The organism is Halomonas sp. MMSF_3323, from assembly GCF_030733595.1.
Lineage (GTDB): Bacteria > Pseudomonadota > Gammaproteobacteria > Pseudomonadales > Halomonadaceae > Halomonas > Halomonas litopenaei.
In genome coordinates this window covers 57,121-114,791 of the sequence record NZ_JASHIT010000009.1, presented here as the reverse complement: position 1 = coordinate 114,791, position 57,671 = coordinate 57,121, and the positions used below count along the sequence as shown (strand labels likewise).

Sequence of the window (57,671 nt, the reverse complement as noted above, 5' to 3'; positions counted from 1 at the left end):
CAAACTTTTTCCTCAGAGAAGAAAAAAAATGATTCATCACAAAATCGACACCGTGGGGGTTAACACTTCGTTGATTGGGTTCGAAAAACACCCCCTTGAAAACCGGGCTGTTGATTATTTCATACGAAGGAAAATAATCCACATAATTACAACCTCTAGAAATCTGCCCAGCCACGGCACGCAACACTGACTTGGATTCCATTGTAGCGACGATCACGTTGTTCCTGGAGTTTGTCGCTACCAAAGGAACAGGGGAAACTGTCAATATAAAGCGTAACTCAGGATTCTCATGACGCATTATTTCTATGGCATCTCGCAGATCATTCATCACAGAGGGATACATCTGATTCTTGAACGCATGGATACCTTTCAGGTAGGTCCCTGCTGAAGTCCCGGGACACATCGGATACTCGTAGCCGTATTCCGAATTGAACCAGCTTTCAGTCAACCCTAAGGTGAAGACAAAGAAGTCTGATGAGAAGATGCATTCCCTAAACGCTTTTATTGTCTCCTCTCGAGAGAGCATTAACTCTTCTTTACTACAGAAACCCTCTGGTTCCACCACGGGGCGAAAGGGATCATAGAACCTTCCGTTCTTTTCCCAAATCTCCTCAGGCGGCTCTTTTATCCCTGTTGCCCACTCTACCCACTGCTTCAACAATGAGGTGGTGTATATATTCCCGGTTCTTGCCGAAAATATATTGTAATTGTATTTTTTTGCATTTTCCTGCGAGAGCCCCCTAGGTGGAGTTTCTGTCGAGACCCAGTTGAACCCTCTGCTATCAAGAGCGTTTCCAATATGTTGCGCAAAGCAGGAACCGAAGGTAACCACCCTACTATCCTTTGTGATCTTGAACTTTGGAGACCACAAATTGGATATGTCAAAAATCGACTTTTCTGATACAGCTTTTTTCCAGAAGGCACGGTCTGGAAGTGTCGAATATGGATTCATATTAATCACCTCAAACATAATATATAACATCGGTCGTGAACGAACAAAATTGATAACGTCTATCTTAAATCACACATTACCACGACGAATAGGAGTGTTTACGCCAACACTGGCATCTCGTCTTCCTTTCTAAAATATTTGCATAAAAAAAGATAGGCGAAATATTTGTCTATTGTGTTGAGAAACGAGCACTGACAACGGCCCCGGAGCCCTTCATAGAACCTTTCCCATGCACCATTTCCCTGCCCCACGGGTGGTTCAAAAGAGAACAAAGCAAGCATTTTTAGCTTCCATGAAAACTCGGCGAACCAATGCTTCCCATAAAGACGGGACCAACACACCTGTCACTTTCTGCCCTTCTTCACAAAGGAGTCATCAAGCGCACAACGACTGTCAGAATATCGATAAAACAAACGTACTTTTTTCACTCTAGATTCTCTCACATATTCTCTATCAGGCAACCGCAAAACACGCAAATACAATCCAGAGAACATCCAAGAAAAACCACGCAAATATCCCTTTAAATAACAACAAAATCGTCGAAACTTTGTCGAATTGATCAATCAGGACTCTACTTCGCCACTTTTCCTCAATCGGATAAAATGCATTCTCAACCATGCGGAAACTTCTCCAGATATCTGGGCAGTTGCACTCTCGCGATATCGTGGAAACCTCCTCCCCCCAGCGGCGTATCTACTGATCGGGATCGGTTCTTGCCAAGCCGAGGTGGACTCCCTTCGAGGTCATGCTAGACTCGATCCAGACTCGCTTGACGGGGTGCCGGTGAATCCGGCTGAGATGGCGCAGGGCCAGGGTGACGAATCACCGGCCGCCAGCGCCGATCCCGTGGAACCTGATCCGGGTGCGGTGTGGCTTCACACCTTGAACCGGCGTAGGGAATCAGGCGGTGGTGACAGCCCCTGCGCGCGCACCTCCCTCCTTTCTCGTCGCCGTGTCCTCAGCCGCCGCACTCCGGATCCGCACCAACCGGAGGCAACATGGGCTACCGCTTTACCGATCTTGTCGACGCCTGCCGCGATGACTGGCACGCCTACATCGAACACGACTTCGTGCTCGCCCTTGGCCGTGGTGAACTGGCTGACGCCAGCTTCCGTCACTACCTCAAGCAGGACTATCTGTTTCTGCTGCAGTTCTCCCGGGCCTACGCCCTGGCGGCCTACAAGAGCCACAGCCTCGACGAGCTGCGCGGCGCCTTCGACGGCATGAAGACCATCCTCGATGTGGAACTCGGCCTGCATCTCGCCTTCTGCCGTGACTGGGGCATCGGCGAGGCCGAACTCGCCGAGCTGCCCGAAGCTCGCGCTACCCTGGCCTATACCCGCTACGTGCTGGACGCCGGCAGCCGCGGCGACCTCCTGGACCTGCACGTGGCGCTGGCCCCCTGCATGGTCGGCTACGCCGATATCGCGAGAACGCTCAACGCCCGTTCGGACACCCTGCGCGGTGCAGACAATCCCTTCGACACCTGGATCGCCATGTACGAAAGCGACGACTTCCAGGCCGCCGCACGCCAGGAGCAGGCCTGGCTCGACGATCAGCTGGCCCAGGTATCCGGCGAGCGCTTTGCGCGACTGTCACGGATATTCGCCGACGCGACACGACTCGAGATCGACTTCTGGCAGATGGGGCTCGATCTAAGCGACTAACACAATCAGCACCACGCTTGACGGGGGGCCGCCAGAGGCGGCTGAGATCATGCAGCGCATGGGACCCGTTGAACCTGATCTGGGGGTAACCCCGATGCCATGGCATCGCGGTGAGGACCAGCGTAGGGATCAAGCGCTCACGGCCCAGGCCACGACGCCCCCTCCTTCCTCACGCGATGCACACAACAACGCCAGCACCCAGTGCCGTGAGAAGGACAAGCCAATGCCGCTCGATCAACCCGTTTCCGCAAACAAACCCCGCCATAGCGCGCACTTCCTGGCCGAGACCGCCCAGGTCGACCAGGCCGCAGTTACGCCCCTGCCGGGTTCGCGCAAGGTCTATGTAAAGGGCTCCCGCGACGACCTGCGGGTGCCGTTTCGCGAGATTTCGCTGTCAGCGACCCGCACCTCCGGGGCCGACGAGGCCAATCCGCCGCTCTTGGTCTACGACACCTCCGGCCCCTACACCGATCCCCAGGTCGAGGTCGACCTGCGTCGCGGGCTTGCCGAGTTGCGCCGGCCCTGGATCGAGGAGCGCGACGACACCGAATGGCTCGATGGCCCGACCTCGGACTACGGTCGCCGACGTGCCAACGACCCGACGCTCGCTCCGCTGCGCTTCGAACTGACTCGTACGCCGCGCCGCGCACGTCGTGGCGCCGATGGCCGCGCCGGCAATGTTACCCAGCTGCACTACGCCCGCCGCGGCATCATCACCCCGGAGATGGAGTTCATCGCCATCCGCGAGAACCAGCGTCGACAGGCCCTGGCCGATGGCTATCGAGGCAGCGATGAGGTCGAGCGCATCCTTGACCACCAGCATCCCGGGCAGGGCTTCGGCGCCCGTCTTCCCGAGGAGATCACCCCAGAGTTCGTGCGCCAGGAAGTCGCCGCCGGGCGCGCCATCATCCCCGCCAACATCAACCACCCGGAAGCCGAGCCGATGATCATCGGGCGCAACTTCCTGGTGAAGATCAATGGCAATCTGGGCAACTCGGCGGTGACCTCCTCCATCGAGCAAGAGGTCGAGAAGATGACCTGGGGCATCCGCTGGGGCGCCGATACCATCATGGATCTGTCCACTGGCCAGAACATCCACGAAACCCGCGAGTGGATCATCCGCAACTCGCCGGTACCGATCGGCACGGTGCCGCTCTATCAGGCGCTGGAGAAGGTCAAGGGCGTGGCCGAGGACCTCACCTGGGAGGTGTTCCGCGACACCCTGATCGAGCAGGCCGAACAGGGCGTGGACTACTTCACCATCCACGCAGGCGTGCTGCTGCGCTACGTGCCGCTGACCGCCAACCGGGTCACCGGCATCGTCTCCCGCGGTGGCTCGATCATGGCCAAGTGGTGCCTTTACCATCACCAGGAAAGCTTCCTCTACACCCACTTCGAGGAAATCTGCGAGATCTGCAAGCAGTACGACGTGGCCTTCTCGCTGGGCGATGGCCTGCGTCCGGGCTCGGTGGCCGACGCCAACGACGAGGCCCAGATGGCGGAGCTCAAGACCCTGGGTGAGCTGACCCATATCGCCTGGAAGCACGACGTCCAGGTGATGATCGAAGGCCCCGGCCACGTGCCCATGCACCTGGTCAAGGAGAACATGGACAAGCAGCTCGAGTACTGCGACGAGGCGCCCTTCTATACCCTTGGGCCACTGGTGACCGATATCGCCCCGGGCTACGACCACATCACCTCGGGCATCGGAGCGGCGATGATCGGCTGGTACGGCTGCGCCATGCTGTGCTACGTCACCCCCAAGGAACACCTGGGCCTGCCCGACAAGGACGACGTCAAGACCGGCATCATCACCTACAAGATTGCCGCCCACGCCGCCGACCTGGCCAAGGGGCATCCCGGCGCCCAGCGCCGCGACAACGCCCTGTCCAAGGCGCGTTTCGAGTTCCGCTGGGAGGACCAGTTCAACCTGGGCCTCGACCCTGACACCGCCCGCGCCTATCACGACGAGACGCTGCCCAAGGACTCCGCCAAGGTGGCCCACTTCTGCTCCATGTGCGGCCCCAAGTTCTGTTCCATGAAGATCAGCCAGGAGGTCCGCGACTACGCCCGCGACAACGGCCTGGAGGGTGACGGCGACGCCGTCATGGCCGGCATGGAGGAGCGCGCCCGGGTCTTCCGTGAACAAGGCGCTGAGCTGTACAAGGAGGTTTGAACAAGGAGGTCTGAGACAAGCCATTCCCCGGCGCATCCCCGGGCAGCGTTCGACTGCTCGGGGATGCAAGTCTTGTACGCCCGGTTCCAGTTCTGCCGCACAAAGTTAGACAAAAGTCTAATCCGAAGATTCATGCACTTGACGCTCATCACGGCTTCGTCGGATCCACCAGCAAAGCCGTTCGACTACCTCCCCAGGCCAATTATTCGCGCCCCGGGGCGGTGCTAGATTCGCCGCCATCCCACGCATTCTCGCCTCACCAAGGCGTCTTTTCTGGAGATGGCATGAAAGCCCCGATTCTGGTGATCAACTGCGGCTCCTCTTCGATCAAGTTCGCGCTGATCGATCAGGCCCCCGACGCTCCCCGACTGTCCGGTATCGCCGAGCGCCTGGGCAGCCACGAGGCTCGCCTCAAGCTGACGGACGAACACGGCAGCGCCCGCGAGGTCTCGCTTCCCCGTGCGACCCACGCCCTGGCGCTCAAGACGATTCTTGAGCACCTTGGCGTCCACCGGCCCATCGGTATCGGCCACCGGGTGGTACACGGCGGCGAGCGCTTCACCGCCGCTACCCTGCTCGACGACGCCGTGGTGCGCACCATTCGCCAGACCATCAGCCTGGCTCCCTTGCACAATCCGGCCAACCTCGACGGTATCGTCGCCACGCGCCGGCTGTTCGAGGATCTGCCTCAGGTGGCGGTGTTCGATACCGCCTTCCACCAGACCCTGCCGCCCCACGCCTACCGCTACGCCATCCCCGAAGAGCTCTACAGCCGACACGGCATCCGTCGCTACGGCTTCCACGGCTCGAGCCATGCCTACGTGACCGGCCGCCTGGCAGAAGTCAGCGCCCGTGGTGAAGGCGGCTGGCTGATTGCCCACCTGGGCAATGGCTGCTCCGCCACCGGGGTGTGGGCCGGCAGAAGCCTGGACACCAGCATGGGCATGACCCCGCTGGAAGGCCTGGTGATGGGCACCCGCAGCGGTGACGTCGACCCCGGCCTGCACCTGCACCTGGCGCGGCAGCTGGGCATGTCGCTGGAGGGCGTCGATCAGTTGCTCAACCAGAAGAGCGGACTGCTGGGGCTGTCCGAGCTGACCAACGACATGCGTGAGCTCGAACAGGCCGCCAGTGAAGGTCACGCCGGCGCGAGCCTGGCCATCGAAGTCTTCTGCTACCGCCTGGCCAAGTCCCTGGCGGGCCTGGCCTGTGCCCTGCCCCGGATCGACGGCATCGCCTTCACCGGCGGCATCGGCGAAAACTCTGCCCTGGTGCGCGCCCGGACGCTGGGCCACCTGGAGGCCCTCGGTGTGCGCCTGGACGCTGACGCCAACGAGAGCCTCGGGCGTGGCGAGGAAGGCCAGATCCACGACCGAGGCGCCAGCTCGGCGCCGGAGATCCGCGTCATCCCCACCGACGAGGAAGGCTATATCGCCAGCCAGACCCGGGAATTGATCGTGAGCCTGACGTCCACGCCAAAGCTCGAGGAGGTTCTGTGAGCACCCAGTCCCGCACGCTGCTGCTGATCCCCATCGACGACGGCGTCGCCCTCACCTCCGCCGGCCTCGGCCTGCTTCGTGCGCTGGATACGCTGGGGCTGGACGCGGGTTTTCTGCAGCCCTTCAGCCAGTCCGAAGGTGGCGAGCAGGCAAGTGACAACGACGAACGCGCCCGCTCGCTGGTGGCCAGTACCCTGGGCATAGGTTCGCCGCGTCCGATCTCGCGCCAGACACTGGAGCAGTATCTCGGCCGCGACGATCGCGATGGTCTGCTGGAACTCGCCGTGGAGCGCCACGCCCGCGTCGCCCGCCCTGCCACCGGCAAGGCACCGGCGCTGATCGTGGTGGAGGGCGTTCGCCCACTGCCGCGAAACGCCTACGCCTTCGACCTCAACGTGCGCCTGGCCAGTGCCCTCGACGCCCAGGTGGTACTGGTCGCCGATGGCCAGATCGCCGATCCCCAGGAGCTGGCCAAGCAGTTGCAGTTCCATCGCCAGAGCATCGACGCGGTGGGTTCGGTCCGTACTCTGGGTGCCATGCTGATGCGACTGCCGGGGGACGGCGACGGCTCTGCCATCGACCAGACCCTGGCCTCGGTCAGCGAGGTCGAGGCCCGCGCCCATCGCCAGCACTGGCAGCAGCAGCTCGCCAGCGGCGCCGATCTGACCCTGCCGGTGGTCGCGGCGGTGCCCTACCGGGCCTCCCTGACCGCACCGCGAGTGGTAGACGTGGCCCGCGCCCTCGATGCCAGGATCCTGCACCACGGCGAAGCCGATCGCCGCCGCGTCGCTCACTCGACGCTGGGGGCCCGCAGCGCCGAGCACCTGCTCTACGCCCTGCGTCCCGGCGAGCTGATCGTGTCCCCCGGGGACCGCGACGACACCCTGCTGGCGGCGGCGCTGGCCACCATGAACGGCGTGCCCCTGGCAGGTCTCTTGCTGACCCACGGCGAGTCACCCAGCCAGCAGCTGATCGACGTCTGTCGCCCGGCGCTGGCCTCGGGGCTACCGGTCCTCTCGGTGGACACCGACAGCTACGCCACCGTGGCCCGGCTCACCGAGATGTCCGGCAGCATTCCGGTCGATGATCACGAGCGCGCCGAGGCCATCTGCGCCTTCGTCGCCGATCACCTGGATCGTGACTGGCTGCTGGCACTAATTCACGACGACGCCCAGCGCCGCCTGTCACCGGCAGCCTTCCGCCATCAACTGGTCAGCATGGCCCAGCACAAGCGTCGGCGTATCGTGCTGCCCGAAGGCGACGAGCCGCGCACCCTGGAAGCGGCCATCCTGTGCCAGCGTCGCGGTATCGCCAACTGCGTGCTGCTGGGCAAGCGTCGCGCCATCCTGGAGGTGGCCAAGGCGCGAGGTCTGGAGCTGCCCGACGATCTGCAGATCCTCGACCCGGACGCCGAGCGTGGCCGCTTTATCGCGCCCATGGTCGAGCGCCGACGTGGCAAGCTGACCCCACTGACCGCCGAGGCCCAGCTTCATGACTGCGTGGTGCTGGGTACCATGATGCTCGCCGAAGGCGAGGTGGATGGCCTGGTCTCCGGCGCCGTGCACACCACCGCCAACACCGTGCGCCCGGCCTTTCAGCTGATCAAGACCGCCCCCGGCTACGGCCAGGTGTCGTCGGTGTTCTTCATGCTGCTGCCCGACCAGGTGGTGGTCTACGGTGACTGCGCGGTCAACCCCGACCCCGACGCCGAGGCGCTGGCCGAGATCGCCCTGCAGAGCGCCACCAGCGCCGAGGCCTTCGGCATCGAGCCGCGGGTCGCCATGATCAGCTACTCCACCGGCGAGTCCGGCAGCGGCGCCGACGTCGACAAGGTCCGCGAGGCCACCCGCATCGCCAGGGAACGGGCCCCGCACCTGGCCATCGATGGCCCGCTGCAGTATGACGCTGCGGCCATCGCCAGCGTGGCCCGGCAGAAGGCACCGGAGTCACCGGTGGCCGGCCGCGCCACGGTGTTCGTGTTCCCGGATCTGAATACCGGCAACACCACCTACAAGGCGGTCCAGCGCAGCGCTCGGGTAGTCAGCATCGGCCCCATGCTTCAGGGCCTCAACAAGCCGGTCAACGACCTGTCCCGGGGCGCCCTGGTCGAGGACATCGTCTATACGATTGCGCTGACCGCGATCCAGGCCGGTCAGTAACGACCAGAACAGCGCCACAGACCGTGAGAAACGCCGAGGCCCCGGAGAACCGGGGCCTCGGTGTTTGTGTGGGCTTTGCGTTGCTTTCTAACTCGCCCGGGACCGCTCGCTACCACTCGGCGATGCCGGTATACAGGCACACCAGCACCAGCCCAAGCAGGAAGACGGTCTCGGCGACCATCAGGATGACGGGCTTCCAGCCGACCACGGCGAGCTTCTGGAAGGAGGTCTTGATACCGAGTGCGGCGATGGCGGTGACCAGGCACCAGCGCGACAGGTCGGTCATGCCCTCGACCATCACCTGGGGGATCACGCCAAGACTGTTGATCAGCACCAGCGCCACGAAGGCCACCAGGAAGCTCGGGAACATCGGCACCTTGCCGCCTTCACCGCCACGGGCGCGGCGAAACAGCAGCATGAACACCATCACCGCCGGCACCAGCATGGCGACCCGCAACAGCTTGACGAAGGTAGAGATGTCGCCGGTCTCGTCGGAAATCATGTAGCCGGCACCGACCACCTGGGCAACGTCATGGATGGTGCCACCAAGAAAGATGCCGGCCTGGGTGTCGGTCAGTTCCAGCGCGCCGACCAGCAGCGGGTAGAGCACCATGGCGGCGGTGGACAGCGTCGTCACCCCGACCACGGTCAGGATGGTATTGCGCTCGGCGATCTCGTTGCGCGGCATCGCCGCAGACAGTGCCAGCGCCGCCGAGGCGCCGCAGATCGCCACCGACCCGCCGGTCAGCAGCCCCAGGTCATTTTTCAGCCCCAGCAGTCGCGCCAGCACGCTTCCCGCCAGAATGGTCAGCACCACCCCGGCGACCACCGTCACCACCGGGCCGATCCCGAGTTCCGCCACCTGCTCCAGGGTGATGCGTACACCCAGCAGGGCAACACCCAGCCTGAGGATGGTGCGGGCGGCAAACTCCACCCCCACCAGGCAAGGGCCCTGCTCGCTGAGAAAGTGCAGGGTCATGCCGAACAGCAGTGCGTAGAGCAGGGTCGGGCCACCGTAGTGATCGGCGATAATGGTGGTGGCCAGGGCAATGGTGATGCAGATCAGCACCCCCGGCATGCGCTCCCGGGCGGGCTCCAGATGGCGACGCCATCCGGTCACGGGCGTCTCGGGCTTGGCGTGTGTCGTTGGCTGGGACATGGGCGTCCTCTCGTTTATTCGTTGTTCGCGTATCAGGGGTCGCGCTCAGCGGGTCAGCCGATGACGCGCTATTGATTTGATCCTGGCCCAGCCCGCTACCGCGACGTTAGGGCCAGAGCGCGGCCTCGAGTAAGGCCAGGCCCCGATGGCATCGATCCGCTGTCGAGGTTCCAGCGCTGCACGTCAGGCGACGCGCGCCTGGGCACGGCGATCGGCCTTGATCATGTCCGCCGCGCGTTCGGCGATCATGATGGTCGGGGCGTTGGTGTTGCCCGAGACGATGATCGGCATGATCGAGGCGTCCACCACCCTCAGTCCTTCGAGGCCGTGCACCCGCAGTCGGTCATCGACCACCGCCAGGTCGTCGTGGCCCATCTTGCAGGTGCCCGCCGGGTGGTAGATGGTCTGACTGTAGCGCCGGGCGGCCTCGAGCAATTGCTCGTCGCTCTGATACTCCCGCCCCGGCACGTATTCATCGGTGATCACCTCGGCAAGCGGTGCCTGCTCGGCGATGCGTCGCGCCACCTTGATGGCGTCCACCGCCACGCGACAGTCTTCTTCGGTGCTCAGGTAGTTGGGCTGGATCGAGGGATAGACGGCGGGGTCGGCGCTGGTGATGCGAATACGCCCCCGGCTGGTCGGACGCAACTGGCACACCGAGGAGGTGAAGGCCGAGAACGGATGCACCCCTTCGGCCGGCTTGTCCGCCGACAGCGGCTGCATATGGAACTGGATATCCGGGCGATCCAGGCCCTCCCGCGACTGGGTGAAGATGCACACCTGACTGGCCGCCAGGGTCAGCGGTCCGGTGCGGGTCAGGGCGTACTGGGTGCCTACCGCCAGCTTTCTCAGCGGATGACGCACCTCGTCGTTGAGGGTGCGACAGGAGGTCTTGAACACCAGCCGGATCTGCAGATGGTCCTGCAGGTTCTCGCCGACGCCTGGTAGTGCATGACGGCAGTCGACGCCGACCTCGGCCAGGTGGTCGGGGTCCCCGATGCCGGAGCACTGCAGGATCTGCGGCGAGCCGATGGCGCCGCTGGACAGCAGCACCTCGAGCCTGGCGCTTGCCCGATGGGTGCTCTGCCCCTGGCGGTACTCGACCCCGACCACGCGCTTGCCCTCCAGCAGCAGCCGCTGACAGTGGGCTCGCTTGACCAGGGTGAGATTGGGGCGCTTGAGCGCCGGACGCAGAAACGCCTTGGCGGTCGAGCAGCGAAAGCCCTTGTAGGAGGTCTGCTGGAAGTAGCCCACGCCTTCTTGCCTGGCCCCGTTGACGTCGCGGTTCTCGGGAATCCCCGAGGCCTTGGCCGCCTCGATGAAGCGTTCGGCGATCTCGCGGCGCAGGCGCAGATCCGAGACCTTCAAGGGCCCGTCGGCGCCGTGGTAGTCATCGGCGCCCCGCTCCTGGCACTCCGACTTCTTGAAGTAGGGCAGCACCGAGTCGTAGTCCCAGCCGTCGTTGCCCAGCTGCGCCCAATCGTCGTAGTCCTCGCGCTGACCGCGAATGTACAGAAGCCCATTGAGCGAGCTTGACCCTCCCAGCACCTTGCCTCTGGGCCACTGCAGCCGGCGACCGTCGATGCCCTCGTCGGGATCGGTGAGGTAGCACCAGTCGGTGGCCGGATTGTGCATGGTCTTGAAGTAGCCCACGGGCACGTGGATCCACGGATTCCAGTCGGACCCGCCGGCCTCGAGCAGCAGTACCGACACCTCGGGGTCCTCGCTCAGGCGGTTGGCCAGCACGCAGCCGGCGGAGCCCGCCCCCACGATGATGTAGTCGAAAGCCTCTGGCGGTGGTGTTGTGGTTGTCATGTCGCTCACTCAATCGAGACGTTTTATCTCAATTTATGCTAGACAGTTTTCTCAAAAGATCAATATCGAGACAAAAAAACTCATTTTTATTGATCTATTCCCGAGAGACTTCTAAGGTGTGGTCAAGGCCCTTTATCGGGCCCGGTGCCAGGCGACGATCGCCAAGCGCGAACGACCCGGCACTCCCCTGCATCCCTACACCAAACACAAGACTGGGAGCCTTCCATGAGTTCACGCCTCTTCTCATCAGACGTGTCGCGCCGCGACTTCCTGAATATCTCGGGTCGCTTCGGCATGACCTCCACGCTGCTGGCCGCCAGTGGCCTCGGCGCTGGCCTCACCGCCTCGAGCCTGGCCCGGGCCGCCGACACCGAACAACAACGCCGCTATCAGACCGAGCCCAAGTTCCAGCTGCGCTTCGGCGCCTCCGGGTTCAACGAGCGCAATCTCGATATCCAGAAGTCCGGGCAGCTGTTCTTCGCCCGTGACGTCGAGGAGCGCACCAACGGCGCCATCCGCGTCGAGTTCATGGGCTCCAACGAGGTCTGCAACCAGCTCGACTGTGTCAGCAAGGCCCAGCAGGGCATCGTCGACATCTTCTCGGCCTCGACCCAGAACTCCGCCGGCGGCGCGCCCTACCTGAACGTGCTGGACTTTGCCTACATGTTCCCGAGCGTCGCCTCGATGTTTCACTTCTTCTACGACCATCGCAGCGAGGCCCTTTTGCGCGAGCCGATGCGCCAGCGCCACAACCTGCAGTTCCTGTTCACCCACTGCGATCTGCGCGGGCTGATGATGGGTCAGAGCTGGGCCGACAAGCCGCTGGTGGACAGCCTCGAGGTGCTTCAGGGCACCAAGAACCGGGTCACCGGCACCCAGCTTGGCCGCATCGCCATGGAACAGCTTGGCCTCAACCCGGTCCCGGTGGCCTGGGAAGAGACCCTGGACGGCCTGCGCCAGGGCCTGCTGGACGGCGCCGAGACCTGGATGAGCGCGGTGGCTTACGCCGGCATGGCGCCGGTGGTGTCCCAGGCGGTCGACCTGCGCTTCTTCGCCGGTACCGAGCACACCGCCATGAACCTGTCGAAGTTCGAGGCGCTGGATGCCGAGCTGCAGGATCAGGTGATGGAGTCGGCCTACGCCGCCCAGATCTTCACCCAGGGCATGAACGAGGCCGGCCGCTACCAGATCGTCGGCGCCACCGAACACCCCGCCGCCGGCACCGTGTTCGCCGAGAACAACGTGCGGGTGGCCCCGCTATCCGACGAGATCCGTGCCCAGGCCGAGCAGCTATGCGCCCCGGAGTTCAACCCAGAGCCCTGGGAGCAGTGGCGCGAGCGGCTCAATGCCTGGGCCGGCGACGTCGACATCTACAAGGAAATCCACACCATCGCCCGGGAGATCCCGCGTGAGATGGCGGCGGTCAACGTGGCGCCGAAGCGCTGGTGGAGGGCGTAATGACCGATCACAAGGCCACCGCGGCCCAGGCGACGTCGAACGACGTCGCCGATCGGCCGACCCCCGCCTGGCTGGCGCCGATCAAGTGGCTCGACGCCAATCTGGAAAAGGTGATCATCCTGATCTCCTACAGCGGCATGGCGGGCATCATCTTCGTCGAGGTCATCCGCCGCTTCTTCTTCAGCCTGCAGGCGCCCTGGAGCACCAGCATTCCGGTGCTGCTGTTTCTGTGGCTGACCTGGTTCGGCGCCTCGCTCAACGTCAAGCAGCGCACCCACCTGTCGCTCAACGAGATTCGCATGCGCCTGCCCTACGCCGGTCAGTTCGCCTGCCAGGTACTCGACGCCGTGCTGTGGATCGGCTTCGGCGCCCTGGTCATCCACTTCACCATCGCCCAGGTGGAACTGGCGCACATGAACTTCGCCATCGTGCCGGGCACCGATAACGTGATGCAGTGGTGGTTCTACCTCGCCACACCGCTGGCCTGGGCCCTGATCATCTTCCGGGTACTGCAGAACCTGGCCAGCGACATCGCGCGCTTCCGGCGCCGTGAGCCGTTCAACCTGCAACCGTCCATCATGGACTAGGAGAGACGTCATGACCGACGGCATGCTTATCGGCCTGGTCACCGCGGGCTGCACCACCATCTTTCTGCTGGGGGTACCGATCTTCCTGGTGATCGGCCTGTGGGTGGTCGGCACCAGCCTGATCATCGACTTCACCCTGGCCAATATCGGGGTCACCCTGTTCCAGGGCCTGAGCTTCTTCGGCCTGCTGGCCCTGCCGCTGTTCATCCTGACCGGCGACTTGATCAACGCCGCCGGCATCGCCAAGCGACTGTCCGACTTCGCCTATTCGGTACTGGGCTGGCTGCGTGGCGGCATGGGCATGGCCACCCTCGGCGCCTGCGGCCTGTTCGCGGCGATCTCCGGATCCAACGCCGGCACCACCGCCACCATCGGCTCGATCATGCAGCCGGAGATGGTCAAGAACGGCTACGACGAGCGCTTTTCCGCCGCCACCGCCGCCTCCGGCGGAACGGTCGGCATCATCATCCCGCCGTCGATCATCTTTATCGTCTACGGCTTCATGATGAACCTGTCGATCAGCGACCTGTTCATCGCCGGCATGATCCCCGGGGCGATGATGGTGTTCGGCATGATGGCGGCCTGCCACCTGGTGGCGCGACGTCACGGCTGGGGCACCCTGATTCCGTTCAAGGCGGGTGAAAGCGCACGTTTTGCCAGGCGCGCCTATCTCGGCTTCGCCACCATCGGGGTGGTGATCTACGGCATCTATTCGGGCAAGTTCTCGCCCACCGAGGCCGCCGCCATCACCGTGGGCTTCACCCTGATCGCGGGGCTACTGATCACCCGCGAGATTCGCTTCACCGCGCTGCCCTCGATCATGCTGCGCTCGGGCCAGATCGCCGGCATGCTGGCGCCGTTGATCGCGATCTCGGTGGTGATGCAGCAACTGCTGTCGGTGCTGGGCGCGGGCCAGGCGCTGCAGGACCTGCTCAGTGGCCTGGGAAACTACTATGTGATCCTGGGGGCCTGCATGCTGATGATCCTGCTGGCCGGGATGATCCTCGAGAGCCTGCCGGTGACCATCATCCTGGCACCGATCCTGGCGCCCATCGCCCAGAACGCCGGGGTCGACCCGATCCACTTCGCGGTGATCTTCCTGGTCGGTGCCGCCATCGGCTTCGTCACCCCGCCCTTCGGCCTCAACCTCTACGTGGCCTCGAGCATCACTGGGATCCCCTACCTGCGCCTGGTGAAGTTCGTCATCCCCTACTTCATCGCGCTGATCAGTTGCTGGATCGCGATCTCGATGTGGCCGGCGCTGTCACTGATGCTGGTGAACCTGTAACACCGACAGGCAAGCAGGAGCACGCGGCAAGCCTCACCGGGCTTGCCGCGTTATCATGAGTGCCTGCCACCATTTTCCGTCGTCAAGGATCGCGTATGTCTACAGCAAGCACTCGGACCACGACCAATTCGACGCTGCAACGAGGCCTGGTACTGCTGGAAACCATCGCCACCTCGATCCACGGCGTCAGCGCCTCGGACCTGGAGCGTCAGCTCGACATTCCCAAGCCCACCCTGCATCGCCTGCTCAAGCAACTCGAGGAACAGGACCTGATCGTGCGCGACGTGGAAGGACGGCATCTGCTTCCCGGCGAACGACTGCACCGTATGGCCATGGGCGTGCTCGCCAACGAAAGCCTCAAGGCGCCGCGCCGTATGCTGCTCAAGCGCCTGGCCGAAGAGGTCAACGAAACCTGCAACCTGACCCTGCTGGAAGGTCACGAGGTGCTCTACTACGAACGGGTGGAGACCAACTGGCCGGTACGCATACAGCTGCCGCCGGGCTCGCGTCTTCCGCTGCACTGCACCGCCAGCGGCAAGATGTTTCTGGCGCTGATGGGGCCGGCCCAGCGCCGCCAGCTGCTCAAGCACCTGCCGCTGGAGGCCTATACCCCCTACACCGCCACCGAAGCAGACGAGCTGGAGCGGCGCCTGGCGGACATCGCCGAAAAGGAACTGAGCACCGACAACGAGGAATTCATCCAGGGCATGGTGGCCATCGCCGTGCCGGTGTACGACCAGACCGGGCGCATCCAGGCGACGCTGGCGATCCACGCGCCCCGGCTGCGCCACAGCATCGACTCACTGATGGAGTGGGCGCCCTTGATGCGGCGTATCGCCGGGCAGCTGCAGGATACCTTCGACCACTGAGCATACGAACGCATGAACGCATGAACGCATGAACGCATTGCCAAGGTACGCTGGCTGACCGCACGAGTCAGGACACGCTCGGCCAGCCAGGCTGACGTTCTTCGTGGCTACATCGGTGGCACCACCACCACCGGCACACTGGCACGCTTGATCACGCCCTTGGTCACCCGGCCTGCATAGGACGAGGCGAAGCCGCGCTTGTTGGTGGCCATGATGATCATGTCGCAGTCATGGCGCACGGCGTAGCGGGTGATTTCCGATGCCGGGTAACCCTCCAGCACCGACTTGGCGGCCACCACCTCGCGCCCGGGCAGGTTCGCCTCGTGCTCTTGCCAGAAGGCCTCGACAAATTCGTCCAGACGCTCTCGCGCCAGACGCAGGCGCTGCTCCATCAAGCCATCCAGGGTGGCGCGTTCACCGATGTTGGCCTTGAGGGTATGCATGACGTCATCGGACAGCGACTTGACCGCATGCAGCACGTGAACCTCGGCCCCGGTGGCCTTGGCCAGCGTCAGGGTGTGGGCAAGCACCTGGCGGCAATCGTCCTTCAGCCCCAGGCAACAGAGAAGACGCGAGATCGAAACAGGCATGGCGTGACTCCTTGGCGAGAGGCCGGGTCGCCGCGACATGCGAAGACACCCGGCCTTTTTTGCGGTGCGCTGACGGTGCGCAATCAGTACCCCAGCATACGGGGTAGCCACAGCGATATTTCCGGGAAGTAGGCGATCACGAACAGCGCGAACACCGAGCTTGCGGCAAACGGCAGCGCCTTGATCGATATCTCCTCGATGGAGGCACCGCCAATGCCTGAGGCCACGAACAGGTTCTCCCCCAGGGGCGGCGTCTGGAAGCCGATGGCCAGGGCACAGACGACGACGATACCGACGTGCACCGGGTCCATGCCCAGCATGTACATGATCGGCAGCAATACCGGCGTCAGGATCATGATAGCCGCCAGGGTTTCCATGAACATGCCGACAAAAAGCAGAAATGCGATAACCATGGCCCAGATCAAATACAGGTTATCGGTCAGTCCCAGCATGCCCTCGGCGATCACCGCCGGCACCCGCTGTTCGACCAGCAAGCGGCCGAATACCGTGGCGGTGAACAGGATCAACAGCACCCTCCCGGTGATCCAGGTAGTGGTCTCCAGGGTCTTGAGCGCCGGCTTCCACTTGAGCTCGCGGTGCAGGAAGATGCCGACGATCAGGGTGTAGGCGATGGCCACGATGGCCGACTCGGTGGGCGTGAACAGGCCGCTGTAGATACCGCCGAGGATGATCAGCGGCGCCAGGATCGACCACACGCCACGCTTCAGGCTCCTGGCGATGGTGTCCCAGGACCAGCTGTCGCTCAGCCCGCTGTAGCCGCGCCGGCGCGAGATGATGTAGTTGACGGTCAACAGGCAGCCAGCGATCACCATGCCGGGCAGGATGCCGGCAATGAACAGCTTCGGAATCGACAGCGTCTGGAAGGCGCCGTGTGCGGCCACGGCCTCCGCCGGTGGCTGCAGCCCCATCCCCGAGATACCAAAGATGACCATGGGAATGGACGGTGGAATCACCACGCCGAGGCCACCGGAGGACGCCGTGATGGCAGAGCCATAGCCGCGATCGTAGCCGCGGTTGGCCATGGCCGGGATCATCAGCATGCCCACTGCCGCGGTGGTGGCGGGCCCTGAGCCTGAAATCGCGCCGAAGAACATGCAGGCGAACACCGTGGCGGCGGCGAGACCGCCGGTCACCGGCCCTGCGAAGGCCTCGGCGATATCCACCAGGCGTCGCGAGATGCCGGCGGCTTCCATCAAGGCCCCGGCGAGGATAAAGGCCGGCAGCGCCATCAGCGGAAAGGACCCCACCGAGGTGAAGGCGATCTGCACGAAGGCCATGGGGTTCTCCCCCAGCGACAGATAGGTGGCAAGCGCCGCCACCCCCAGCGACACCGTGATCGGCGCGCCCAGCACCAGCAGCAGAAAGAATACGCCGAACAGCACGTAGATGATGGTCGTCTCCATGGATCAGTCTCCCTTCTCGTTGGATGACGACAGCGTCGAGGACTTGGCCTCGGCGATGGCCTCGGCCTCGGGATCGACGGGCTCGCGATGCTTGACGAAGCGCAGGTAGTTGTTCTGCAGGATGCGCAGGGTCATCAGCACAAAGGCCAGCGGCAGGATCAGGTAGAACACCTTCATCGGGATGCCCAGGGTCTGGGACTTCCAGAAGGTATTCATCTTGTTGAACACGAAGTCGTAACTGAGCCAGATGAAGACCAGGTTGAAGGCGATCCAGATCAGGTCGGTCAGCGCACCGCAGGCCAGCTCCACCCAGCGCGGGAAGAAACGGAACTGGAAGGTGACACGGTTATGGGCCGACTTCTTGGCGGCGTAGACCGCCCCCAGGTAGGCGAACCAGACGAAGGCGTAGGTAGCCAGCTCATCGGCCCAGGGCAGCGAATAGCTGAACAGGTTGCGCAGCATGATCTGGGCAAACAGCAGCGCCACGAAGGTCACCAGCAACAGCTGGCACAGCCAGTTCTCGAGGTTGTCCACGAGCTTACATAGACGATTCATCACGACGACCTCTGAGCAGGCACCACCTGACGTCCAATGGCAGACGTCCGGCGGTGCCATGATTCATGGCGCCTGGAGTCAGGCGCCGGGAGGATTCAACACGATAGCGACGTCGTGACAGATCAGGGAGCAGGCTCACGTCCCAGCGCGGCGAGCGCCTCGTCGAGCTTGGCCTTGCCGCCGATGCTGTCGTAGAAGTCGGGCCAGATGGCGGTGGCCTGTTCGATCCACGCCTGCTCGCCGTCGGCGGGCTCGGTGATCTCCATGCCGTGCTCTTCCACCAGCCGGGTCTTGATCGCGTCTTCCTGGGCCAGCAGATACTCGTAGCTGTGGTCGGTGGCCTCCTGAGCGGCCTCCAGCACCCACTGCTGCTGCTGCTCGGACAGACTCTGGAACATGCCTTCACCCATGATCAACGGCTCCATGGAGAACACATAACAGCTGTCGGTGACGTGATCCTGGACCTCGTAGAACTTCATCGCGTCGATGGTGATGTAGGGGTTGTCCTGGCCGTCGACGACGCCCTGCTGCAGGGCGGTAAAGGTCTCCGACCAGGCCAGCGGGTTGGGATTGACGCCCCAGGACTGGTAGGCGGAGATCATGATCTCGTTCTTGGGCACCCGGATGACCAGGCCATCCAGATCCTCGGGGCTCGCCACCGGCCTCGCCGAGTTGGTCAGACGGCGACAGCCGGAGTAGGCCCAGCCCAGTATCCGCACGCCGGCGTCACGAATGGTGTTGTCGACCATCTCCTGGCCGATCTCGCCCTGGGTCAGGGTGCGGGCGTCCTCGGGACTCTGGATCACGTAGGGCAGCGTCATCACCCCGACCGTCGGCGAGAACGGCGTGATGTTGTTGATCGCCAGTACCGACAGGTCGAGCAGGCCCATGCTGGCGTTGTTGACGGTATCCTGCTCACTGCCCAGCTGGCCGTTGGGAAACAGGTCCACGCTGACGTCGCCGCCGGACTTTTCCTCGATCAGCTTGGCGAAGGTCTGTCCCATCTCGTGCTGGGTGCCACCGGCGGCGTCGCCCAGCGCCATCTTCCAGGTTGTCGCCTGGGCCGAGCCAGCGGCGCCCAGCAGCGCCAGGGCGACCGCCGCCACCAGCGGGCGTGGGCCGAAGCGCCGGGGCGAGGCGGCAGCGCCGATGGCCGCAGGAGTCATGTTGCGCGGGGGCGTGGTACGGAGGAAAGGGGACTTGGTGTGCATGCGGAACTCCCATCATTGTTGTGCCGCTTAAAGCGGAATCTTGTTGCGGGTGTCACATCTTGATCGTCATTGGCTGGCGAGCGCCGTCAGGTCCGACCCGCCATGTGACTCACTCTCCCCCGTCGAGCATCGACGCCATAGGACCAGTGGCCCCACATCGATTGGGCCAGGCACCCGCGAGCCCTCGACAAGACGTCGACGCTGTAAGATCGTAGGCGGGCGTGGCCGCCAGGCCTGGGCCACGCCGGAACTCGTCCAACAACCACCATCCGGGAACCCGTCGTCGGTATGAGCGCCCCCCTGTTTCGACTCGACGCAAAGCGTCAGGAAAGCCTTCAGTGCCAGCTTCGCGAGCAGATCGCCCACGCCATCCTCGAGGGGCACCTGCCCACCGGTGAGGCGCTGCCTTCGAGCCGCAAGCTCGCCAAAGAGCTGGGCGTGGCCCGCAACACGGTGATGATCGCCTACGAGCAACTCCTGGACGACGGCTACCTGGTCGCCCGGGAGCGCAGCGGCTACTTCGTCAATCCGGATATCCTCGCCGGACGCGTCACGCCCCCGGCCGACATCGCCCTCCCAGCCGCCAGCGCCACCTCCCACTCCGGTACAGCGACGCCCTGGGACGAGCTGTTGACGATGCGACCCTCGCGCCAGCCGACCATCGTCAAGCCGGCCAACTGGCTCGACTACGACTACCCCTTCCTCTACGGCCAGATCGATCCCAACCTGTTTCCCACCCAGCACTGGCGGGAGTGCAGCCGCGACTCGGTCAGCGTGCCGGCCATCCGCCGCTGGTCGGCAGACCACCTGAGCGAAGACGACCCGCTGCTGATCGAACAGATCCACCAGCGGCTGCTGCCCCGCCGTGGCGTCTGGGCCCGGCCGGAGGAGATCCTGATCACCGTGGGCGCCCAGCAGGCGCTATGGATCACCGCCATGCTGATCCTGGGGACGGGTCGACGCTTCGCCATGGAGAACCCTGGCTACGTCGACATGGTCAATATCGCCCGCACCTTCACCGACGATATCGTCGCGGTGGACGTGGACGACCAGGGCCTGGTGATCGATCAGCGCCTGGCCGATTGCCACCTGGCCTACGTCACCCCGAGCCACCAGTCGCCCACCGGCGTGACCCTGCCGATGCAGCGCCGCCGCGACTTGCTCGACAGCGCCAGCGCCAACAACTATCTGGTCATCGAGGACGACTACGAGAGCGAGACCAACTTCGTCGACAACCCGACGCCGGCACTCAAGAGCCTCGATAGCGATGGCCGGGTGATCTACGTGGGCAGCCTGTCCAAGACCCTGGCGCCGGGCCTTCGGCTCGGCTACATGGTGGCGCCCCCCGCCTTTATCGCCGAGGCGCGCGCCCTGCGCCGGCTGATGCTGCGCCACCCCGCCACCAACAACCAGCGCAGCGTGGCGCTGTTTCTCGACCGCGGCTACCACGACGCCCTGCTGCGCCAGATACGCCAGACCTACCAGCGCCGCTGGCTGTTGATGCGTGACGCCCTCGAGTCCCACCTGCCCGAGCTGCGTATCCGCTCCACCTTCGGCGGCTCCTGCTTCTGGCTGGAGGCCCCCGCCGACACCGATGTGTCACTGCTGAAACGGCTTGCCGAGGAGCACAGCATCCTGATCGAGAACGGCGAGGTGCACTTCCTGACCCCGGCGCCTCGCCCCACCCTTAGGCTCGGCTTCTCGGCCATCGACGAGACCCGCATCGAGCGTGGCATCGAACGCCTGGCGGCCCTGCTGCCCCAGGCACGTCGCACCAACTGAATCCGGGAGGCGCTGGACTAGCGCCCGATCGGTGCCATCGGCGCCGTATCAGTCTCGCTGTCGAGCTGCGCAAGCTCCTCCATCAACCGGGTAAAGCGTTCTCCCCGACGCCCGATGCACACCAGCACGGCGCCGGTGGCGGGCGGCCCGTGGCTCTGCCAGGCGAGGCGCTGCCCGCTCAACTGCAGACTTCGCCATTCTTCCCCGTCCGCCAGCCGACAGCGGACAAAACCCTTGGCGCGAAACAGGCAGTCGCGGTAGCGCTCGAGCAGCACTTGCAGCTCCTCGGCCACCAGGGAGTGGCGAAGGTGCAGGGTGGCATCGGTCAGCCCCGAGTGTCGGGCACGCACGGCGAACGGCTCCGCCGATGCCTTGGCGCCATTTCCCTGCCAAAAGGCCGGGCCAGAGGACGTCGTCCTGGACGACGCGGGAGCGACTTGTACCGGCTCTGTCGCCACCGCCGCACCAGGGGCGAGCTGGCCCAGCCACCCGAGCAGCTGGTCGCGCGCGCTGTCCTCTTGGGGCAGACGATTGACCAGCAGACGATGGGCGGCGTGCACCTGGGCGCGCCATAGCTCCCCCACCTGGGCGTCCAGCGCCAGACGGCCAGCCTGGCTCGCATCCACCAGTACCACGATATCGGCAAGCTCAAGCCCCGGCGCCAGCCTGGCGATATCGGCGATCCGTTGAGGATTGGCCACGCCGCTGGCCTCGATCAGAATTTCCGTTGGCCTGGCCTTGAGTCGCAGCGCCTGGGACAGCTGCTCGGCCAGGGTGCCCCCCAGGGTGCAGCAGACGCAGCCGTTGGACAGCGACAGCACTCGATCATCGCGGTAGTCGATCGCCGCTACATCGACGTTCACCTCGCCGACGTCGTTGACCAGAATCAGAGCATCCTCGATATCCCCCGACGCCAGCCGACGGTTGAGATAACTGGTCTTGCCCGCCCCCAGGAAACCTGCGATCACCGTCACCGGCACCCGATCATCACACCTCATGCACCTGTCCTCCCGACACCGTGGCGTGTACCCGGATGTGTCGCAGATCCTGTGCTGAAACTTGCAATGGGTCGTCGTCCAGTACCGCCATATCGGCAAACTTGCCGACGTCCAGGCTACCCACACGGTCGTCCATGCCCAGCGTGATGGCAGCGCCCAGGGTGATCATTTCCAGTGCATCTTCCACGCTCACCGCCTCATGGTGACCCAGCGTCTGGCCACTGGCGCTCTGCCGGTTGACCGCACACCAGGCGGTGAACAGCGGCCCCAGCGGGGTCACCGGCGCATCGCTGTGGATGGCGGTGACGATGCCCAGTCGGCGGGCCGAGGCCAGCGGCTCCAGGCGCTGGCAGCGCGTCGGTCCCAGGGTGCGTTCCAGGTGCACATCACCCCAGTAGTAGAGATGATTGGCGAACATGTTCAGGCACAGTCCAAGACGGGCAGCGCGACGTAGCTGGGCATGGTCGATGATCTGGCAGTGCTGCAGGGTATGGCGGTGATCGAAACGCGGCCACAGGGTCAGCGCCTCCTCCAGGGCGTCCAGCATCAACTCCACGGCCTCGTCACCGTTGGTGTGAATGTGCAGTTGAAGCCCCGCCTGGTGGTAGGCGTGTACCAGCGCCACCAGTCCCTCTGGCTCGGCGTTCCACAGCCCGTTGGGATGACCGTCATGGTAGTGGGGCCACTTCAACCGCGCGGTATAGCCCTGGATCGAGCCGTCGGTCATCAGCTTGGCCGGGCCAAACACCAGCCGCTCATGGCTGTGGCCCATCGCCGCCTGGAGCCGCGCGATGCCCTCCTCGGCCGACCACGCCAGCACCCCCATGGCCGGCACCAGGCGCACCGGAAAATCGGCCTCCCGGGTCACCTCGACCATCGAGGCGATGGCGTCATCGCTCAAGGGGTTGTACAGATCGGTGATGGTGGTGACGCCCTTGGCCGCCGCGATGGCACCGTAGCGCCTGAGCACCTCGGGTGACGCCACCGCCTCGAACAGATTCCTGCCAAGGGCATCGAACACCACGAACATGGCGGCCATTTCCTGGAGCTCGCCATTGGGCTGGCCGTCCTCGTCGAGCATGATGCCCTCGACCCGCGGCCCCTCGCTGATGCCGGACAGTGCCAGCATGGCCGAATTGACGGTCATCACGTGCAGGCTTGCGTGCAGCACCACCAGCGGTCGATCTCCCACCGCCTCGTCGAGCTGGTGGCGATTCAGGCGCTGGCCGGGAAAGTAGACCGGATCAAAGCCCCAGGCGACCAGCGGCTCGCCCGGCGGCAGGCTATCTGCATGCTGGCGCAGCCGTGCCTGCATCTCGGCGACGCTCTTCAGCCCCGGCCACTCCTTGCCCTCGGCATCGACCCGACTGAAATACCCGAGATAGAGGTAGTCCCACATGGCGCCTTCCAGGGCGTGGCTATGGCCTTCGACGAAACCCGGCAGGATCACCTTGTCGGCAAAGCGATCATCGATGCGGGCGTCGGGCGGCATCGCTTGCGCATCCCCCACCGCCAGGATGCGATCTCCCTGCACCGCGACATGGGTCGCCTCGGGCTGGGACGGATTCATGGTCAGGATGCGTCGAGCGGGATAGACGGTGATGCTCATCAGGAGGCAGCTCCCTTGCTGATGGTGGGCGAGGAGGCGGAGGCTGAGTCTGACTGGGCGGCGGCATGGCCTTGGGTGGGAACACCCTCGGCCCAGCCCGACGAGGGCGATGAGGCTCTGCCGTGCCGCCCCCACATCAGCATCAGCGGGATGCAGGCGATCAGGGCGATGGCGGTGCCGCCGAACACCAGCAGATAGATCGCCGGCGTCAGCGACGGCACGATAGGAGCGAAGATCATCAGGATGTGCAGGTTGACCACCACGATGGCCAGATTGAAGAAGGCCAGCTCCTTGGGCACCGAGGTGGAAAAGTCGGCGTCCATCATGCGCAACAGCAAGAGCCCGGTACCGGTGGAGCCACAGCAGCAGCCAAACGAGGTCACGGTACGCTCTGGTCCCAGATTGCCGCTCAACCGCCCGATCAACAGACAGCCCACCAGGGTGGCGATCGTCACCGTCACGGTCACCAGCAGGATAGGCGCCAGCAGCGCGTAGAGCACCGCGAACTGGATGCTCATGAGGGTTCCCACCACCATGAAGTCCACCGCGCTGCCGGTGATCCGCTTGAGCGTCTCGTCATCGACACGGTGGGAAAGCCCGAGCCGATCGATCACCATGCGCATCAGCACGCAGACACCCAGCCCGTGCAGAAAGAACAGGTTGTGGCTGAACAGCACCCCGACGTTGATGCCGAACGGCGAGGCATTGCCGATGATGCCCTGCACGAAGGTCAGCCACAGGTGGGTGATCACGTAGGCGATGGCAAGCAGGCCCAGATGGTAGGCCAGCGAATCCAGATTGCCCGGGTGCGACACCATGCGCCCCATCCCGGGAGCCTGCTGGTTGCCCTCGTCGTCGCCCGCCCGGGTAAAGAAGCCCAGGCGAAAGTTGTCATCCAGGCGCGAGGCACGATTGGCGTTCAACCCCTTGGTCAGGTAGCGCCGGGCAAGCGGCACGCCCAGGGCAAACGCCATCAAGAATCCCAGTGAGGCATAGATCAGTCCCACCTGGGCGGCATTGGCGATGCCGTACTCGGTCTCCCAGATGGTGCCGTAGGTCAGCGCCTGGCCCGGCCCCTGGGTAAAGCCGTGGGTCACGATGGCTCCCAGAAATCCGCTGACGTCGCTGCCGGTCACGGCGTCGTAGCCGGTCACCACCAGAAAGCCGATGGCACCTTGCATGCCCAGGCTGATGCTCCAGGCAAGCGTCAGCCAGAGCCCGCCGCGCACAATACTGCCGCCACCACCGGGCGCGTCCTGGCGACCACCCCCGGTAAGGCACAGCGACATGAAGCTCAGGGTGAAGAAATGAAAGGTCAGAGCGGTGAAGTCGGCGGGTGAGTAGCCCGGCAGCAGATCCAGCGAAAGCGCCAGGAAACCGATCAGGCCGCCGACGATGCTGGCCGGAACCAGCGAGGCCCGAAGCCAGCTCAGCCGGCTTCTCAGCTGGCTGCCGACCCACAGCATGAGGGCAAGCAGCGCGAAGGCGATCACCCCGTGAAAGGAGTCTTGCATGATGGAGTCACCTCGACGTTGTCGTTGTTGGAAGTGAAGCGAACACTTCCAGCCTAGGAACGCCATCGTTGCGCGTATAATATCATTTAACGTTCACTTGATACCTGTGAGGCATCAATGCGCATCGAGCTTCGCCACCTTTACGCCTTTGTCGCCGTGGCCGACAGCCTGCACTTTCGCCGCGCCGCCGAGCGTCTCAACGTCGCCCAGCCGGCGCTGAGCCGCACCATCGCTCAGCTCGAGGACGCCATCGGTGAAGCGCTGTTCGTGCGCAACAATCGTCAGGTCCGCCTCACCGATCCGGGACGCATCATGCTCGAGGAGAGCCGCCAGATACTGCGCCAGGTCGATGATGCAGTGCTCAAGACCCAGCGAGCGGGCCGTGGAGAACTGGGCCGGCTGGCCATCGGCTACACCGACTTCGCCATCACCGGTGAGTTGCCGGCACTATTGGACGACTTTCGCCGCCAGAATCCGGACATCCACTTCGACCTGAGCTTCGGCTCCACCGCCCAGCAACTCGACGAGTTGACCGAGGGACGCCTGGACTTCGGCTTCGTTACCGGCCCGGTGCTGACCCCGGGGCTGCGTTCCCGCCCCATCCAGCGAGATCGCTTTATCGCCGCGGTCGGTGACAACCACCCGTTGGCCGGGCGCAAGAGCATCCGGCTGGAGGAGTTGGCCCGGGAGCCGTTCATTCTTGGCGCCCGCAGCATGTGGCTGCACTTTCGCCAGATGCTCGAGCAGATTTGTCGGCAGGCGGGCTTCGAACCCCATGTTGCCCAGGAGACCTTCAACAGCGAGACCATGTTTGCCTTTGTCGCCTGCGACTTCGGCGTCACCGTGCACCTGGAGTGCGCCACCAACTATGTGCGCAAGGGCGTCACCCTACTGCCGCTGGAGGGGGTAAAGGAGTGCCTGGTCACCGAGGTGGCCTGGCGGGAAGACGGCGTGACAGCGGTTCAGCAGGCCTTTCTCGACCGCCTCGACAAGATGCTGCCACCGGAGGAAGTGAAGTAGCGGCAGCACCCGCCGCAGCACCATAGACATTGAAAAGCCGCGACCCCAAGGTCGCGGCATCGTCGTGAGGGTTACCCCTATCCAGAACGGGACCGATCAGGTTCAGAGCACCTCGTCCTTGAAGTAGTAGTAGCGATAGAGGAAGCGCTGGCCGAATCGGCGAAAGGGGGCGAAGGCCTCCGACTCGATACGTTCGCGCAGGTTGGGAAAGGGCAGCTTCGAGGTGAAGATCGGCAGATCCAGCGACCTGCCCTCCCCTGCGATCCACTGGGCCAGGCGCTTGCCGGCCTGGGCCGAGTACATCACTCCGTTGCCGCCATAGCCCAAGGCGTAGTAGACGCTCTCCTTCGGGTCCGGCTGATGGATGCGCGGCATCATGTCGTGGCTGACGTCCACCCAGCCCCACCAGGAGTAGTCGATCTCGATGCCGGCGAGCGCCGGGAACTTGCGCTCCAGATCGCCCCTGAGTACCGCCGCGTAGCGCTCCCTGGGGGCATCGCGGCCGCTGATGGCGCTGCGACTGCCGATCTGCACGCGGTTGTCCGGCAGCAGCCGATAGTAGTGGCGCAGGATTCGGGTGTCGGTCAGCACCTGTCGGGTGCGGAAACCGGTTGCCTCAATCTCGGCCTCGGTCAGCGGCCGAGTGACCATGGAGTTCGACAGAATCGGCAGCAGCCGGTTCTTGAGGTGGGGGCTCAGCTGACCGGTGACGTAGCCGCCGGTGGCCATGCCCACCGCCCGCGCCTTGACCACGCCGCCTGGCGTGCGCAGATGGTGCACGTCGCCATGGGTCTCCCAGCCAAGCACCGGGCTCGCAGGGTGGATCTTCACCCCCAGGGCGCGCGCCTTGCGATGGTAGCCGAAGGCCAGCTTGGCGGCGTGGATACCGATGCCCTCGGGCTCGTGCATGGCGCCGGCCGCCTCGCTGTCGCCCACCCACTCACGCTTGACGGTGTCGCCGTCGATGATGCGAGCGTCGTAGTCGAAGGTCTCGCGCAGAAGCCGCGCCTCCTTCTCCAGGCTCGGCATCACCCTATCCTTGTGGGCGATATACAGGTGCCCGCCGGGCTGCGGGTCGCAGTCGATATCGGCGATCAGCGACTTGAAGGTCTGCATGCCCTCGACACACTCGCGGTGCAACTTGAGCGCGGTATCGAGGCCATAGCGCTGGATCCACTGAGACCGCTTGAGTCGCCCCGAGGCGCATTGGGCCTGGCCGCCATTGCGGGTGCTGCATCCCCAGCTGACGCGGTTGGCCTCGAGCACCGTGGCCTTGATGCCGTAGCGCTCGGCCAGAAAGATCGCCGCCGTCAGGCCAGTGAACCCGGAGCCGATGATCACCACGTCGGCGTCGGTGTCCGCCACGATCGGGCCATCGTCGGCCGGGGGCTCGCCGGCGGTGGCGATCCAGTAGGTCGGCGCATAGTCACAGCCGGTACCGACCTGCCTGGCGGTCAACGGGTCATAGGCGGGATCATAGGGGGCCTGGGCCGGAGTGGCCCGGGCGGCATCGTCCGACGAAGCGGCCAGCGGGGTCTGTAGATCCAGCATGTCGAAGCTCCCGAGTCAGGTATCCGAGGTCGCTCAGCCGTTGTTGACCGGCGTGGCGGGGCGCTGCTTGCGGTAGGCGTTCTTCACCGCGATCTTGCCGTCACGGAAGGTGAAGGCGTCGATCATCCGCGCCTCGGAGCGCATGCCATCGGCGGTGGTGCCGCTATAGGTGCTTTCGCTGTAGCCGCGATCTCCCACGACCTGATGCACGCCGTCGAGCCATTGGGCGTCCGGCGCGTTTTCCCAGGCGGCACGCAGCCCGGCGCGAACCTCCTGCTGACCACGAAAGGTCTTGCCGAGCAGGTCTGGACCTGCGACTGCATGAAATTCGCAGTCGTCGGTCATCATCGACATCACCGCATCGATATCGTGACGGTTGAGGGCGTCGGCGAAGTCGGCGAGAAACTGGGCGTCGGGCTGGCTCATGGTGAGACTCCTTGTTATTGGCAGCGCGGGCGGGGTGTCGCCCACGCTGTGTCAGCAAAGTGGTGGCGAGGCGCAGCGCGCCTCGACTCACCTTGAGCCTATAGGGGCCGGTCGTCTGCCACTTAGCACCAGTTGCCCGCCGTCGATTGGGCCAGCCCCGACATGGACGTCGAGCCAGGGGTAGAGACAGGGCCCGCCGGCTCTTCGCGCTGGATGCGATAGGGGGCCGGATCCACGCAAGGGGTGCGCCCCAGCATCAGCTCGACGCCCAACCGCGCCGCCGCCGGCGCCAGCACCAGGCCGTTGCGAAAGTGCCCGGCATTGACGTGGAGGCCACGACATCCTGGCACCTCACCGATAAAGGGTATCCCCCCGGGGGAGCCGGGACGCAGGCCCGCCCAGTGGTGCTCGATCGACGCCCGGGCGAGCGCCGGCAGCAGGCGCACGGCACTGCGATACAGCGACACCCGGGCCTCGCTGGTGGTGCGCTTGTCGAAGCCTTGATGCTCAAGGGTGGACCCCACCAGGATGCGGCCATCACGCCGTGGAATCAGGTAGCGCCCATCGGCCAGCACCACCCGCGACAGCGGCCGCGGCGTGCCGGGAGCCGGCCGCAGCACCATCATCTGGCCCTTGACCGGTGCCACCGCCATGCCGACCCCGAGGTGCTTGAGCAGGGCACCGCTCCAGGCGCCGCCGCATACCAGCACCCTGGACGCGGTGAGCACGCCGGTGGCGGTGTCGACGCCCTGGATCTGCCCGGCCACGACCTTGAAGCCGGTCACCTCACAGCCCTCGCGCAGCTCGACCCCCGGATGCCGCTCGAGCCGCGCACGCAGGGCACGGCCCAGGCGCGGATTGCGCAGACTACCCAGGGTCGGCATCCACAGTCCGCCCTCGCCCTGGCGGACCCAATGGGTGTCGGCCAACGCCGGCTCCATTCGGCGGATGGCGTCGGCGTCGATGTCCTCGAGCGGCTTGGCCTGACACCTGGCCCAGCGACGCGCCGCGTCGGCATCTTCCACCGCCAGGTACAGAAGCCCGTGTCGGCTGAACTGAGGGTCGACGCCGGTGGTCTCTCTGAGTTCATCGCAGAGCCCCGGATAGACCTCTTCCGATAGTGCCGACAACGCCGACACCGGGGCGCTGTAGCGCCAGGGGTAGAGTGGCGAGACGATACCGCCACCGGCCCAGGAGGCCTCCCGGGCACAGCGCCCACGCTCCACCTGGGTCACCGAAAGCCCCGCCTCGGCCAACTGCCAGGCACTCATCAGGCCGATGACCCCGCCGCCCACCACCACTACATCGCTCATGCTCGCCTCCTCGCTCGTCTGCCCATGTCCATTCAGCGCCGCTGTCGCGACCGCTGCCACCGCCGTTATCACCGCTGTTATCACCGCCAAAGGCCAATCGTCGCAGCGACACAAGATCAATCAAATCTCATTTTTCGATACAATTTGCGTTATTTTTTAAAACAGGTCTATAGTGACGACACACCTTTCCACCGCGTTTCAGGATTGACGACCATGGCCGACGCCTCACCCCTGCTCGACGACGCCCTCCCCGCCCAGCGTTGGCACAGCGCCCGGGAAATCTTCGGCATCGACTCCGACCTTCAGGTCCCGGTGTTCGAGACGCGCGACGACCATGTGCCGGCCATCGATGACGCCTATCGCTTCAACCCCGACGTGACCCTGGCGATCCTGGCCGGTTTCACCCGCAACCGCCGGGTGATGGTTCAGGGCCTGCATGGCACCGGCAAGTCGACCCATATAGAGCAGGTGGCCGCCCGCCTCAACTGGCCATGCGTCAGGGTCAACCTGGACGGCCATATCAGCCGCCTCGACCTGGTCGGCAAGGACGCCATCGTCATTCGCGACGGGGTCCAGGTCACCGAGTTTCAGGAAGGCATCGTGCCCTGGTCGCTGCAGCGCCCGGTGGCGCTGATCTTCGACGAGTACGACGCCGGGCGTCCCGACGTGATGTTCGTAATCCAGCGCATTCTGGAGCGCGACGGCCAGTTCACCCTGGTCGACCAGAACCGGGTCATCAGCCCGCATCCGATGTTTCGTCTGTTCGCCACCGCCAATACCGTGGGGCTGGGCAACCAGGACGGCCTCTACCAGGGCACCCAACTGCTCAACCACGCCCAGGTGGACCGCTGGAACATCGTCGCCAAGCTCGACTACCTGCCCCGCGACGAGGAAGTGAAGATCGTGCTCGCCCGGGTGCCGAGCAAGGACAACGAACGTGGCCGACGCCACATCGACGCCATGGTGGCGGTGGCCGAACTGACCCGTAAGGGCTTCGCCAACGGCGACCTGTCGACGCTGATGTCGCCGCGTACCGTCATCACCTGGGCCGAGAACTGCGAGATCTTCCGCGACCCGGCGCTGGCCTTCCGGCTATCGTTTCTCAACAAGTGCGACGAGCACGAACGGCCCCTGGTCGCCGAGTTCTACCAGCGCTGCTTCGATGCCGAACTCAGCGAATCCGTGGCCAGTGTGTCGTCAGACGACGATTCACAGGCCAGCGATTCACTGGACAAGAAAGCAGACGCCGGGGAGGCGCCATGAGCGCAGCGGGCGAGGCGGCGCTGGCGCTCGCCCGCCAGCGCCGCCAGCAGTACCTGGAGGAGCTGGAAGCCGCCGTGCTGCGCGCCCATACCGGTGAGCACGACTGGTTCTACGCCGGTCGCAGGCTCTACCGAGGGGCGTCCCGGGTGGCCCTGCGCGCGCCTCACCTCAAGCTCGCCGAGGACTGCCTGTCGCTCGCCGACTATCGCGCCGTCAGCGACGCCCTGGCATTGCGCCAGCGCTTCAGCGACGACCGGCTGCACCAGCGCCTGCGCCCCGAGGAACCCGAGCCGCGACTGATCTACGACTGGCTCGAGCAGTGTCGGGTCGAGGCCCTGCTGGACGGGCCAGCCCCAGGCATGGCGCGCAACCTGAAAGCACGCTTCGAGCGCTGGTCGCTGGACTATCACCACGCCCAGCTCACCGAGAGCGCGCTGGGCCTGTTGCTGTTCTGCGTGATCCAGATCAGCCGGTCACGGCTGATGGCGGCGCCCATGCTCGAGGAATTCGAGGACTTGCTGGAAGCGACCCGCGCCAATATCGTACCGGCGCTGGGCCACGCCCTGGCAGGACTGCGGCGCGAGCGCCACGACCAGCAAGGATTCCAGCGTCACGCCCGCGACATCGCCGACTGGATCGCTGCCCAGCTCGAAGGTTACGAGCCCCAGGGCGAGCGCGAGGACGAAGCCAAGGACCCACGCCGGGCGCTGGCACTGCTGCTCGACAGCGAGGACGAACTCGACGACGAGGTGCCCCTGGCCGCCACCGGCCAGAGCCGCACCCTAGCCGACGGCGCCCATCGTTATCGCGCCTTCACCACCGCCTACGACAGCGAGCGCGAGGCCGACAGCCTGGTGCGTCAGGCCCAGTTGGAAGAGTACCGGTCGCGCCTGGACGAGCGCCTGCACGCCCAGAAGGTCAATGTGCGTCGTCTGGCCCGCCAGTTTCGTCGCCACCTGTCGGTGGCCGATCGCGATGGCTGGCAGGACGGCGAGGAAAGCGGCGTCATCGACGGCCGCCGACTGTCCCAGATCGTCTCCTCCCCTCAGGAGCGGCGCGTCTTTCGGCGCGAGCGCTACCGTCCGGTCAGTGACGCCCAGGTCACCCTGCTGATCGATTGCTCCGGCTCGATGAAGGCCCACGGCGAGTCCATCGCCATGCTGGTCGAGCTGTTGACCCGGGCGCTGGACATGGCCGGTGTCGACAGCGAGGTGCTGGGCTTCACCACCGCCGCCTGGAACGGCGGCCGAGCCCAGCGCGACTGGCTCAAGGCCGGGCGCCCCGCCACGCCGGGACGGCTTAACGAGGCGCGCCATCTGATCTTCAAGGACGCCCAGCAGCCGTGGCGACGCGCGCGAAAGCGCTTTGCCGCCCTGCTCAAGGCCGACCTGTACAAGGAAGGGATAGACGGTGAAGCGGTCGAGTGGGCCTGCCAGCGCCTGATGGCGGCAGACGTCAATCGCCGCCTGCTGGTGGTGATCTCCGACGGCAGCCCCTCGGACAGCGCCACCAACCTGGCCAACGACCGCCACTACCTCGACAACCACCTGCGCTCGGTGGTCGCAACCTTCGGCGGCGGCAACGGCCGTCGCCCCGGCCCCATCGATATCATCGGCCTCGGCGTCGGCCTGGACCTGAGTCCCTACTACGCCCGCCACCGGGTCATCGCCCTGGACCAGACCCTCGACAACGCCCTGCTCGACGAAGTGGTGGAGCTGATGTTGTCGAGGCGTCGCTACTAGAACCGGGCAGGGGACAAGCTGGCGACGTAGTCAGGCAGGGCTTCGCCGTGGATCATGGCCGCGATCAATTCGCCGGTGTGGGCGGACTGGGTCAGCCCCAGGTGGCCGTGGCCGTAGGCCACGAAGAGCCCTTTTCTGCCCGTTACCTGCCCTACCACCGGCAGGCCGTCCGGTGTCGAGTGGCGCACGCCCATCCAGCGCTCCGCCAGGCTCAGGGGCCGTCCGAACAGCGCTTCCCCCCAGCCCTTGAGCCTTTCCCAGCGGCGCTCGTCGGCGGCGCGGTCAGGAGCGGTAAACTCGGTGGTGCCCGCCAGGCGAACGCCGCCATGCATGGGGGTGGCATAGAAGTGGCGGGCCAGCCAGCCCACCGGGCGCGACAGCGAAAGCGGCGTTTCAAGCCGCACGTGGTAGCCGCGCTCGCTCACCACCGGCAGCGACACGCCGAGCGACTTGAGCAGGGCATCATTGGCGATGCCCGCGCACAGCACGACCTGGTCGGCCTGGTACTCACGGGACTCGCCGTTCTCGCCCTTCTCACCGATCAGGCGCCAGCCCCCCGCGGCCAGCGGCACCAACCCCCTGATGCGGGCACCATGCTGCACCACGCCCTCGCCTGCCAGGCGCTGCCACAGGGCTCGGCTCACCGCCAGGGAATCCTTGAGGTGGCGCGTCTCGGGGAAGTACAGGCCGCCGACGAGATCCGCGGGATGGATCGTGGGTTCCAGATCGCGCACCTCCTGCGCCGTAAGCGCCTCACAGGCCACCCCATCGGCCCGCTTGGCACGGGCCGACGCCTCCAGGGTCGCGGCCAGCGGGTCGCCTTGGCGGGCGAGTTGCAGACAGCCGGTGTCGGCGTACAGATCCGGCGCCTCGAGCGACTCCAGCAACGCGTGCTGAGCCTTGACCGCATCCTGAATCAGCGCCACCAGATCCGACTTGTGGCGGGCGAAACGCGACGGCGTCGCCGCCTTGAGAAAGCGCGGACCAAAGCCCGCCAGGCGGGCCAGATAGCGAGGGTCAACAGACAGCGAGGCGTCACGCCGACACAGCTCTCCAGGCAGTTGCCTCAAGGTATCGATACTGGCCATGGGCGAGGTGGCGTAGTTGGCGATCAGGCCGGCGTTGCCGAAGGAGGTGCCCTCCCCCGGCGGGCCCGGGTCAAAAAGCTGTACCCGGTGGCCACGTCCCGCCAGCGAACGCGCCACGGCCAGCCCGACGATGCCGGCACCCACGACGGCGATGGTATTCATGCACAGTCTCCTGTTGGACGAGGGCGGCCGGCCCGTGCTTGGGGCCAGCCGCGTCTTGTGGGCGATATCGTGGGGTTCAGTTGTCGCGGTAGAAGCGCCAGGAGGCGATACCCACCCCCACCGCGGTGAGGATGCTGACGGCACTGACGGTATACAGAGCAAGAGCGTACAAGGTCATGGGAATCTCCTTCACTGAGCCTTGGCGGTGACAGGGGCGTCGGGGACCGAGCGGAACAGTCGGTAGACCAGTACAAACACCAGCACATTGGCGATGACGCCGGCGATCAGCGCGGTCAGACCGGTCGCCGCCTGCAGGTCGAACGGGCCCCACTTCCACAGGATGGTCACCAGGGCGCCGGCGAGCATGGCGGCGACCGCCGAGCGGGTGCAGCGCAGATCGAACAGCACCGCGAACACGAAGGGCAGCAGAATGGTCGGCGCCCACAGCGCGTAGCTGAGCAGCAGCGCATCGATGATCGAGGTGGCGTAGAGGGCGAAGACCACCGCGCCGAGGCCAATCAGCAGGTTGACCAGTCGCTCGATCCACAGCCGCTTCTTCTCGCTGACGTCAGGCTCGATAAAGGGTTTGTAGATGTCACCGACGAAGATCACCGCCGCCGAGTTGAGGTAGGAGTCGGCGGTGGACATCACCACGGCCAGGAGCGAGGCCAGCACCAGTCCGGTGATGCCCACCGGCAGGGCGTCGCGGATCAGGGTCGGCATCGCCTGGTCGGGCGAGATGGTCGGATAGAGCACCAGCGCGACCAGCCCGATGGTGGCGCTGACCAGATAGAACAGGAAGCCGAAGCCGCCGGCCACCGAATAGCCGATACGAGCGTGGCGCGAGTCAGGGGCCGACAGGGCGCGCTGGGTGTAGGGCGGCACCAGGGTCTCGCCGAGCAGAAAGGCGATGAAGATAGACAGGAACATGCCCACCGAATAGTCGCCCATCAGGCTGAAGTGGCCCTCGGGCAACCGCTCCACCAGCGCCTGGGGGCCGCCCAGATCATGGATGCCGATCAGCATAGTCACCGGCAGGAACACCGCCAGCATCAGAAACTGCACCACGTCGGTCTGGATCACCGCCCACATGCCACCCACGGTGGAATACAACAGCACCACCGCCATGCCGATCAGGATGCCGGTGGAGACCTCGATACCGAGGATGGCGTGGAACACGGTGCCCACCGCCAGGGCCTGGGCGCCGAGGATGCCGATGCAGAACACCAGCGAAAAGATGCCGGTGAACAGTCGCGCGCTGGCACCGAAGTGCTGCGCCATGATGTCGCCTACGGTCTGGGCGTTGACGTAGCGCTTGAGCCGGGGGGCGATGAACAGACCCGCCAGTACCGTGGCCAGGGGGAAGGCCGAGGCGGCGACCATGAAGGCGTAGCCTTCGTCGAAGGACTTGCCGGCACGCCCCATGGAGGCGCCGCCGCCGAGGAAGGAAGCCGCCAGGGTGGCGAACAGCACCGGCCAGATGATCTTGTTGCCGGCCACCGCAAAGTCCGCGCTGCCGGAGACCTTCTTGGCGCTGCGATAGCCGATGTAGATCAGTATCGCGAAATACAGAAGCAGACCGCCGAGGTCGATGGGATTCATGAAACTACCCTCGTTATGGTTGTTGGGGGTGGTTTCAGCATCGACCGCCATTGCCATAAAGACAACTTTGAGATAACTATGAAACCATAAATATAATTTAGAGGCGCTCGCTCACTTCCCGAGGGCGCCCGGAGGGACGCCCATGAAGGTTCGTCACCAGCTTCGCCAGCTCCAGATATTTCGTGAGGTTGTGCACACCGGCAGCCTGTCGAAGGCCGCCCGTCGTCTGGAACTCAGCCAGCCGGCGGTCAGTTCGGCCATCGCCAATCTCGAGCAGGAGGTGGGGTTCTTGCTGTTTCGCCGCAACAACTACGGCACCGAGCTGACCCCCGAGGCCCGCTATCTGATGGAGGGGGTCGACAAGGTACTGGCGTCGGTATCACATCTGGACGAACTCGCCGATGGCCTGCGCCAGGGCCGCGCGGGCAAGCTGATCCTGGGCTGCATGCCGGGGCTCTCGCCCACCGCCATGCCCGGGATCATGGCCGAGTACCTGGCCGACTATCCCGATACCCGGCTGTCGTTGCAGACCTTCAGCTCGCGCAAGATCCGGGACTGGGTGGCCGAGGGCCAGTTCGATGTCGGCGTGATCGAACGCCAGGATGACCTTAACGACCTCGATGCCCGCCACCTGTCCCTGCGCATGCACCTGGCGGTACCGCGCCACAGCCCGCTGGCGGGCCTTGCTCAGGTAGAGGCGGCGGATCTTGACGGCAAGGCCCTGGTGACCCTGGACGAGCACCACCAGAGCACACTCAAGTTGAAGCAGGCGCTCAGACAGGCCGGCGCCGACTGGCAGATCGCCGCCGAAACCCACCTGTTCCCTTCCGCCATCAGCCTGGTCAATGCCGGCATCGGCCATGCCCTGGTGGACCCGGTCTCGGCCTGGAGCTTTCTGATGCGTCGCGACTGCGCCGTGGCGATCCTGCCCTTCGTTCCCGCCATCGACCTCGATATCGCCGTGATCACTTCGCGCTTTCACACCAGTTCGCGCCAGTGCCAGCGGTTTCTGCCCTATCTGGAAAAGGGACTCGACACCTGGCACCGGCGCGCGCTGTCGCCGCTCAGCCCGTGACGAGCGGGTCCGGCGCCGATTGCTGCCTGCCGGCAGCGGAGCGAAGGATCAGCTCGAGTGCCGGCACAATATCGTAGACCGGGCAGCCCGCCTCCCGTCGCACCACCTCCACGAAAGCGCTCAGGTCGGTACACTCCAGCACTACCGCGTCCAGCGGCGCTTGCGCTTTCAGTCTTCGGGTTGCCTGTGCCAGCTCCTGCGCCATGGCGGCGAGATCCAGGTCATCGCGTCGACCTTCCAGGATCACCTGACGAAACTCATCACCGTCTTCGAGCCCCTGCACCACCGGCAGAGGCCCTTGCCAGCCAGCGCCGACGAAGTGGGCGCGCTTGAGCGCCCCCGCGTCTGCGGTCAGCACGCCGATCCGTCCTGTGCCACCGTGCACGCTGGCGAGCCACGGCAGCAGGGTCAGGCTGGACAATACCACCGGCACCGTCACCGCGGCCGCGACCCGTTCCTGATAGCGCGCCATGAAGCCACAGCTCCCGGCGATGGCACACACCCCCTCACGCTCCAGACGCCTGGCGCGGTCCACCAGCAGCGCGCCCAGCTCATCCCCGGGTGCATGCAGCAGGCGGGGAATATCGATGCCCTGCAGCACCTCGTAGCGTATCGGGTGGCGAAAGGTGTCGGGGTTGCGCAGATGACCAAGCGGCTTGGTAAAGGAAGAATCCAGACACAGCACCCCAAGCGGTGCCTCTTCCATGGCGACTCTCACGGGCAAACTCCTGTTCCGTTGTAGTATCTGTGCGAACCTCACGCCCTGGTCCACAGCGCCAGGCTGCCGTCGAGCATCAGCCCCACGCCTATCACCATCAGCGTCAGCATGGCCACTCGTCTCAATAGCACGGCGCTGCAGGGCGGCGGATAGCGGCGTCCGGCCCAGGTGGCCAGCGCCACCGCCGGCAGGGTCCACAACGCCAACAGCCAGACCTGGGCATCGAGCCCGCCGGCGGCGCCGACATACAGGGTGCGCACCCCCGAGGTCATGGCGAAGCAAGCGATCAGCAATAGCCGGATGGTCTCGGTGGGCAGCGGCTGGCGATAGCAGTGGTAGATGACCGGCGGCCCGGGCATGCCGAACATTCCGGCCAGCAGCCCAGTCATGACGCCGTTCGCGGCGAAGCCTGCCGAGGACGATACGGCCGCGCGTGGGCGCGGCCGCAGGCCCACGCTGAGCCCGCCGTAGAACACCAGCGCCCCCAGCATCAGCATCAACAGCGCCTCGGCGCTGACGCTCAGCCAGTTCAGCGCCCACACCCCGAGGCCGATGGACGGCACGATGCCGAGCCCCAGCGCCAGCACATGGCGCCGGTCGAGATGATGCAGCTTGCCGGGCAGCGCCACGGCGCTGTTGACCAGGGTCACCAGACTGACCACCGCCACCAGGGTGGCGACGCTGACCAGCTCGAAGCCACTGGCCACGCCGATGATGATCATGCCGATACCGAACCCGGACACCGTGTGCAGGTAGCCTGCCAGCACCGTGATCAGTATTACCGCCAAAAGGCCAGAGAGCTCCATTCCCTCGGGTACCAGTGTCATCTTCCCTCCCGGCCGGCCAGATGAATGTTACGCCACCGACAGGCGCTGGGCCTGGACCGTGGTGACGGCGATCACGTTGACGATATCCTCTTCGCTGCAGCCCCGCGAGAGGTCATTGGCAGGCCGCGCCAGGCCCTGCAGCAGCGGACCGATAGCCTCGGCGCCGCCGATCCGCTCGGCCAGCTTGTAGCCGATATTGCCAGCCTCAAGGTCCGGGAAGATCAGCACATTGGCGTTGCCCTTGACCCTGGAGTCCGGCAGCTTGCGCTCGGCGATCTCGGCGACGATGGCGGCGTCGAGCTGCACGTCCTCGTCGATGGCCAGGCCCGGGCGCGCGTTCTTGACCTTGCGCGCCGCCTCCACGACCTTGTCCACCGAGGCGTGATGAGCGCTGCCGCTGGTGGAGAACGACAGCATCGCCACCCGTGCCGGTTCGTCGAGCAGCGCCTCGGCACTGTCGGCGGCGGCCATGGCGATCTGCGACAGCGCCTCGGCGTCGGGGTCCACCACCAGCCCGCAGTCGGAGAAGATCATGCCCCCCTTCAGGCTATGGAACTCCTTGCACAACATCATCAGAAAGAAGCTCGACACCAGGCTCGCCCCCGGCGCCTTGCCGATCAACTGGATGGCGGCACGGACGACGTCGGCGGTGGTGTGCACCGCCCCGGCCACACAGCCGTCGGCCAGGCCGTCGCGGACCATCAGGTTGGCAAAGATCAGCGGCTCACGTACCCGCTGGGCGGCATCCTCGGCCGTCATGCCCTTGGGCCCGCGCAGTTCCAGCAGGAGCGTTGCCAGGCGATCGGTGTGCTCGGAGTCGGCGGGATCGATCAGCTCGATCGCCCCAATCTCGAGCCCTTCGGCCTCGGCCCGGGCGTCGATCGCCTGACGATCCCCCACCAGCAAGATTCGGGCATAGCCGGCCTGGCTTGCCGCCAGTCCTGCCTTGAGCACCCGCGCATCGTCGCCCTCGCACAGCACGATACGTCTGGGGTCCTGGCGGGCCATGTCGCGTATATGATTGAGCGCTTTCATCGGAATAGCTCTCCCGGGGTCATTGTTATCGGAGACTCCGCCCATCCCTTCACTCGGCCGGGGCTCTTTACCACCCTCTGGCGAATGTAAAAAAGCCCTGGCACCAGGCCAGGGCAATGTCGTCATACCGGACGAGAGAGTCTTGCGTGGCGAGTCAGACAGGGGAGTCCTTCGCCGCCGGTATCAGACGTAGTCCTGGTACTTCTCCAAGAGACGCACCGGCTTCTTCAGGGCGTCACGGCGGAAGGGGTCGCCCAGTTCGCGGGTACACATGATCTCGATGATGCAGGTCTTGCCCTCGTTCATCTGCATGTCCACCGCCTTCTTCAGCGCCGGGCCCACGTCTTCCAGACGGTCCACGGTGATGCCCTCGGCACCCATGGCGCGGCCGATCTCGGCGAAGCTCTCGTTGTCGAGCTCGCCGGCCACGAAGCGACGATTGTAGAAGTCGACCTGGTTCTTCTTCTCGGCGCCCCACTGGCGGTTGTGGAACACCACCGCGGTGACCGGGATACCGTGACGCACGGCGGTCATGGTCTCCATCAGGCTCATGCCCCAGGCACCGTCACCGGCGTAGGCGATGGCTGGACGATGCGGCGCGGCGGTCTTGGCACCGATGATGGTCGGCAGGGCGTAACCGCAGTTGCCGAAGCTCATCGGGGCGAAGAAGCTGCGCGGCTTCTCGAAGCGCAGGTAGCTGTGGGCCACCGAGTTGATGTTGCCGATATCGGTGGAGACCATCACGTCTTCCGGCATGGCCTTCTCGAGCTCACGCAGCACCTGACGCGGGTGCAGGTACTCGCCGCCGGAGAACGGCTTTTCGTCCTTGGCTTCCTCGATGGCGTCGAGGCTGAACGGATCACGCTCGTGGGTCCACTCGTCGAGTTCCTTCTCCCAGGCGTCCTTCTCGGCCTTGATCTTGGCAAGACGCTCGTCCTTGGAGGCGTCGCAGGCCAGGTCACGGCCCTCGAGGCGCTGGCTCAGCTCGACCGCGGCGGCCTTGGCGTCGCCGCAGATACCGACGGAAATCTTCTTCACCAGGCCGAGCATCTTGTGGTCGGCGTCCACCTGGATGATCTTGGCGTCCTTCGGCCAGTAGTCCATGCCGTGCTGCGGCAGGGTACCGAAGGGCCCGAGACGGGTGCCGAGTGCCAGCACCACGTCGGCCTGGGAGATCAGCTTCATGCCGGCCTTGGAGCCCTGGTAGCCCAGCGGACCACACCACTGCGGATGGCTGGCGGGGAAGGAGTCATTGTGCTGGTAGCTGTTGACCACCGGCGCGCCGAGGCGCTCGGCCAGGGCCTTGCACTCTTCCACCGCGTCGGCCATGACCACGCCACCACCGGAAACGATCACCGGGAACTTGGCCTCGGCCAGCAGGGCCGCCGCCTCGTCCAGTGACTGAGCGCCACCGGGGCCGCGGTCGATGCGACGCGGCTCGGGAATCTCGGCCTCGATCTCGCCGTAGAAGTAGTCACGCGGAATGTTCAACTGGGTCGGACCGATCTCCGACATGGCCCGCTCGAAGCAGCGACCGGTGTACTCGGCCATGCGCGCCGGGTGTGTCACGTGGCCCTGATACTTGGTGAACTCCTGGAACATCGGCAGCTGGTTGCACTCCTGGAAGCCGCCCAGGCCGATACCGGTGGTGCCGGTTTCCGGTGTGATCATGACCACCGGGCTGTGGGCCCAGTAGGCCGCCGCGATGCCGGTCACGCAGTTGGAGATGCCGGGGCCGTTCTGGCCGATGACCACACCATGGCGGCCGGAAACACGGGCATAGCCGTCGGCCATGTGGGCCGCGCCCTGCTCGTGCACCACCGGAATCAGACGAATGCCGGCAGGGGCAAAGATGTCCATGGCGTCCATGAAGGCCGAGCCCATGATGCCGAACATGTCGGTGACGTCATTGGCGACGAGGGTTTCGACGAAGGCCTCGGAGGGCGTCATCTTCTGCTTACCCTTCACGACCTGGCGCTTGTTGGTGTTGTCGTTGTGACTCATGGGGCTCCTCCAGGGAACAAAAGCGGATGCTGGCGGCGTCGGCCATCAGGGCCTCGGGCCTTGTCTTGGCTTGAGCCGCTCCGGATCGGTCGCCTCAAGCTTTTCGATACCATAAGTTCCGATTTGCGAAACTTAATCCAAAGGTAGCGGCCGATTCGTGCCCGGTCAAGACGAATTTCATTATTTGATACGTTACGGTTCGTTTTTTATAAAAACAGACCGTCGTCGTGCCACCCTGTTTGCTCCGCCAAGCCCCTGCAGCGCCTCCCACCGCTCGCCCGCCCCTCCATCCGCGCCCCTTGCACCCTTGCCTGCAGGATCGATCACGCTCCTTTTGCCGAACACCCGCATCCCGCTGAAAGGCCCGCCATTGCTGCATTGCAGCGGCATTTCGGAGGGAAAAATACGTTGACAGTCACGCGGGAGACTTCTAGACATACAACTCATGTACATCTGTTAAATGACTTGATCCAGACCCTCTACACACTCACCAACCTTGATGCGACCGCCATCAAGCCGGTGAAAGAAAGCACGCCAAAGGCAAACGCGCTTATCCCAACTGAATGACAACGACAACAGACGCCCGCCCCTGTGGCGTCACGGGAGGCTCAAGGTGGAACTACTGCATTACCTTCCGCAGGTTCTCAGCGGCTGGAACCTGCTTATCCTGATCGGCGGCACGATCGTCGGATTGATTCTGGGGGCGACGCCGGGGCTCAGTCCGACGATGGCGGTGGCGCTACTGATCCCCTTCACCTTCAAGATGGACGCTACCTCGGGGCTGATCCTGCTTGGCGTTCTGTATACCTCGACGGTCGCCGGCGGCGCGGTCAGCGCCATCCTGATCAACATTCCCGGGGCGCCCGCCAACATTGCAACGATGCTGGATGGCCACCCCATGGCCAAGGCCGGCAAGGCGACCCAGGCGCTGTACTACTGCTTTATCAGCTCCGCCGTCGGGGGCGTGCTGGGGGTCCTGGTGCTGATCTTCCTGACCCCTTACCTGGTCAATGTGGCGCTGAAGTTTGGCCCCCCGGAGCTGTTCTGGACGGCCATCCTCGGCATCACCGTCATCGGCTCTCTGGGCAGCGCCTCGGTACTCAAGGGCTTGCTCGGCGGCGCGATCGGCGTCTGGATCTCGCTGATCGGCTTCAACCCGGTGACCGGCACCGAACGCTTCGTCTTCAGCGAGCATCTGCAGGGCGGCATCACCATCATCCCGGCCCTGATCGGCCTGTTTGCGATACCCCAGGTGCTGCAGATGGTAGAGGGCGCCAAGGGTGCCAACGGCGGCGAACGCTTCGACATGGCACCCACCTCCGTGATCAAGGCGATCATCTTCAACCTGAAGAAGGTCAAGGCGCTGGTGATCGGCAGCCTGTCCGGCATCATCGTCGGCATCATTCCCGGCGCCGGTGGCCAGATTGCCGGGCTGATTGCCTACGACCAGTGCAAGAAATTCAGTCACAACAAGGACAATTTCGGCAAGGGCGAGCCGGAGGGCATCATCGCTGCAGAAAGTGCCAACAACGCCATGGTCGGGGCGTCACTGGTGCCCATGCTGTCGCTTGGCATACCGGGCAGCCCCACCGCCGCGGTGCTGCTCGGCGGCCTGTTGATTCAAGGCCTCTTTCCCGGACCAGACCTGTTCACCCAGCATGCCTCGGTCGCCTGGACCTTCATGGGAGCACTGCTGATCAGCCAGATTCTGCTGGTGGTGTGTGGGCTGTGGATCAGCGGGATCGGCAAGTACGTCATTCGGATTCCTCGCCACATCATGGCGGCGGCGGTGACCACGCTGGCCATCTTCGGCACCTACAGCGTCCAGAACAGCTTCTCCGACGTCATCATCATGATGTCCATGGGCTCTCTGATGTACTTCGGCATGCAGTACGGCTTCACCCCCGGGCCCATCGTACTCGGCATCATTCTCGGCCCTATTGCCGAAACCAACTTCCTGCAGAGTCAGATGCTGGCCCAGGCCGGCGACGGCATGCTGCGTTACATGTTCGGTGGCTGGCTCAATATCCTGCTGGTCTCGCTGTGCCTGCTGTCGGTGGCCTACAGCCTCTACGCCAGTTGGCAGGCCCGCAAGACCCGCCAGCGTGCGACGCCCGATCATCGAGTCCAGGTACATCCGGAGGCCAACCATGATGCTCACTAAACCGCGTCAGGTGGCCCTCGGCGCACTGATCATTGCACTTGGCCTGGTAGCCGCCTCCTGGGCAGGCGGGGCATACGGCTACAGCTTTCCCCGAGTGGTGTCACTGATCGTACTGACTCTGGCAGTCGTGCTGCTCGCGGTGGAAATCCTGGCCCCAGGCCAGGCCGAGGAAGGCGCCATCTCCATCCCCTGGGGCAGCATCATCCCGGCGCTTGCCATCTTTTTCCTGCTGCTGCTCGCACTACGAATTCTCGGCTTCTACGTCACCACCCTGGTGGGGTTCGTCGTCATCAGTAGCGTCTATATGCCCGGGCTTTCCTCGAGCCGAAAGATCCTTCTCAACATCGTCATCGGTACCGGCTTTCTGGCGGTGCTCTTCGGCGTATTCACTGCACTGTTAAAGGTGCAGTTTCCCAAAGGCCTACTTCTGTAGAAGGCATAAAACAATGACTATTCACGCCACCTCAGTAAAGCGTCAAACAGCGTCAACCCTCGCGCTCTGTCTGTTGCTTTCTCCCCTCCCCAGCCTGGCGGACTTCCCGGAAAAGCCCTTGAATCTGACGGTCGCCTATTCGGCTGGTGGTGCGACAGACTTCCAGGCCAGGATCGTCACCTCGAAGGGCGATGAGTACCTCGGGCAGCCGGTCACGGTGATCAACCGCCCGGGTGCAGGCGGACAGATCGGCTGGAATCAGTTTGTCAGTACCGGCGCTACCGATGGCTACGATATTGCGGCCTATAACGTGCCGCACTTCATCGCTCAGTCGATCATGTACGACACCGACTACAGCATCGAGAACCTGCAGCCCATTGCAAACTGGGGCGCAGACCCTGCCGTACTCATCGTCGGCAAGGACAGTGAGTTCGATTCCATCGATGACGTGGTGGAGTACGCAAGAGCCAATCCTGGAAAGTTGACGGTCTCGGGCGCCGGGCTCTACGTCGGACACCATATTGCTGCCCTTCAGCTTCAGCAAAGCGCCGAGGTGACCCTGAAGTACCTTCCTACCTCAGGAGGAGTGGACGCCCTCAGGTTTGTTGTCGGTGGTCAGGTGATGGCGGGATTCAACAACTTGTCCGACGCCTTCCGCAACCAGGACCGCATCAAGATCCTCGGCATTGCCGATCTCGAAAGAAGCGAAGATTTCCTGCCGGATGTACCCACCTTTATCGAAGCGGGATACGACGTCGACGACACCAGCCTCAACCTCAGGGGGATCATGGTTCCCAGAGGGGTCGACGCGGAAACGGTCGACTACCTCTCTTCCAACTTCATCGACATGTTCCAGGACGAGGGAATCGCCGAGCAGATGAAAGAAGGCGGATCGACCCTTCGCGTCATGGAAGCGTCCGACCTCGAGGCGCTGTGGAAACAACAGCAAGCGTACCTGACTGAACTCTTCGCTCAGCTCGAGACACCGTGACCTCTGCGGATTTCAGGCCAACGGCAACGAAAGCAAGGGTAGCGACGCGTGGAACACAGGCCTCATTCCCCTGCACCGCAGGGAGCCGCCATCCATACCCTGAGCCGCCCTTGCTTACCCCATCGACACGTCGAGGTAGCAACATGGATACCAACCACAAGCATTCTTCTGACGACAATAGCGCCTACCGGCTGGTAGCCCCCATTGTCGAACGAGCCCGAGAAGCCCAGCGAAGGTTCGAGCAATACGACCAGCAGCAAGTCGATGAAGTCGTGCTGGCCGCCGCCTGGGCGTTGATGGAGCCCACGCGAAATGAGGAGCTGTCACAACTCGCGGTGGCCACCACCGGGCTTGGCAAGGTTTCCGACAAGATCGCCAAGAACCACCGCAAGACCCTTGGATTGCTGGCCAACCTCGAGGGCAAGCGCACCGTGGGTATCGTCTCCGAAGACCCGAGCACAGGTATCGTCGAGATATCCCGCCCGATCGGCGTGGTCGGCGCCGTGGTGCCTTCCACCAACCCCGCGGCCACGCCCACCAACAAGACGATCAACGCACTCAAGGGTCGCAACGCCATCGTGCTGGCTCCCTCGCCCAAGGGCTACGCCGTGTGCGAACGGCTGGTGAACTACATGCAGGACGAGCTCGCCCGTATCGGAGCCCCCCGGGATCTGGTGCAACTGCTACCGGACCCGGTGACCAAGGCGAGCACCCATGCCTTGATGCAACTGGTCGACCTGATCGTCGTCACCGGCTCCCAGAACAATGTGCGCTCCGCCTATTCCAGTGGCACCCCGGCCATCGGCGTCGGGGCAGGCAATGTCCCGGTCATCATCGATGAAAGCGCCAATATCGCAGATGCCGCGCGCAAGATTCTTGCCTCCAAGACCTTCGACAATGCGACCAGCTGCAGCTCGGAGAACAGCCTGGTCATCCTCGACAGCGTTTACGACAGCATGGTCTCGGCACTGCGAGACCACGCGGCGGTACTGCTGACCGAACAGGAAAAGCGGATTCTCGAAGGTCGCATGTGGACGGATGGCAACCTCAGTCGTGACGTGATCGCCCGGGATGCCGGCAGTATCGCCAGCACCGTGGGGCTCGATCGTCCGGCGTGTCTCGACGCCTCGATCCTGCTGGTGGAAGAAAGCGGCATCGGGGCGGACTACCCCTTTTCGGGCGAAAAGCTGTCACCGGTGCTGACCCTCTACCGGGCCAGACACTTCGAGGATGCCTTTGCGATCACCAGGGAACTGCTCGAATACCAGGGCAAGGGGCACTCCTGCGGTATCCACAGCACCACCGATGAGCACATCGAGAAGCTGGGACTGGAGATGCCGGTCTGCCGGGTGATCGTCAATCAGGCCCACGCCTTCGGCAATGGTGGCAACTTCGACAACGCCCTTCCGTTTTCCTTGTCGATGGGCTGCGGTAGCTGGGGCAAGAACAGCATTTCCGACAACATGAACTACCGCCACTACCTCAACACGACCCGCATCGTGCGAACCATCGAGGCCTCTCCCCCTCTGCCCCAGGATCTGTTTTCCGGTTTTTTCGACAAGCACGGCATCGCCAATCCCTTCTAGAGGCCGGCCAGATGATGACCATTCAAGACACCATCAAGCATCAGCGTGAACGCCAACCCGCCACTGATTTCCTGATCTGTCCCGACACTGGCGAGACGGTCTCGATGTCCCGACTCCAGGAGCGCGTCGAGTGGGTGCATAGCCTTCTTCAGGCGCGCGGCTGCCAGCCCGGCGACCATGTGGCCATGCTGATGGACAACGGACTGTGGACCGCCTCACTGCTGCTGGCGATCATGGCCAGCGGTCGTGTCGCGGTCTCCTTGAACGCCATCGCAGGGGATGCCCAGTTGCGCTACGTGCTGGAGCACTGTGATGCCACCACTGTCATCGTATCGCCCCACTACGAGCAGCGCCTTGATGGCCTGCTCGACGGGAGCGAGAAGGAAATTCTGGTCGCCTGTCCTCGCAACGGGCCACGGCAGCAAGAGCGTATCGCGTCTTCGCCCTTGCCCGTGATAGCGCCCGACGACAAGGCATTGTTGATGTATACCTCGGGCACAACAGGCAAGCCCAAGGGCGTCGTGCTGACCCACGCCAATCTGATCGCGGGGGGAAGGTGCACCATCGAGGCCCACTCGCTGTGCCAGAAGGATCGCGCCCTCTGCGTTCTGCCGCTTTACCATATCAACGCCCAGGTGGTCACCATCATGGCGCCACTGATCAGTGGCGGCAGTGTGGTGCTGCCGGAGAAGCTGAGTGTCTCGGCATTCTGGGACTGGCTGCTCGACAACCAGTGCACCTGGTTCAGTATCGTGCCGACGATTGTCGCCTACCTGCTGGAGCATGCCGAGAAGCCGGAGTCGAAGGACCTGCGCGAGGATCCGCGCATGCGTCAGGTGCGTTTCGGTCGATCTGCCTCTTCGGCACTGCCGGCGGAGAGCCACCGCCGTTTCGAGACCACCTTCGGTGTCAGCCTGGTGGAAACCATGGGACTGACCGAAACCGCGGCCCAGATCCTGTCCAACCCCTTGCCCCCTTTCGAATCTCGCTACGGATCCCCCGGTATCGCCTACCGCAACGAGGTCAGTGTCTTCGACTCGGCAGGACAGGTACTGCCCTGCCACCAGATCGGTGAAATCGTGGTCCGCGGCGACAACGTCATGAAGGAGTACTACAAGAATCCCGAGGCCACAGCAGACACCATCGATAACGAAGGTTGGCTGCACACCGGCGACCTTGGCTATCGCGATGAGGAAGGCTTCTTCTTCATCACGGGCCGCATCAAGGAGCTGATCATCAAGGGCGGCGAGAACATCGCCCCGCGCGAGATCGATGACGCCCTGCTGGCCCATGAGGCGGTGCTGGAGGCAGCCGCCTATCCCATGGAAAACCGGCACTACGGGCAGGTCGTAGAGGCCGTCGTGGTGCTCAAGGAAGGCCATCGGGCGACCCAGCAAGAACTTCTCGACTACTGTCGCGAGGAGGTCGGTGACTACAAGGCGCCTGAACATGTTCACATCGTGAAATGGCTGCCCAGAGGGCCCTCCGGCAAGGTCCAGCGCCTCAAGATTGCGGAGATGATCGACCATCTGCATCAAGCACCGGCCTAGCCTGGCGCCCGATGCCCTGGCCTGCGCTCGCGGTACCCAGGGTCCTGCCTGATCGATGTTTCGGGCGGGCCTGGCGCCGGCGAGCCCGGCCTTGGCGTCAAAGGTTCCTCGGCCACGTCGGTTCACCGCCTGCGCCATCCAACCTTTTTGAGGATGAAGCCATGAGCTTCCAGATATCCCGGCTGCTGTATGCCACTGACCTCAGCGCCCACAGCCCCGACGTCTTCCGCAAGGCCATCGGTATCGCCGAACGCTTCGGCGCCGCGGTCCACCTGCTGCACGTCATCGAAGATCCGGCACTGTTGAAAGACAGCCTGGCCAGCCGCTATACCGCCGTTTCCCCGCTGGACAACTATCGCGAACGAGCGACCCGGCAGGCCATCGACGAAATCAAGCGCCGCCTTGAAGACTTCGGCCACTCGACGCTGGCCTCGGAAGACAGCTACCACGCCTCCCTGAAGGAGATTCACGTCCGCATTGGCAAGCCATCCCGAATCATCCTGCAGGAGGCCGACAGAATCGATGCCGATTGCATCGTCATGGGAACACAGCGCCAGTCCGGGCTGGGTCATATGGTGCTTGGCTCGGTGGCGCGCAAGATCAGTCGTCGCACCCGCCGCCCGCTGTTTCTCTTTCCGGTCTGAGGCCAGGGGTCACACGGCCGGAAAGGTGTCTGCACAGGAGCCCCGTGATAGATTGATGAAATACCACTTAAGAATGAAACGGATGAATCAAGGTGTGAAAGAGGCGAGCGCCGTCACGCTGCTGCAGGGCAGCGGCGAGTCAGACAAGCGCCTGACCCGAGCAGCCTCCCCTTCCGACCTTGCCAGCAGCGGGATCTTGCGAATGACCAGTGAAAACGAATCTGATCGCCTTGGCCTCTTCTCCCCCGAGGTGATGGTGGCACAGCCGGGGAAACCGCTGTACCGACTGCTGCAGGACCATATTCGCGGCCTGATCGAACGGGGGGACCTGGCCCCGGGCGACCTCATTCCACCCGAATGGCAGCTCGCCGACCGGCTGCAGATCAGTCAGGGAACGGTCAAGAAGGCCATCTCCAATCTGGTCTGGGAAAAACTGCTGTTCCGCCATCAGGGCAAGGGCACCTATGTCTCGCGGACCGACTTCGAGGAAACCCTGTTTCGCTTTGTCAGCTACGGGGACGCCGACGGCAAGGACGTGCGTATCCACAAGACCACCACCGATCGCGCTATCCGCCAGGCTCCCGATGACGTATATACCCGCCTCGGCCTGAGCCAGACCAGTCCAGTCACCTATATTGAACGCCTGGGAGTGGTCGATGACGCCCCGACCCTGGTGGAGTACAGCTGGTGGCCAAGCGTACTGGTGCCGGGGCTGGAAGATTCCGAGCTTTATATTCCCGACTACTTCTATGCCTTGATCCTCGACCGATTCGGCATCCCCGTCGTCCGGGCCGACGAAACCCTGACCGCAGAAGCCGCCGATACCCACACCGCCGCCCTGCTGGACATCGCTCCCGGCACCCCGGTGGTGGTGCTCAAGCGGATGACCTACACCAGCCACGACCGTATCGTGGAAGTCCGTACCACCAAGGGTAGGGCCGACCGCTTCAGCTACCGTGCCGAAATCCGCTCGGACTTTTGACTCGGTGCAAGCTCAGACAGGGCAGCCTATGCCGGATACCCCGACAACCGGTTGGCCATGGCCGAGTCCTGGCTCATGGGTGCCTGTCCACTCACGTCCGCCGCCCGGTTCCCGACGCCGACGTGCTTCAGTCAGAGACGACAGTGATCTCGTCGAATTCCGTTTTCCGATACACATTGATTAATTTTTAGATACGTATAGGCTTGTAGTATCGAGGAGACCCCGCCATGAGCACAGCAAGCTTTGACACCCGGATCATCGAGGGCGACACCCCGGCCCAGCGCCTGCTGGCGCTGCTCGAGGTGATCGCGGAGAAGGACCAGTACTTCACCCTGCAGAGCCTGGTGGACGAGACCGGCCTGCCCAAGCCGACGCTGCACCGGATGCTGCAGCAGCTCGAGAACTCCGGCATGCTGCAGCGCGAAGCGGACAACCGCCACTACAGCAAGGGCAGCCGCCTGCGCCGGCTGGCCGAGACCCTGCTGCTCAACGACACCGTTCAGGGCGCACGTCACGGCGTGTTGGCTGAGCTGGTCCGCGAGGTCGGGGAAAGCTGCAACATCACTGCCCTGTCCGGCAGCGAGGTGCTCTATCTGGACCGCGTCGAGACGTCGGCTCCGCTGCGCTTCTATCTACACCCCGGCTCCCGGGTGCCTGCCCATTGCTCCGCCAGCGGCAAGCTGTTTCTGGCGCAGATGAGCGCCTCCCAGCGCCGTCGGCTGCTCGCCGATGCCACCCTGGAGGCCTTCACCCGAAACACGCTTACCGACATCGACGCTCTGGAAGCGGAGATCGAGCAGGTCAAGCGCGACGGTTACGCCTTCGACGACGAGGAATTCCTGCCGGGGCTTCTGTGCATCGCGGTGCTGGCCCCCAACCCCACCGGAGTCTCTAACGTCGGCCTGGCGATCCAGGCACCGGTGATGCGCATGGATAAACAGCGCGCACTGGACTGCCTGCCGGCGCTGGAGCGCGCCGCCGCCGCCATCGCGCGGATCAACCAGGGCGCCCTGCCCGAGCCCATCGCAGAGTCCGAAACCTCTGCCTGACGCCCTAGCCGCAGCAACCCCGCATGGCCGGAACCCTCACCAAACCAGACGCCAAACAGCAAGGCGCCACCACCGCGACAACGGTGATGGCGCCGAGATGGTTCGACGAGTCGCTCCCTTGATCGCCGACCCTGTTGCCCTGCCCCCCCTCCTGCAACAAAAGCTGCGAGCGCTGCGCAGATGACACAGGCCTCAGTTGTAGAAGAAGCTGACGCAGCGCACGAAGCTGCTGCCTCCCGCGGTCACACAGCGATGTCGTATCCAGCGGTCTCGCTTGGATAGCCCCTCATACCGGGTCCACTGCCAGTAGCCTGAAGGCAGGTGAAAGGTATGTAGATGCTTCCAGTTGCCAAAGACATTCTTGTAGTAGTGCAGGGTGGCCGCCGGCCCATGGCAGGCAGTGGTGACACCAAGAGAGTTGCGACGCTTGTGGTCAGAGGTCCAGCGATCCCGAAAGGAATAGTGGGCCTCCGGGTCACACCACCACCAGGTGTTGCTCGGGAAGGAGACGGTCTCGCAGTTGTGGTTACGAAACAGATGATAACCATCGCCCGGGACACAGTATTGCTGGCCTGGTCCGCCTCCTGCCGAGGACCCTGCCCTGGCAGTGTCCGGCGTTATGCCCAACTCGTCCAGATCCACCTCGATGGGTTCTTCCACCCGCTCCACGGTGCGATTCTTGAACGCCTTGCGGTCGATGTCGGGATTCAGCTCGAGCAGCATCTTCGGGATGGGCACCTCCTGCGGGGCGAGCATGAGGTAGTGATCCAGCGCGGACTTGCCAACTTCGCTTGCAAAGGTTCGCGGGGTCGCACGATCGCTCACGCCCAACTCCCGCATACCTACCTGGGCCTCCTTGTCGTCGCCTCTAAGCCCGACGAATTCGACGCGGTTGCCGTTGCTGAGATCGAAACGGGCCAGCGGCATGGGCTCCGCAGGACCGCTGACCAACGGCGCCCCGTCCGGCCCCAGTCCCACCGCGGCCAGGTCATCTGGCCTGTCCAGCTCTGCCGGTTCGGCCAGTGTTTGCTGATATCGTGCCGACAGTTCCTGTGCCAATTGCGGGTTTCGCGCCAGCAGCACGTCGAGCTGCTCAGGCGTCAGTCCAGCGGCCTGACACGTACATGATGATGGTTCGTTCATGATCGACGTCCTCCACCTGGGAAGATCGTGCTCCGCCGGCCGGACCTCCCGGCGTCACCGACGGCGTTAGACGAAACACGCTGCGACGCCTTATTGGCAGCGGTCTTCTCAGCATGGTCAAAGTTTGCTTTGCCAGCCATCGGTCATGCCGCGCTGCTTCAGCTACTGAGATGACATCTACGCGAAATGGCTGATAAGTCTCATGAAAATCCTTATTGGCGGGTTAGTCCGTTTTTTACTCGAATCAGTACAAAAACACATATCACGACGGACTCGGATGTAACGACAGTCACACAAGGAAAATGACCGCGCCACGCGCGAGCCGCCGTCCTCTGGCCGCCACCGCCCTTTGACCTTATGCTGTAGAGAATAATGAGCGCCGAGCCCTAGCCGCTCGGCGCCGTCGTCGCTGACGCAGTCCGCGTCTTCGGCTTGTTCAACGCCCACTGTAAGGATGCGCCTCATGCCTGGCTTGCTCCCGGACGTCGATCCCGATGGCCTGCTGGAATACTCCGTGGTCTATACCGACCGCGCCCTGAACCATATGTCGCAGAGCTTTCAAGGCGTAATGCGCGACATCTCCACCACCTTGAAGCAGGTGTACAACGCCCACAGCGCGGTCATCGTGCCCGGGAGCGGCACCTTCGGCATGGAGGCGGTAGCCCGCCAGTTCGCCCAGAACCGCAGCGCCCTGGTCATCCGCAATGGCTGGTTCAGCTACCGCTGGCACCAGATCCTCGAGATGGGCAAGATCCCGGCCGAACTGTGCGTGGAGAAGGCCCGACGTCAGCAGGACAGCGATCCGACCTCAGCGTTCGCCCCGCCCCCCATCGAGGAAGTCGAGCAGGCCATCGAGCGACTGCAGCCGGACATCGTCTTCGCCCCCCACGTGGAAACCTCGTCCGGCATGATCCTGCCGGACGACTACATCCGTCGCGTATCCGATGCGGTGCACGCCCACGGCGGCCTGATGGTGCTGGACTGCATCGCCTCGGGCACCGTCTGGGTGGACATGCAGGACACTGGCGTCGACCTGCTGATCAGCGCCCCCCAGAAGGGCTGGAGCGGCTCACCCTGCTGCGCCATGGTGATGCTCTCGGCCCAGGCGCGAGAGATCATCAAGGAAACCACCAGCACCAGCTTCGCCGCCGATCTCAAGAAGTGGCTCGAGATCATGGAGGCCTACGAGAATGGCGGCCACGCTTACCACGCGACCATGCCCACCGACAGCCTGCGCGAGCTACGCGAGATCATGCGCGAGACCGACGCCTACGGCTTCGACAAGGTGAAACAGGAACAGTGGGCCCTGGGCCAGGGAGTGCGCAGCCTGCTGGCCGAGTACGGCTTCAAGAGCGTCGCCGCCGAGGGTTACGAGGCGCCCGGTGTGGTGGTCTGCTACCACAACGACCCGGGGCTGGTCGGCAAGTTCGCCGCAGCCGGCGTCCAGGTCGCCGCCGGGGTCCCGCTGATGTGCGATGAAGGCGACGATTTCCAGACCTTCCGCATTGGCCTGTTCGGCCTAGACAAGCTGCATCAGCCCGAGCGCAGCATCGACCACCTGCGCAAGGCGCTGGACAGTATCAAGGGGTAAACGGGCTGACACCCACCAGATCGGGCCGCACAGAAAGGCCCAGATAGAAAAAGGGGCGACGCATCAGCGTCGCCCCTTTTGTCTTACCCGTGTTGTCGGTCTCAACGGTCCTGTCCTGCACGTCTCGAGTTTCACTGCTCTCGGGTCATCCCCGTCGACTTGTCACTCTTTAGCCGACCTCTAGTCACCCTCTAATCACCCCAGCAGCGACAGAATGATGCGCTCTCCGTAGCCCCACAGCAGGACGGTCATGCCGAGCAGTCCTTCGAGCACCAGTACCCCCACCGCAAGGGTGGTGCTGGAGACGACGAAGCCTTCCTTTTCGCTGATATCGAGAAAGGAGGGAATGCCCAGATACAGCAGGTAGGCGGTGTAACAGAGGCCGATAACGCCGGCCAGCAGGCACAGCCAGATGATCGGGTAGATCGCCACGATGCCGCTCAGGAACATCGGGGTCGCCACATAGCCGGCAAAGATGATGCACTGGCTCTGGCTGGGTGTCTTGGGAAAGCGTTTGGCCGAGTAACGGATGGTCTTGCCGACGATGTAGACCGCCGCCAGGATCACCAGATAGAAGGCGATCCCCGCCCCCAGGGCGTCTAGATAACTGAGCTTGATGGTCGTGCCGCCGCCGAGACTCCAGCCGACCTGGGTGGTACCGATGTACGAGCAGATCACCGGTATGGCGGCCAGCAACAACACGTGATGCGCGTACAGGTGCGTTATCGTCTCCCTTTCCTGCTTGATCTGCTTCCATTCGCGATTCGGGTGGGCCATCAATCCCCAGACGTGTGTCAGCATACTGACTCCCTCCTGCTACCGCTGAAGTAAGTCCCGAGACCGGCACTCGGCGCCCGCGACTCCGTTGTCCTTAACTTGCAGTATAGAAGCGATTTTTCGCTTCGCTACCAACGTTACCGTACATACTATACAAGTCCTGTACAACACTTGACCTCTAGTCACGCTTCACCCATACGACTGATAAACACAAAAAAAACCCCGCATCGGTGAAGATGCGGGGTTTCGGTTTCAGCGCCACCCGATCAGGACATGGAGGTCCACATCGGCGTGCTTGGCATCAGCGTCGCGTCCAGTGACATCATCAGGCTCAGCGCCGTGATGGTGAGGATCGAGATGCCGAATACCTGTCGCGCCCAACGCACGTTGTCGTCGGTACGGTAGCCCTTGGCCGCGATATACAGCCAGTAGACGCCCAGCACCAGGGCAACGATGAAGTAACCGGGTCCAGCGTAGCCGGCCAGACTCAGCGACAGCGTCGCACCGATAAAGGCCAGGATATAGCCCAGGATATGGTGCTTGGCCGTACCGATACCGCGAACCACCGGCAGCACCGGAATGTTGGCGGCGCGGTAATCTTCCATGCGAAAGATCGCGATCGCGTAGGAGTGCGGCATCTGCCACAGGCTGAAGATCACCAGCAGGGTCAAGGCGCCGGTATCGAAGCTGCCGGTCACCGCGCAATAGCCCACCACCGGCGGCACTGCCCCGGAGAGGCTGCCGACCAGAGTGCCGAACTCGGAATTGCGCTTCATGTAGAGGCTGTAGGCCCCTACATAGATGACGAAGCCGAAGGCCGCCAGACCCACCGTCAACGCATTGGTCCCCAGCGCCAGCAGACCGAAGCCGGCGATGCCCAGCAGGGTGGCAAACCGAAGTGTCGCCGCTTCGCTGACCCGCCCCTGCACCAGCGGGCGGTTGCGGGTGCGCTCCATCAAGGCATCGATGTCCTTGTCGATGACGTTGTTGTAGGCGCAGCCCGAGGCGATTACCAGGGCCAGACCCAACAGCGCCGACAGGAACACCACGGCATCGAACTGGCCCTGGGCGGCCAGGAAGTAGCCGCCCAGAACAGAGATCACGTTGCCGCCGATGATGCCCGGCTTGGTGATGGTGAGGTAGTCCCTGAGAGTGTCCCTGAACATCATGCGAGTCGGCGTCAGCCGATCATCATGTTGCGATGCAGGTGGTACATGATCCATAGGGAACCTCCGATGACCAGAACCAAGATCGCCACGGTGAAGACGAAGGACATGAAGTTCCAGCCTTCATCGGCCTTGGTGTTCATGTGCATGAACAGCACGAGCTGCACCAGCACCTGAGCCACCGCGGTACCGACGATCACGATCAACGTCGCGAAGGTGTCGAAGGCGCCGGTCATCACCGCCCCGAAGGGAATGACGGTCAGCACGATGGACAGGATCAGGCCGATCACATAGGACTTGACGCTGCCATGGCTGTGATGGTCGTTGGCGTGTCCGCTCATATCACAGGGCTCCCATCAGGTAGACGAAGGAGAAGACGCAGATCCAGACGATGTCCAGGAAGTGCCAGAACAGGCTCAGACACATGATGCGCGGACGCACCATATCGTCGAGACCACGCTGCTTCACCTGGATCATCATCACCAGGATCCAGATCAGACCGGCGGTCACGTGCAGACCGTGGGTACCGACCAGCAGGAAGAAGGCCGACAGGAAGCCTGAACGATCCGGACCAAAGCCCTCATGGATCAGGTGACGGAACTCATAGAGTTCCAGCGCCACGAAGGCCGCGCCCAGCAGGAAGGTGATCCCGAGCCACTTCATCACCTTGGATGCCTGATTGGCGTTCATGGCGAGCACCGCCATGCCGTAGGTGAAACTCGAGAACAGCAGCAGGAAGGTCCCGACCAGGATGAACGGGAGCTGGAAGATCTCGCCCGGGGTCGGACCATCGGCCGTGCCCCGAAGGAGCACGGCGTAGGTGGCGAACAGTGACCCGAAGATCACCAGGTCGCTCATCAGATAGACCCAGAAACCGAAGACCTTGGTGCCCGCGGCATCATGATGGTCGTGGTCGTGATCATGGTCATGCCCGTGGGCATGACCTTGCTGGTTGAGGGTGTCGGTTGCCATGGTTATGCCTGCATCTCCACACGGTTCTGGTGTTCGCGCTCGATACGCTCGACTTCCGCGGCCGGCACGTAGTAGTCGACGTCATCGTTGAAGATACGCGCGATGAAGGTGGCAAACATGCCCAGTGCGGTCACGATGGCAAGCCACCAGATATGCCACACCAGGGCGAAGCCGAAGACCGCGGAGATCAGACCGATCACCGGACCTTCCCAGGTGTACTTGGGCATGTGAATGTCCTTGTACGGTCCCTTGGACACGCCGGCCTTGCCGCCGTTGGCCTGCTTCTGGTTCCAGAAGTCGTCGATGTCCTTGATCTCGGGCAGATGCGCGAAGTTGTAGAACGGTGCGGGAGACGAGGTCGCCCACTCCAGGGTACGCGCATCCCAGGGATCGCCGGTGACGTCCTGGTTCTTCTTGCGATCACGGATACTGACGTAGAACTGGATCACGGTGCAGGCGATACCACACAGAATCAGCACGGCGCCGATCCAGGCGATGATCATCCACGGCTGCCAGGCGCCGTTGTCATAGGACTGCATGCGACGCACGGCACCGAAGAAGCTGAGAACGTACAGCGGCATGAAGGCCACGTAGAAGCCGGTCAGCCAGAACCAGAAGGAGCGCTTGCCCCACTTCTCGTCGAGGGTGAAGCCGAAGGCCTTCGGGAACCAGTAGGTCAGACCCGCCAGCATGCCGAACACCACGCCGCCGATGATGACGTTGTGGAAGTGGGCGATGACGAACAGGCTGTTGTGCAGCACGAAGTTGGCCGCCGGTACCGCCAGCATCACACCGGTCATGCCACCCAGGGTAAAGGTGATGATGAAGCCGATGGTCCACAGCACCGGAGAGGTGAACTCCAGACGACCGCGGTACATGGTGAACAGCCAGTTGAATACCTTCACCCCGGTGGGGATGGCGATGATCATCGTCATGATGCCGAAGAAGGCATTGACGTTGGCCCCGGCCCCCATGGTGAAGAAGTGGTGCAGCCAGACGATGAACGACAGGAAGGTGATGGCGATGGTCGCCCACACCATGGTGCCGTAGCCGAACAGCCGCTTGCGAGCGAAGGTCGCGATGACCTCGGAGAACACCCCGAATGCCGGCAGGATAAGGATGTACACCTCAGGATGGCCCCAGGCCCAGATGAGGTTGACGTACATCATCATGTTGCCGCCAAAATCGTTGGTGAAGAAGTGAGTCCCCAGGTAACGATCCAGCGTCAGCATCGCGATGGTCGCGGTCAGAATCGGGAAGGACGCGATGATCAGCACGTTGGCGCACAGCGACGTCCAGGTGAAGATGGGCATACGGAACAGGGTCATGCCCTTGGTGCGCATCTTCAGGATGGTGACGAAGAAGTTGATACCGGTCAGGGTCGTACCGATGCCAGATATCTGCAACGCCCATATCCAGTAATCCACCCCGACGCCGGGACTGTACTCTATCCCCGATAGTGGCGCGTAGGCCAGCCAGCCGGTC

Annotated in this window: 47 protein-coding genes and 2 riboswitches (2 of these 49 only partly in view); of the genes, 22 read left to right on the top strand and 25 right to left on the bottom strand. The window is 63.9% G+C overall.

The window, feature by feature from the left end; genetic code table 11:
- A protein-coding gene (locus RBB39_RS06435; protein WP_124802454.1) for a GSCFA domain-containing protein crosses the window boundary here: on the bottom strand, positions 1-952 show its 5' portion. It extends 107 nt beyond the left edge of the window; the window shows 952 of its 1,059 coding nt (coding positions 1-952); it begins with the start codon at positions 950-952; its stop codon lies off the left edge, out of view.
- Between the two features lie 763 nt (positions 953-1,715).
- Positions 1,716-1,869, top strand: a riboswitch (TPP riboswitch).
- 81 nt (positions 1,870-1,950) lie between these two features.
- Between RBB39_RS06435 and tenA the strand changes: the two genes are divergently transcribed.
- The 4 genes from tenA (at position 1,951) to pta (RBB39_RS06415) (ending at position 8,453) form a co-directional block, all read left to right on the top strand.
- Complete coding sequence (tenA, locus tag RBB39_RS06430) at positions 1,951-2,619, top strand: thiaminase II (RefSeq protein WP_045991955.1); 669 nt, start codon at positions 1,951-1,953, stop codon at positions 2,617-2,619.
- Between the two features lie 11 nt (positions 2,620-2,630).
- Positions 2,631-2,765, top strand: a riboswitch (TPP riboswitch).
- Positions 2,766-2,842: 77 nt separating this feature from the next.
- Positions 2,843-4,795 carry a phosphomethylpyrimidine synthase ThiC gene (thiC, locus tag RBB39_RS06425; protein WP_045991954.1) on the top strand — a complete coding sequence of 651 codons (1,953 nt, stop codon included), beginning with the start codon at positions 2,843-2,845 and terminating at the stop codon, positions 4,793-4,795.
- Positions 4,796-5,079: 284 nt separating this feature from the next.
- A complete protein-coding gene (locus RBB39_RS06420) occupies positions 5,080-6,294 on the top strand; it encodes an acetate/propionate family kinase (RefSeq protein WP_045991953.1) in 1,215 nt (404 codons plus the stop codon).
- Complete coding sequence (pta, locus tag RBB39_RS06415; RefSeq protein WP_306168929.1) at positions 6,291-8,453, top strand: phosphate acetyltransferase; 2,163 nt, start codon at positions 6,291-6,293, stop codon at positions 8,451-8,453. Before RBB39_RS06420 ends, pta (RBB39_RS06415) begins: the two co-directional genes overlap by 4 nt.
- Before the next feature lie 109 nt (positions 8,454-8,562).
- On the opposite strand, the gene RBB39_RS06410 is transcribed toward pta (RBB39_RS06415), so the two are convergent.
- Both RBB39_RS06410 and RBB39_RS06405 read right to left on the bottom strand, forming a co-directional pair.
- Positions 8,563-9,612, bottom strand: coding sequence for a YeiH family protein (locus RBB39_RS06410; protein WP_306168928.1), 1,050 nt, complete (start codon positions 9,610-9,612; stop codon positions 8,563-8,565).
- Between the two features lie 183 nt (positions 9,613-9,795).
- Positions 9,796-11,427 carry a GMC family oxidoreductase gene (locus RBB39_RS06405; RefSeq protein ID WP_045991951.1) on the bottom strand — a complete coding sequence of 544 codons (1,632 nt, stop codon included), beginning with the start codon at positions 11,425-11,427 and terminating at the stop codon, positions 9,796-9,798.
- Positions 11,428-11,652: 225 nt separating this feature from the next.
- Between RBB39_RS06405 and RBB39_RS06400 the strand changes: the two genes are divergently transcribed.
- The 4 genes from RBB39_RS06400 to RBB39_RS06385 all read left to right on the top strand — a co-directional run bounded on the left by RBB39_RS06400 (position 11,653) and on the right by RBB39_RS06385 (position 15,629).
- Positions 11,653-12,885, top strand: a complete 1,233-nt coding sequence (locus RBB39_RS06400) for a TRAP transporter substrate-binding protein (protein WP_204248927.1) — start codon at positions 11,653-11,655, stop codon at positions 12,883-12,885.
- Positions 12,885-13,472, top strand: coding sequence for a TRAP transporter small permease (locus tag RBB39_RS06395; RefSeq protein ID WP_083970277.1), 588 nt, complete (start codon positions 12,885-12,887; stop codon positions 13,470-13,472). Before RBB39_RS06400 ends, RBB39_RS06395 begins: the two co-directional genes overlap by 1 nt.
- A gap of 10 nt (positions 13,473-13,482) precedes the next feature.
- Positions 13,483-14,760: a TRAP transporter large permease gene (locus RBB39_RS06390; RefSeq protein WP_045991950.1), complete on the top strand. Its 1,278-nt coding sequence runs from the start codon at positions 13,483-13,485 to the stop codon at positions 14,758-14,760.
- A 95-nt stretch (positions 14,761-14,855) separates the two neighbouring features.
- Positions 14,856-15,629, top strand: a complete 774-nt coding sequence (locus RBB39_RS06385) for an IclR family transcriptional regulator (protein WP_045991949.1) — start codon at positions 14,856-14,858, stop codon at positions 15,627-15,629.
- Between the two features lie 107 nt (positions 15,630-15,736).
- Here RBB39_RS06385 and RBB39_RS06380 read toward each other — a convergent pair whose 3' ends face one another.
- From RBB39_RS06380 to RBB39_RS06365, 4 genes are all read right to left on the bottom strand, one after another.
- Positions 15,737-16,219, bottom strand: a complete 483-nt coding sequence (locus RBB39_RS06380; protein WP_045991948.1) for a universal stress protein — start codon at positions 16,217-16,219, stop codon at positions 15,737-15,739.
- Positions 16,220-16,302: 83 nt separating this feature from the next.
- Positions 16,303-17,643: a TRAP transporter large permease gene (locus RBB39_RS06375; RefSeq protein WP_045991947.1), complete on the bottom strand. Its 1,341-nt coding sequence runs from the start codon at positions 17,641-17,643 to the stop codon at positions 16,303-16,305.
- A gap of 3 nt (positions 17,644-17,646) precedes the next feature.
- Positions 17,647-18,198: a TRAP transporter small permease gene (locus RBB39_RS06370; RefSeq protein WP_045991946.1), complete on the bottom strand. Its 552-nt coding sequence runs from the start codon at positions 18,196-18,198 to the stop codon at positions 17,647-17,649.
- Positions 18,199-18,320: 122 nt separating this feature from the next.
- Complete coding sequence (locus RBB39_RS06365) at positions 18,321-19,409, bottom strand: TRAP transporter substrate-binding protein (protein WP_239452518.1); 1,089 nt, start codon at positions 19,407-19,409, stop codon at positions 18,321-18,323.
- Between the two features lie 288 nt (positions 19,410-19,697).
- Between RBB39_RS06365 and RBB39_RS06360 the strand changes: the two genes are divergently transcribed.
- Positions 19,698-21,191, top strand: a complete 1,494-nt coding sequence (locus tag RBB39_RS06360) for a PLP-dependent aminotransferase family protein (protein ID WP_045991945.1) — start codon at positions 19,698-19,700, stop codon at positions 21,189-21,191.
- Between the two features lie 17 nt (positions 21,192-21,208).
- Here RBB39_RS06360 and RBB39_RS06355 read toward each other — a convergent pair whose 3' ends face one another.
- From RBB39_RS06355 to RBB39_RS06345, 3 genes are read right to left on the bottom strand one after another with little or no spacing between them, the layout of a single operon-like run.
- Positions 21,209-22,189 (bottom strand): GTP-binding protein, encoded by a 981-nt coding sequence (locus RBB39_RS06355; protein ID WP_052704285.1) that lies wholly within the window; start codon positions 22,187-22,189, stop codon positions 21,209-21,211.
- Positions 22,179-23,798 (bottom strand): amidohydrolase, encoded by a 1,620-nt coding sequence (locus RBB39_RS06350; RefSeq protein ID WP_045991944.1) that lies wholly within the window; start codon positions 23,796-23,798, stop codon positions 22,179-22,181. Before RBB39_RS06350 ends, RBB39_RS06355 begins: the two co-directional genes overlap by 11 nt.
- A complete protein-coding gene (locus RBB39_RS06345; protein ID WP_071211096.1) occupies positions 23,798-25,312 on the bottom strand; it encodes a sodium/glutamate symporter in 1,515 nt (504 codons plus the stop codon). Before RBB39_RS06345 ends, RBB39_RS06350 begins: the two co-directional genes overlap by 1 nt.
- Positions 25,313-25,429: 117 nt before the next feature.
- Between RBB39_RS06345 and RBB39_RS06340 the strand changes: the two genes are divergently transcribed.
- Complete coding sequence (locus tag RBB39_RS06340; RefSeq protein ID WP_045991943.1) at positions 25,430-26,332, top strand: LysR family transcriptional regulator; 903 nt, start codon at positions 25,430-25,432, stop codon at positions 26,330-26,332.
- 102 nt (positions 26,333-26,434) lie between these two features.
- On the opposite strand, the gene RBB39_RS06335 is transcribed toward RBB39_RS06340, so the two are convergent.
- From RBB39_RS06335 to thiO, 3 genes are all read right to left on the bottom strand, one after another.
- The gene (locus tag RBB39_RS06335; RefSeq protein WP_253029490.1) at positions 26,435-27,883 is read right to left on the bottom strand and encodes an FAD-binding oxidoreductase; all 1,449 of its coding nucleotides are present in this window, start codon (positions 27,881-27,883) and stop codon (positions 26,435-26,437) included.
- A gap of 33 nt (positions 27,884-27,916) precedes the next feature.
- Positions 27,917-28,309 (bottom strand): nuclear transport factor 2 family protein, encoded by a 393-nt coding sequence (locus RBB39_RS06330; RefSeq protein WP_045991941.1) that lies wholly within the window; start codon positions 28,307-28,309, stop codon positions 27,917-27,919.
- A gap of 122 nt (positions 28,310-28,431) precedes the next feature.
- Positions 28,432-29,622 (bottom strand): glycine oxidase ThiO, encoded by a 1,191-nt coding sequence (gene thiO, locus RBB39_RS06325; protein WP_045991940.1) that lies wholly within the window; start codon positions 29,620-29,622, stop codon positions 28,432-28,434.
- Between the two features lie 213 nt (positions 29,623-29,835).
- On the opposite strand from thiO, the gene RBB39_RS06320 reads away from it, so the two are divergent.
- Both RBB39_RS06320 and RBB39_RS06315 read left to right on the top strand, forming a co-directional pair.
- Complete coding sequence (locus RBB39_RS06320) at positions 29,836-30,885, top strand: MoxR family ATPase (RefSeq protein ID WP_045991939.1); 1,050 nt, start codon at positions 29,836-29,838, stop codon at positions 30,883-30,885.
- Positions 30,882-32,627, top strand: coding sequence for a cobalt chelatase (locus tag RBB39_RS06315; RefSeq protein ID WP_185696360.1), 1,746 nt, complete (start codon positions 30,882-30,884; stop codon positions 32,625-32,627). Before RBB39_RS06320 ends, RBB39_RS06315 begins: the two co-directional genes overlap by 4 nt.
- On the opposite strand, the gene RBB39_RS06310 is transcribed toward RBB39_RS06315, so the two are convergent.
- Positions 32,624-33,877: an FAD-binding oxidoreductase gene (locus tag RBB39_RS06310; protein WP_045991938.1), complete on the bottom strand. Its 1,254-nt coding sequence runs from the start codon at positions 33,875-33,877 to the stop codon at positions 32,624-32,626. The genes RBB39_RS06315 and RBB39_RS06310 overlap by 4 nt on opposite strands.
- Positions 33,878-34,066: 189 nt before the next feature.
- On the bottom strand, positions 34,067-35,479 hold the full coding sequence (locus tag RBB39_RS06305; protein ID WP_045991937.1) for a sodium:solute symporter: 1,413 nt from the start codon (positions 35,477-35,479) through the stop codon (positions 34,067-34,069).
- Positions 35,480-35,621: 142 nt separating this feature from the next.
- Here RBB39_RS06305 and RBB39_RS06300 point away from each other — a divergent pair, with 142 nt between their 5' ends.
- The gene (locus RBB39_RS06300; RefSeq protein WP_052704284.1) at positions 35,622-36,554 is read left to right on the top strand and encodes a LysR family transcriptional regulator; all 933 of its coding nucleotides are present in this window, start codon (positions 35,622-35,624) and stop codon (positions 36,552-36,554) included.
- Here RBB39_RS06300 and RBB39_RS06295 read toward each other — a convergent pair.
- From RBB39_RS06295 to xsc, 4 genes are all read right to left on the bottom strand, one after another.
- Positions 36,544-37,272, bottom strand: a complete 729-nt coding sequence (locus tag RBB39_RS06295) for an aspartate/glutamate racemase family protein (RefSeq protein ID WP_124802470.1) — start codon at positions 37,270-37,272, stop codon at positions 36,544-36,546. The genes RBB39_RS06300 and RBB39_RS06295 overlap by 11 nt on opposite strands.
- A 38-nt stretch (positions 37,273-37,310) precedes the next feature.
- On the bottom strand, positions 37,311-38,099 hold the full coding sequence (locus tag RBB39_RS06290) for a TSUP family transporter (RefSeq protein WP_204248926.1): 789 nt from the start codon (positions 38,097-38,099) through the stop codon (positions 37,311-37,313).
- 27 nt (positions 38,100-38,126) lie between these two features.
- Positions 38,127-39,134: a phosphate acetyltransferase gene (pta, locus tag RBB39_RS06285; RefSeq protein WP_045991935.1), complete on the bottom strand. Its 1,008-nt coding sequence runs from the start codon at positions 39,132-39,134 to the stop codon at positions 38,127-38,129.
- A gap of 183 nt (positions 39,135-39,317) precedes the next feature.
- A complete protein-coding gene (xsc, locus tag RBB39_RS06280) occupies positions 39,318-41,138 on the bottom strand; it encodes a sulfoacetaldehyde acetyltransferase (RefSeq protein WP_045991934.1) in 1,821 nt (606 codons plus the stop codon).
- A 613-nt stretch (positions 41,139-41,751) separates the two neighbouring features.
- Between xsc and RBB39_RS06275 the strand changes: the two genes are divergently transcribed.
- The 8 genes from RBB39_RS06275 (at position 41,752) to RBB39_RS06240 (ending at position 50,537) form a co-directional block, all read left to right on the top strand.
- Positions 41,752-43,302, top strand: coding sequence for a tripartite tricarboxylate transporter permease (locus RBB39_RS06275; RefSeq protein WP_045991933.1), 1,551 nt, complete (start codon positions 41,752-41,754; stop codon positions 43,300-43,302).
- On the top strand, positions 43,289-43,735 hold the full coding sequence (locus RBB39_RS06270) for a tripartite tricarboxylate transporter TctB family protein (RefSeq protein WP_045991932.1): 447 nt from the start codon (positions 43,289-43,291) through the stop codon (positions 43,733-43,735). Before RBB39_RS06275 ends, RBB39_RS06270 begins: the two co-directional genes overlap by 14 nt.
- Before the next feature lie 13 nt (positions 43,736-43,748).
- Positions 43,749-44,726, top strand: a complete 978-nt coding sequence (locus tag RBB39_RS06265; RefSeq protein WP_083970274.1) for a tripartite tricarboxylate transporter substrate binding protein — start codon at positions 43,749-43,751, stop codon at positions 44,724-44,726.
- Between the two features lie 143 nt (positions 44,727-44,869).
- The gene (locus tag RBB39_RS06260) at positions 44,870-46,312 is read left to right on the top strand and encodes an aldehyde dehydrogenase family protein (protein ID WP_045991931.1); all 1,443 of its coding nucleotides are present in this window, start codon (positions 44,870-44,872) and stop codon (positions 46,310-46,312) included.
- Positions 46,313-46,323: 11 nt separating this feature from the next.
- Positions 46,324-47,862 (top strand): AMP-binding protein, encoded by a 1,539-nt coding sequence (locus RBB39_RS06255; RefSeq protein WP_045991930.1) that lies wholly within the window; start codon positions 46,324-46,326, stop codon positions 47,860-47,862.
- A gap of 161 nt (positions 47,863-48,023) precedes the next feature.
- Positions 48,024-48,506: a universal stress protein gene (locus RBB39_RS06250; RefSeq protein WP_045991929.1), complete on the top strand. Its 483-nt coding sequence runs from the start codon at positions 48,024-48,026 to the stop codon at positions 48,504-48,506.
- 202 nt (positions 48,507-48,708) lie between these two features.
- Complete coding sequence (locus RBB39_RS06245; RefSeq protein WP_162197827.1) at positions 48,709-49,488, top strand: GntR family transcriptional regulator; 780 nt, start codon at positions 48,709-48,711, stop codon at positions 49,486-49,488.
- 227 nt (positions 49,489-49,715) lie between these two features.
- Entirely contained in the window at positions 49,716-50,537 is an 822-nt protein-coding gene (locus RBB39_RS06240) for an IclR family transcriptional regulator (RefSeq protein ID WP_045991928.1), read from the top strand.
- 192 nt (positions 50,538-50,729) lie between these two features.
- Here the strand turns inward: RBB39_RS06240 and RBB39_RS06235 are convergent, their stop codons facing one another.
- Positions 50,730-51,680 (bottom strand): hypothetical protein, encoded by a 951-nt coding sequence (locus RBB39_RS06235; RefSeq protein ID WP_045991927.1) that lies wholly within the window; start codon positions 51,678-51,680, stop codon positions 50,730-50,732.
- 463 nt (positions 51,681-52,143) lie between these two features.
- Between RBB39_RS06235 and RBB39_RS06230 the strand changes: the two genes are divergently transcribed.
- Positions 52,144-53,271, top strand: coding sequence for an aminotransferase class V-fold PLP-dependent enzyme (locus RBB39_RS06230; protein WP_045991926.1), 1,128 nt, complete (start codon positions 52,144-52,146; stop codon positions 53,269-53,271).
- Positions 53,272-53,466: 195 nt separating this feature from the next.
- On the opposite strand, the gene RBB39_RS06225 is transcribed toward RBB39_RS06230, so the two are convergent.
- The 5 genes from RBB39_RS06225 to cyoB all read right to left on the bottom strand — a co-directional run.
- Positions 53,467-54,072 (bottom strand): Yip1 family protein, encoded by a 606-nt coding sequence (locus RBB39_RS06225; RefSeq protein WP_083970270.1) that lies wholly within the window; start codon positions 54,070-54,072, stop codon positions 53,467-53,469.
- 242 nt (positions 54,073-54,314) lie between these two features.
- Positions 54,315-55,214, bottom strand: a complete 900-nt coding sequence (gene cyoE, locus RBB39_RS06220) for a heme o synthase (protein ID WP_231498497.1) — start codon at positions 55,212-55,214, stop codon at positions 54,315-54,317.
- A 14-nt stretch (positions 55,215-55,228) separates the two neighbouring features.
- Positions 55,229-55,555, bottom strand: coding sequence for a cytochrome o ubiquinol oxidase subunit IV (cyoD, locus tag RBB39_RS06215; protein ID WP_045991965.1), 327 nt, complete (start codon positions 55,553-55,555; stop codon positions 55,229-55,231).
- Between the two features lies 1 nt (position 55,556).
- On the bottom strand, positions 55,557-56,186 hold the full coding sequence (locus RBB39_RS06210; protein WP_045991924.1) for a cytochrome o ubiquinol oxidase subunit III: 630 nt from the start codon (positions 56,184-56,186) through the stop codon (positions 55,557-55,559).
- Positions 56,187-56,188: 2 nt separating this feature from the next.
- Positions 56,189-57,671, bottom strand: the 3' portion of a protein-coding gene (cyoB, locus tag RBB39_RS06205; protein ID WP_045991923.1) for a cytochrome o ubiquinol oxidase subunit I. It continues 500 nt past the right edge of the window; the window shows 1,483 of its 1,983 coding nt (coding positions 501-1,983); the start codon falls outside the window, past its right edge; the stop codon is at positions 56,189-56,191.

Bases quoted from the DNA above. Each gene is read 5' to 3' on its own strand.
- tenA (WP_045991955.1), top strand. From the start codon at position 1,951: ATGGGCTACCGCTTTACCGATCTTGTCGACGCCTGCCGCGATGACTGG.
- thiC (WP_045991954.1), top strand. From the start codon at position 2,843: ATGCCGCTCGATCAACCCGTTTCCGCAAACAAACCCCGCCATAGCGCG.
- RBB39_RS06420 (WP_045991953.1), top strand. From the start codon at position 5,080: ATGAAAGCCCCGATTCTGGTGATCAACTGCGGCTCCTCTTCGATCAAG.
- RBB39_RS06410 (WP_306168928.1), bottom strand. From the start codon at position 9,612: ATGTCCCAGCCAACGACACACGCCAAGCCCGAGACGCCCGTGACCGGA.
- RBB39_RS06405 (WP_045991951.1), bottom strand. From the start codon at position 11,427: ATGACAACCACAACACCACCGCCAGAGGCTTTCGACTACATCATCGTG.
- RBB39_RS06400 (WP_204248927.1), top strand. From the start codon at position 11,653: ATGAGTTCACGCCTCTTCTCATCAGACGTGTCGCGCCGCGACTTCCTG.
- RBB39_RS06395 (WP_083970277.1), top strand. From the start codon at position 12,885: ATGACCGATCACAAGGCCACCGCGGCCCAGGCGACGTCGAACGACGTC.
- RBB39_RS06390 (WP_045991950.1), top strand. From the start codon at position 13,483: ATGACCGACGGCATGCTTATCGGCCTGGTCACCGCGGGCTGCACCACC.
- RBB39_RS06385 (WP_045991949.1), top strand. From the start codon at position 14,856: ATGTCTACAGCAAGCACTCGGACCACGACCAATTCGACGCTGCAACGA.
- RBB39_RS06380 (WP_045991948.1), bottom strand. From the start codon at position 16,219: ATGCCTGTTTCGATCTCGCGTCTTCTCTGTTGCCTGGGGCTGAAGGAC.
- RBB39_RS06375 (WP_045991947.1), bottom strand. From the start codon at position 17,643: ATGGAGACGACCATCATCTACGTGCTGTTCGGCGTATTCTTTCTGCTG.
- RBB39_RS06370 (WP_045991946.1), bottom strand. From the start codon at position 18,198: ATGAATCGTCTATGTAAGCTCGTGGACAACCTCGAGAACTGGCTGTGC.
- RBB39_RS06365 (WP_239452518.1), bottom strand. From the start codon at position 19,409: ATGCACACCAAGTCCCCTTTCCTCCGTACCACGCCCCCGCGCAACATG.
- RBB39_RS06360 (WP_045991945.1), top strand. From the start codon at position 19,698: ATGAGCGCCCCCCTGTTTCGACTCGACGCAAAGCGTCAGGAAAGCCTT.
- RBB39_RS06355 (WP_052704285.1), bottom strand. From the start codon at position 22,189: ATGAGGTGTGATGATCGGGTGCCGGTGACGGTGATCGCAGGTTTCCTG.
- RBB39_RS06350 (WP_045991944.1), bottom strand. From the start codon at position 23,798: ATGAGCATCACCGTCTATCCCGCTCGACGCATCCTGACCATGAATCCG.
- RBB39_RS06345 (WP_071211096.1), bottom strand. From the start codon at position 25,312: ATGCAAGACTCCTTTCACGGGGTGATCGCCTTCGCGCTGCTTGCCCTC.
- RBB39_RS06340 (WP_045991943.1), top strand. From the start codon at position 25,430: ATGCGCATCGAGCTTCGCCACCTTTACGCCTTTGTCGCCGTGGCCGAC.
- RBB39_RS06335 (WP_253029490.1), bottom strand. From the start codon at position 27,883: ATGCTGGATCTACAGACCCCGCTGGCCGCTTCGTCGGACGATGCCGCC.
- RBB39_RS06330 (WP_045991941.1), bottom strand. From the start codon at position 28,309: ATGAGCCAGCCCGACGCCCAGTTTCTCGCCGACTTCGCCGACGCCCTC.
- thiO (WP_045991940.1), bottom strand. From the start codon at position 29,622: ATGAGCGATGTAGTGGTGGTGGGCGGCGGGGTCATCGGCCTGATGAGT.
- RBB39_RS06320 (WP_045991939.1), top strand. From the start codon at position 29,836: ATGGCCGACGCCTCACCCCTGCTCGACGACGCCCTCCCCGCCCAGCGT.
- RBB39_RS06315 (WP_185696360.1), top strand. From the start codon at position 30,882: ATGAGCGCAGCGGGCGAGGCGGCGCTGGCGCTCGCCCGCCAGCGCCGC.
- RBB39_RS06310 (WP_045991938.1), bottom strand. From the start codon at position 33,877: ATGAATACCATCGCCGTCGTGGGTGCCGGCATCGTCGGGCTGGCCGTG.
- RBB39_RS06305 (WP_045991937.1), bottom strand. From the start codon at position 35,479: ATGAATCCCATCGACCTCGGCGGTCTGCTTCTGTATTTCGCGATACTG.
- RBB39_RS06300 (WP_052704284.1), top strand. From the start codon at position 35,622: ATGAAGGTTCGTCACCAGCTTCGCCAGCTCCAGATATTTCGTGAGGTT.
- RBB39_RS06290 (WP_204248926.1), bottom strand. From the start codon at position 38,099: ATGACACTGGTACCCGAGGGAATGGAGCTCTCTGGCCTTTTGGCGGTA.
- pta (WP_045991935.1), bottom strand. From the start codon at position 39,134: ATGAAAGCGCTCAATCATATACGCGACATGGCCCGCCAGGACCCCAGA.
- xsc (WP_045991934.1), bottom strand. From the start codon at position 41,138: ATGAGTCACAACGACAACACCAACAAGCGCCAGGTCGTGAAGGGTAAG.
- RBB39_RS06270 (WP_045991932.1), top strand. From the start codon at position 43,289: ATGATGCTCACTAAACCGCGTCAGGTGGCCCTCGGCGCACTGATCATT.
- RBB39_RS06265 (WP_083970274.1), top strand. From the start codon at position 43,749: ATGACTATTCACGCCACCTCAGTAAAGCGTCAAACAGCGTCAACCCTC.
- RBB39_RS06260 (WP_045991931.1), top strand. From the start codon at position 44,870: ATGGATACCAACCACAAGCATTCTTCTGACGACAATAGCGCCTACCGG.
- RBB39_RS06255 (WP_045991930.1), top strand. From the start codon at position 46,324: ATGATGACCATTCAAGACACCATCAAGCATCAGCGTGAACGCCAACCC.
- RBB39_RS06250 (WP_045991929.1), top strand. From the start codon at position 48,024: ATGAGCTTCCAGATATCCCGGCTGCTGTATGCCACTGACCTCAGCGCC.
- RBB39_RS06245 (WP_162197827.1), top strand. From the start codon at position 48,709: ATGACCAGTGAAAACGAATCTGATCGCCTTGGCCTCTTCTCCCCCGAG.
- RBB39_RS06240 (WP_045991928.1), top strand. From the start codon at position 49,716: ATGAGCACAGCAAGCTTTGACACCCGGATCATCGAGGGCGACACCCCG.
- RBB39_RS06235 (WP_045991927.1), bottom strand. From the start codon at position 51,680: ATGAACGAACCATCATCATGTACGTGTCAGGCCGCTGGACTGACGCCT.
- RBB39_RS06230 (WP_045991926.1), top strand. From the start codon at position 52,144: ATGCCTGGCTTGCTCCCGGACGTCGATCCCGATGGCCTGCTGGAATAC.
- RBB39_RS06225 (WP_083970270.1), bottom strand. From the start codon at position 54,072: ATGCTGACACACGTCTGGGGATTGATGGCCCACCCGAATCGCGAATGG.
- cyoE (WP_231498497.1), bottom strand. From the start codon at position 55,214: ATGTTCAGGGACACTCTCAGGGACTACCTCACCATCACCAAGCCGGGC.
- cyoD (WP_045991965.1), bottom strand. From the start codon at position 55,555: ATGAGCGGACACGCCAACGACCATCACAGCCATGGCAGCGTCAAGTCC.
- RBB39_RS06210 (WP_045991924.1), bottom strand. From the start codon at position 56,186: ATGGCAACCGACACCCTCAACCAGCAAGGTCATGCCCACGGGCATGAC.